Source organism: bacterium (assembly GCA_030704665.1).
Taxonomy (GTDB): Bacteria; Patescibacteriota; Microgenomatia; order Woykebacterales; family RBG-16-39-9b; genus JAUYID01.
On record JAUYID010000009.1, the window covers coordinates 884493 to 938369 of the forward strand.

Sequence of the window (53877 nt, forward strand, 5' to 3'; positions counted from 1 at the left end):
GCCGTAGCAGTCTTGGCTGGAACCGTCGCAAAATTAATATTGGCTCTCAATGTGTGCAAAGGAATGCTGCCAATTGCGATCTTTTCTCTGCGCGCAATTTCCGCTCCGCCCAGCCTGCCACTAACCAAAATCTTGACCCCTTTGGCTCCTGAACGCATAACTCTTTCAGCAGCGTTGGCGATGACTCTCTTCGGGTGCATTCTCTTTTCAATTTGATCAGCGATACTTCTACCCACCAGAAAAGCATCCAAATCTGGTCTTTTTATTTCCTCGACATTTAAGGTAACTTTTTGATCAATCAGAGCCTCGAGCTGCCTCTTTAGTTCTTCGACGCCCTGCCCGCTTCTTCCAATCACCATACCTGGTCGTGAAACAAAAACGGTAACGTCTAGTTTGTTCAAAGAGCGTTCGATTAAAACTCTACTAATCCCTGCTGGGCGCAGTTTTTTAGTAATCAACTCTCGGATTTTTAGATCATCCTGGAGCAGATTCTTGTAGCGGGTACCGGTTGTAATCCAACGAGAATTCCAGTCTTTATTGATCGGCAGTCTAAAAGCGGTTGGGTTTACTTTTTGTCCCATTTCAACAAATCTCCTTCTCAATTAGAAAATATTTACTCATATGTTACTTAGCCTCCAATGTCACACGAACGTGGCTAGTTCGTTTGATAATCTTGTGAGCCATTCCCCGGCTTCGGGGGCGAAATCGTTTCAATTTTGGCCCTTCCATAGTTTCAATAGTTTTGATAAACATTTTCTCCTCATCAAGTTTGTTGTTTTTGCTTGCGTTGCTGACAGCAGATTTAAGCACTTTCAGCAAGGGTGAAGCTGAACTCTTTTCGAGAAAACGAAGATAATTGATTGCTTCAAGTGCCTTTTTCCCTTTCAAGCTCTCTGCCACAAGACGAACTTTGCGGGGAGAAATTCTTAAATTGTTTGCTTCTGCTGTAACCAACATATTTTTTAACTGCTAGGTTGGTGAACTGGTCCTTTCAACCACTCGCCCATGAGATCGAAACGTTCTGGTTGGGGCGAACTCTCCAAGTTTGTGTCCCACCATCGGCTCGCTGATAAAAACGGAGATAAAGTTTTTGCCGTTGTGAATACTAAGAGTGAGCCCAACCATCTCGGGCGAAATACTGCTGGCACGTGCCCAAGTTTTTATTGGGCTTCTGTCGCCGGCCTCCTTGGCTTTCACAATTTTCTTTTGCAGTTTTTTGTCAATGTAAGGACCTTTGGATAAAGATCGACTCATTTTAGCGTTTCCTTCTTTCTACAATAAATTTATTTGACTGTTTATTCTTTTTTCTTGTTTTCTTACCTAGGGTTGGTTTGCCCCAAGGGGTTTTAGGGGAGCTCATACCAATTCCACTTCTACCTTCACCACCACCGTGCGGATGGTCCCTTGGTGACATAGCAACTCCTCGAACAGTCGGACGAATTCCTAAATGGCGCTTTCGTCCTGCTTTTCCAAAAGTCATGTTTTTCCAGTCAGCTCTACCTAAAACTCCAACCGTAGCCATACAGGTAAGAAGGATCTTGCGTACCTCTCCAGAAGGTAATTTCAGGTTGGCATAGGGGGCCTCTTTGGCCATTAAAACTGCGCTTGAGCCAGCGCTGCGAACAATTTGTGCTCCTCTTCCCGGAATCAATTCAATACCATGAACAACTGTTCCCAAAGGAACTGATTTCAAAGGCATACTGTTGCCAACTCGAACGTCCACCTTCTCTCCTGAAACAACTTTGTCACCAACTTCTAAACCCTCTGGAGCCAAAATATATCTTTTTTCCCCATCAACATAGTTTAACTGAGCAATCAAGCTGCTGCGGTTGGGATCATATTCCAGGGAAACAACTTTGGCAGGAATATTGAATTTATCCCTTTTAAAATCAACGACTCGAAGAAATCTTTTGTGTCTTCCCCCGATATGGCGTGTGGAGATGTGTCCCTTGTTGTCACGACCACCGGTCTTGCGCAGAATAGTGGTCAGAGACTTCAAAGGCTTCTTCTTTGTAGTTTCATCTTCAACTTTTGTCATAAAGCGTTGAGAAGAATTACCCCCAACGACTCTTTTTATAGCCATTTTAGCTTGCCTTTACCTCAAACGAATCTAATTTTTGACCTTTTTTCAAAATAACAACTGCTTTCTTGACCGGGCTTTGTACCGCTCGTTCCCGTCGACCCCAAACTCTCGAAGTTTTTCCTTTGGTTGTAATAGTACGAACGGTAACGACATCAACATCGAAGGCTTTTTTGAAGGCGTTTTTGATCTCCCCTTTACTGGCCGCAAGGCCCACTTCAAAAGTGTATTCCCCTAGTTGAGCCTGAGTCAGGCTTTTCTCTGAAATCACCGGCCTGATAATAACGTCATTAATTCCCATGGTTGTAAAACTTCTCCATCTCCAATAAGGCATTTTTTGTAAAGATTAGGTTTTTGTGATTCAAAACTTCGTAAGTGTTTAAATTTTTAAAGTCTACTAACTCAACTTCCGGTAAATTCTTGAAGGCTTTCTTCAAAGCTTTCGTTTCTTCGACTACAACAAAGACTTTCTCTTTTAAAGCTAGCTTCTTGATGACTTCGGCAGCCAATTTGGTCTTTTGTTCTTTCAATTCAAGCTTATTTAAAACAGTGACTTCCTTGGCAGCTGCTTTGGCTGACAAAGCGTTACGAAGCGCTGCTTGTTTCATTTTCTTTGGTAGGTCCAAACTAAAATCTCGCTTGTGCGGCCCGTGGGTGATACCACCTCCCCGCCAAAGCGGTGAACGAATTGAACCAGCTCGAGCTCGTCCAGTTCCTTTTTGACGCCAAGGCTTGGCCCCACCACCAGCAACCTCAGCTCTAGTTTTGGTTTCCGCTCCCAAACCCCTTTGGTTGGCGAGAAAAACACGCACGGCTTGACTGAGTAAGGCTTTGTTTAATTTCTCCCCGAAAATAGCCTTTGGTAACTCCATATCCTCAATCTTCTCACCCTTAATATCAAAAACGCTCACCAAAAGAGGATTGTGAGAAGGGGTTTTTTCTTTTTTTACTTCTTTCTTGATTGTTTTAGTTGGCATTGTTTTCCTCACTTACTGGACTTGTTTCAGTTGTTACTTCTGGTGTTTTTACTTCCTGTCCTGGAGAAACTTCTTCTTTGTTTTCCTCAGATTCCTTTTCCCCACCCAAGTTGGGCACGGCCGGAATTTCTGGTTCATGATAAGCTTTTGGCTTCTTGATGGATTTTTTGATAATTAGCTGACTTCCAACCGGGCCGGGAACGGAACCTTTCACCAAAAGTAGGTTGTTGTCTTTGTCTACCTCAAGTATTTGTAAACCTTGAACCGTCACCCTTTCATGACCCATGTGACCGGCCATCTTGGTTCCTTTGAAAACTCTACCTGGCGTCGTACCGGAACCAATAGAACCTGGTGCCCGATGACGATCTGACTGACCATGAGTCTTTGGCCCCCCGTGAAATCCGTGTCTTTTCACTCCACCAGCAAACCCTTTACCTTTTGAGGTTCCAGTCACGTCAACCAAAGAGCCTTTGCGAAAAACTTCTTCCAAATGGATCTCTTGGCCAAGGCTTAAATCCCCCTCAAAGGCCACTTCTGCTAGCCTTGAAAGATTCTTTTCTATCCCTGCTTTTTTAAAGTGCCCGGCCAGAGCCTTGGTAAGGTGTTTTTTTTCACCAGAACCAATTTGAGCTGCCTTATAACCATCTGTTTCTTTGCTTCGTAGACCGACTAAATAGTTTGGCTCAACTACTATTTTGGTCACCGGCACTGCCCGACCATGGCTATCAAAAGCCCGGTCCATCTTTGATTTTTTTCCTAGCAATGCTTTCAACATAATTCTTAACAATTTTTCCAAACGAAAAAGGCCTCATCGGCCCTTTTCACTTATACACCAACCAAGTTGTTACATCTTAATTTCGATGTCTACCCCGGCGGGTAGTTCTAGGTGCATGAGCGCGTCCAATGTTTTTGGCGTAGGCTCGATAATATCGATCAAGCGTTTGTGGGTCCGTATCTCGAATTGTTCTCGAGCATCCTTGTCCACGTGAGGAGAGGTAGTAACTATGAACCGCTCCCTGTCCGTTGGTAAGGGAACTGGGCCAGCTACTTTCGCTCCTGTGCGAATCGCTGTATCTAATATTTCTTCAGCTGAGTCATCAATGACCCGGCTATCATAAGACTTTAAACGTACTCGAATACGACCTTTTGGCATATAAGTCCTTGTGCTCTAAGCTTTTAAGACTTCTTAGGCAACAATCTTGGTAATAACACCCGCTCCAACAGTGTGTCCACCCTCACGGATAGCGAAGCGAAGTCCCTCTTCTAGAGCAACTGGGCCAATCAATTTAACCTTCATCACTGTGTTGTCACCTGGCATAACCATTTCCGTACCTTCTTTCAGAGTTGCTTCTCCAGTCACATCAGTAGTTCTGAGATAAAACTGAGGACGGTAGCCGGAAAAGAAAGGAGTGTGACGCCCACCTTCTTCTTTGGTCAAAACATAAACCTCAGCTTCAAATTCGGTGTGAGGTTTGATTGATCCTGGTGCGGCGACAACTTGTCCGCGCTCAACGTCGTCTTTTTCAATACCTCGAAGAAGTAGTCCAACGTTGTCTCCCGCTTGACCCTCGTCAAGTTGTTTACGGAACATTTCAACTCCGGTAACAACCGTAGTAGTAGTTTTCTCGCGAATTCCAACGATTTCGACTGTTTCGTTTACTTTTACCTTACCTCGCTCAGCTCGGCCAGTAACAACTGTTCCTCGACCTTTGATTGAGAAAACATCCTCAACTGGCATCAGAAAGGGTTTGTCGAGATCACGAGTCGGGGTTGGAATGTAGTCATCAACAGCCTTCATCAACTCTTCAATACTCTTGATACCCTCAGCATCACCCTCAAGAGCCTTCAAGGCTGATCCCCGAATAATTGGGATATCTTTTCCTGGGTATTCGTATTTGTTGAGTAATTCTCTAATTTCCTCTTCGACCAGATCAAGAAGGTCCTTGTCATCAACTGTGTCGCATTTGTTCATAAAGACGACAATTGCTGGTACTCCAACCTGACGAGCAAGGAGGATGTGCTCTCGGGTTTGGGGCATTGGACCATCCGCAGCCGAAACAACTAAAATCGCTCCATCCATTTGGGCGGCTCCTGTAATCATGTTCTTGATGTAGTCAGCGTGTCCTGGAGCATCGATGTGAGCATAGTGTCTCTTCTCAGTCTCGTATTCCACATGCGCAAGCGCAATGGTGATACCACGCTGTCTCTCTTCTGGAGCGTTGTCGATACTGTCAAAGGCGCGGAATTCCGCCATACCCTTTTCAGCTAATACTTTACTAATGGCTGCGGTAAGAGTTGTCTTACCGTGGTCAACGTGACCAATAGTTCCCACATTTACATGTGGTTTACTTCTGTCAAACTTTTTGGCTTCTGCCATTTTAATTCCTCCTTTAGGACCTTTTAAACTTAGTTTCTGTTCTTTCTAATCAATTTGCTCTTAGCTTCGTTTCAGGCTCGTTCGCACGTTTTACTATTTTAGCAGACTCAGTCAAATACGCTAGCCCCTTCTTTCTCTTCTGGTTGCTTTACCCGCTTTTAGCCTCAAACAACCCTATTTCGCACCCTTAGCTACAATAGTTGCCCCAATATTTACTGGTACTTCTTGGTAGTGGGACGGTTCCATATTGAAGTTGGCTCTTCCTTGGGTCATACTGCGCAAGGCCGTCGCATAACCAAACATTTCGGCCAGGGGTACAATCGCTTTGACTACCCGAGCGTTGCCTCTTTGTTCGCTACCTTCAATCTGGGCTCTTTTACTGGACAAATCACCAATGACATCGCCCATAAACTCTTCTGGGGTTGTGACTTCAATACGCATAATTGGCTCAAGGATAACAGGCTCTGCTTTGGCAGCCGCGTCTTTGACCGCCATCGAACCGGCAATTTTAAAGGCCGCCTCAGAGGAATCGACCTCGTGATAACTCCCATCGTAAACCGCAACTTTAAGATCAACTGTAGGGAAGCCGGCAACTACTCCATTTTCCAGAGCTTCCTTGATTCCTTTTTCAATCGCTGGAACATACTCTCTAGGAATTGAACCCCCAACTATTTCAGAAACAAATTCGTAACCTTCGCCCCGCCCTTTTGGTTCAACTCGAACTAAAGCGTGACCGTATTGACCACGGCCTCCAGTTTGCCGAATGTATTTTCCCTCACCCTGCGCATTCTTTCGAATCGTCTCTTTGTAAGCAACCTGGGGTTTTCCGACGTTGGCCTCAACATTAAATTCTCGTTTCATGCGATCAACGATAATTTCCAGATGCAACTCTCCCATTCCGGAAATGATCGCTTGTCCGGTGTCTTGATCAGTTTTCATGCGGAAAGTTGGATCTTCTTCGGCTAGTTTAGCTAGAGAAAGTCCCATTTTTTCTTGGTCAGCCTTGGTTTTGGGCTCAATTGCCAAAGAAATCACCGGCTCGGGAAATTTAATTGCTTCCAAAACAATTGGTTTCTCTTCAGCACAAAGAGTGTCCCCAGTGAAAGTATCTCTCAATCCCACTGCTGCCCCGATCTCACCAGCACCAATTTCGGTAATTTCTTCCCGTGTGTTGGCGTGCATCAGCAGTATACGTCCCACTCGTTCGCGGGTCGATTTTGTAGAGTTGTAGATGTAAGAACCAGCCGTCATTTTCCCTGAATAAACTCGAAAATAAGTCAGTCGCCCCACAAAAGGATCAGTCATGACTTTGAAAGCGAGAGCAGCAAAAGGCTCATCGGCACTGGTTTTCCTTTCCTCTTCACTACCGATTTTCGGATTTAGACCTTTAACTGCTTCTTTGTCCAATGGGGAAGGAAGGTAGTCAACTACTGCATCCAACAGGGGCTGAACTCCTTTATTTTTCAGTGCTGAACCAGCCATAACGGGAATAAGTTTGTACGCCAAAGTCGCACTACGAAGACCAGATTTTAATTCTTCTTCGGAAAGCTCTTTACCATCCAAATATTTTTCCAAAAGCTCGTCGCTCTGCTCGGCGATTGCTTCAACCAGTTTTGAGCGGAACTCTTCAACTTTGTCTTTCATTTCCGCTGGAACCTCACCTATTGTTGGTTCTTTAGCCATTTCTTCAGTGTAGGTGATTGCTTTGCGGGTGATGAGGTCGACCATACCTTTAAAACCCTGCTCTTCGCCAATTGGAAGCTGAATTGGATGGGCATTGGCTCCAAGGCGTTCTTTGATAGAAGCTAAACTCATGTAAAAATCTCCGCCGGTGGCGTCGAGTTTGTTGATGAAACAAATTCGGGGGACGTTGTATTTGTCAGCTTGGCGCCAAACTGTTTCGCTTTGAGGCTCAACTCCCATCTTGCCGTCGAAAACTACCACCCCACCGTCAAGAACCCGTAGGGAACGCTCTACTTCAGCGGTAAAGTCAACGTGCCCCGGGGTATCAATAATATTGATGCGGTGCTTGACACCAGCGTTGGGGCCTTCCTTCGTCTCCCAAAAAGCGGTGGTCGCAGCCGAAGTGATCGTAATTCCTCGCTCCCGCTCCTGAGCCATCCAGTCCATGACCGCGGCTCCCTCATGAACTTCCCCAATTTTGTAAGTTTTTCCAGTATAAAAGAGGATACGCTCAGTCACCGTGGTTTTCCCGGCATCAATGTGAGCGATAATCCCAATATTGCGAATTTTGTCTAAACCAACTTCTTTAGCCATAAAATTTCCAAACTAGGACCAAAAACAAAACAACAACGAAAATCAAAATTATTTTCCAAAACTCAGCGTGGATCGGCTTTCCACCTTTTCTCAACCAAGGAGAGACTGTATTAGCTCTTTCAACCTTTGCTTCGAGTTCATTTATCTCCGTATTCAAGTCTTCAACCGAACTAGTTTCTTTTTCCATCAAAAAACACCTCTTCGGTGCTCTTGGCAGTTAGTTTTTAACTGCCGTTTTACCAGCGAAAGTGGGCAAATGCTTTGTTTGCTTCTGCCATTCGATGGGTATCGTCACGCTTTTTGATCGCTGCTCCGGTGTTGTTGGCTGCATCGGTAAATTCAGCGGCTAGTTTCGCGGCCATACTTTTATATTCTGTGCTTGGGCGAGCCTTGGCAGCAGTAATGATCCAACGAATGGCGAGAGCTTCTTTACGGTCCCCACGCACTTCGTTTGGAACTTGATAGTTGGCTCCACCAATCCGGCGGGAGCGAACTTCCATCTTTGGGGAAACATTTTTTATCGCGGTTTCAAAAGTCTCGAGGGGGTTTTTGTCTTGTTTTTCGATTTCAGAAAGGGCACCGTAAACAACTTTCTCAGCCACAACTTTTTTTCCAGCTTCCATGAGACGGTTGACGAAACGGGTGAGAACTCGGCTACCATAAATTGGGTCGTTAGGAAGTTTTCTCTTTGGAACTCTTTTACCACGCATCTTTATTCACTCTTCCCTTTCTTCGCACCGTAAAGACTACGTCCTTGTTTGCGGCCCTCAACCCCACCAGTATCGTAATGCCCGCGGATGATATGGTACTTCACACCCGGTAGATCTTTAACACGACCACCGCGAACCAAAACAATTGAGTGTTCTTGCAAATTGTGACCGATTCCCGGAATGTAAGCGGTAATTTCTTTTCGGTTGGAAAGTCGCACACGAGCCACTTTACGCAGTGCTGAGTTTGGTTTTTTCGGAGTCATTGTTTTGACCACGACACAAACTCCCCGCTTCATTGGGTTAAAGGTGCTTACCGGCTTTCTAGTTCGAGCATTGAAGCTAGAACGCAGCGCCGATGCCTTTACTTTTTTGCTTACTTTGGCTCGTCCCTTGCGGACAAGTTGAGAAATTGTAGGCATAATTTGATCCTAGGCATTATACGTGCTCGGAAGCTAACTGTCAACAATTATTGATTATGGTTTAGAATAATTCTCTGTGGTAAAGTTTATAAACAGTTCTGCTTTGGAAAGGAAAGTCTTATGAAACCGCTTTTTATTTTGATCGGAGCAGTGGTAAGCGTTGGCGCAATCGTTTTAGCACTAACTTCAGAACCTGCAAAGGAGGCAAGTAAAATGGATGAAACTGTCAAGCGTACTTATGACAAATTCCCCGGAGTTCTTCCCGACGAGCAGCTAAAAAATCGTACTGTCACAATCAAAACAGCAAAAGGTGAGCTTGTGATAGAACTTTTTGGCACGGAGGCACCAAAAACCGTTAGCAATTTCATTTTTTTAGCTGAAAATAAATTTTACAATGGACTTACCTTTCACCGCCGCGAGGAAGACTTCGTCATTCAAGGTGGAGATCCCAATGGTGATGGAACTGGTGGGCCTGGCTACGATTTCGAAGATGAAGCAGTGACCCGAAACTATGACCGAGGGGTTGTAGCGATGGCCAATTCTGGTTCGGATACAAATGGGAGCCAATTTTTCATTATGCTCGCTGACAACCCAAATCTGCCAAGAAATTACACTATTTTTGGAAAAGTAACCTCTGGACTTGAGGTCGTAGACAAAATCCAAGTTGGAGACGTCATGACTGAGGTCTCGGTAAACTAATGGCTGCGGTGGTCTTAACCAAAGTCAAAATCTATTCAACCCTCTGGTCAAAAGTCAAAGGAGTGATCGGAGAATCTGAACCAAAGGGGTTTGGGGAGGGAGTTGCTTTACCAGGGGTCAATTCGATTCATACTTTCTTTGTCTCTTTTCCAATTGACCTTGTCTTTCTGGACAAAGGTAATCGAATAACTAGGTTGGTAGACGGTCTGAAACCATGGCGAGTCTCGCCTCTTGTTTTCCAAGCCAAAACAACCCTAGAATTAAAGACGGGCTCGATCAAACACCTGGGTTTAAAGCTAGGAGATCAAGTAAAGTATTAGGCTTCAGCGACTAGTTCTTTGCTGACTTTAGGCTCTTTTTTAGTTTCTTTTTCAGTAACCTCAGCTTCAGCAATATCTACTTCTTCAGCTGCCACAACCGGAGTTTCTTCAAGATTTTCTACTTTGGCAGTAAGTCGTGCACTTTCACCAGTAGGAATGAGACGACCAATGATAACGTTTTCTTTAAGTCCTCTCAGGTAATCAATTTTTCCGCTAGTCGCAGCGTCGGTCAGAACTGAAGTAGTCTCTTGGAAAGAAGCTGCGGATAAAACTGATTCGGTATAAAGAGCCGCTCTGGTAATTCCCAGGATAACAACAGCCGCGGTTGCTGGTTCTCCACCTTGGGCCAAAACCTTGGCGTTTTCTTCAGCAAAGCGGACTTTGTCCACCAACTCTCCGGGTAGAAGCGCAGTGTTTCCGGAAGTTTCAATTCGAACTTTTTCGCTCATTTTTCTGACAATTGTCTCAAAGTGTTTGTCGTTGATTGGAGCTCCCTGAGATTCGTAAACTTTCTGCAACTCTCCAATCACGTATTGCTGAACCGCACGAATCCCTTTTGTCTCAAGCAAGGTTTTCAGGTCTAAATGCCCGCTCGTGAGCGGGTCTCCAGCTTCAACTTGGTCATCATCTTTGACTCGAAGCTCACTTGTAACTGGGATGACGTATTCTTTTTCCACTTTTGAACCCTTGTCGCTAGCAGTGATTCGAACCTTTCTTCCCTCATCACTATCAACAACCGCTACTTTACCAGGGAGTTCGCTGATAACCGCTGGGGTCTTTGGTGTGCGAGCCTCAAAAATTTCATCGACACGTGGCAGACCCTGAGTGATATCCAAACCAATGATACCTCCCAAATGGAAAGTCCTCATCGTCAACTGAGTTCCAGGCTCTCCAATTGATTGGGCAGCAATGACCCCAACAGGAGTTCCCATACCTACTACTTTTTTGGTTGAAAGATCACGTCCGTAACAGGACTGGCAAACCCCGAACTTAGTTTCACAAGTGAGAACCGAACGCATCAAAGCTTCTTTTACCTCTGCTTTTTCCAAGTCAGCCAGGTCTTCCTCAGCCACGATGACACCAGCTTTTTTGGCCACTTTTCCATTTTTCCCTTTTATAGCTACTGCCGCGACCCTACCGACTAGTCTTTCCAAAAACTTCCCGGGCCGCTCCTCTTCCTGCCGGAAAAGAAGACCTTCTTTGGTTCCACAATCTTCTTCTCTGATCAATAGATCATGGGCCACATCAACCAAACGTCGGGTGAGATAACCTGCATCCGCGGTTTTGAGAGCTTTGTCCACTAGTCCTTTTCTGGCTCCTCGAGTTGAAGTGAAATATTCGTAAACATCGAGACCTTCCCGGTAGTTACTTTTTTGGGGTAATTCCACAATTCGGCCAAGAGGGTCTGCGATCAGTCCTCTCATTCCAGCTAGTTGTTTGATCTGGTCCCGACTACCGCGTGCCCCAGATTCTTGCATCATTTTCAACGGGTTGTTGGGGCTGAGATTTCTCCAGGTTAGTTCGTCAATTTCCGTGGTTAGTTCTGCCCAAAGTTCCTCTGAAAGTCGTACCTTTTCTGTTTCCGTGATCAAACCACGACGCAAGTTTTTTTCAATTTCTTCAACTTTTTTGTCTGTTTGAGCAATCAATTTTGCTTTGTTGGGAATAATCTCGCAATCAGTGATCGACATTGAAAGCCCTGATTCAGTTACATACAAAAAGCCAAGATCTTTCAAGTCGTCAATCATTTTTACCGTCCGGTCTTTGCCAAGTAAATTTTGGCTTTTACTAAACAGACCCTTCAAGATTGGTCCTTTCACCAAATCGTTGAAGTAGCGCAGCTCTTCAGGCAAGGCTAGATTAAAAAGTAATCTTCCCACTGTAGTTTTGAGCACCTCACCTTTGTAAAAAAGGTTTATCGGCTCTTGAACTGAGATTTTTCCAGATTGATAAGCAGTAATTGCATTTTCTTCTGAGTAAAGTCCCTTGGGTTCAGCCTCAAGCATTTTAGTTAAATAAAAACAGCCAAGAAAAACGTCTTGTTTTGGAGTCATGATTGGCTCACCGTCCGCAGGTCGAAGCAGGTTGTTGGTTGACATCATCAGGTTAATTGCCTCCTCCTGGGACGCCATTGACAAAGGAACATGAATCGCCATTTGGTCCCCATCAAAATCAGCTCCATAACCAGTAGTGACGGAAGGGTGAATACCAATGGCACTCCCTTCGGTCAGAATTGGAAAGAAAGCCTGCATACCCAGACGGTGTAGGGTTGGAGCCCGGTTCAGAAGAACAGGGTGGTTTTTGGTGATTGCCTCCAAAATATCCCAGACTTCAGTTCCTCGTCGTTCAAAAACATGTTTCGCACTTTTTACGTTGGGGGCATACCCCTGGAAAATAAGTTCTCGCAAAACAAAGGGCTTGAAAAGCTCCAAAGCCATTTCTTTTGGTAGTCGACATTCATTTAGTTTAATGTCTGGTGCGACAATAATTACACTTCGTCCAGAATAATCAACTCTTTTTCCGAGAAGGTTCTGGCGAAAACGTCCTTGTTTACCTTTAAGCATGTCGGAAAGCGAGCGCAGTTGTTGGACTCCGGCTCGAGTAGTAGTTGGTCTTTGACTTGCATCAATAAGCGCGTCAACAGCTTCTTGAAGCATTCTCTTTTCATTTCGCAAAATGATTTCTGGAGCTCCGAGATCCGTTAGTCTCTTTAGCCGGTTGTTGCGGTTGATGACGCGACGATATAGGTCATTTAAATCACTTGTCGCAAACCTTCCCCCTGAGAGCTGGACCATTGGTCGCAAATCAGGTGGAATGACCGGTAAAGATTCAAGAATCATCCAGTCCAATTTAATATCGGCGTTGCGAAAACCCTCGACAACACGTAGTCTTTTTGTCGCTTTCAACTGCTTTTGTCCAGTTGAGTTTTGGAATTCTTCCCTCAACCCTCGCGCAAGCTCATTCAAATCGAGAGTTTTCAGTATTTCCAGCAAGGCTTCTGCCCCCATTCCAACTTTCATAAAACCTTCGACCTTGTAGTCGGCAAGCCTCTGATACTCGTCTTCCGAAAGTAGGGACATTTTCTTGATTGTCTTGATACGGTCAGAAAGAGTTTTGCTAATCTCTTCAACACGAGCCATCTCTGCCGCTTCCTCTTCTTTGAGAGACGCTAGGCGTGCTTTTTCTTTCAGTTTCAGCTCATCAACGATCAACTCCCGTTGCTCTTTGTTTTTTACCCCAACTTTTTCAACCTCTTCTTTGACTTCCTTGTCAATTTCCTTGCTCCGTTCTTCAAATTCTTTCTTTACTTCTTCTTGGCGGTTTTTGACTTCTTCGCTGAGTGAAGAAAGAGCCTGCGCTCTTTTGTCCTCATCGGTATCTACCACTAGATATTCTGCAAAATAAACAACCGCATCCAGGCTACGGGGGGTAATGTCAAGTAGTTGGGAGAGTTTGCTTGGAGTTCCTTTGAAAAACCAAACGTGAGCTACTGGAGCAGCAAGCTTGATATGACCCATTCTTTCGCGACGTACTTTGGACTGGGTAACCTCAACTCCACACTTGTCACAAATAACTCCGCGGTAACGAATTCTTTTGTATTTTCCACAATAACATTCCCAATCTTTGGTTGGCCCAAAGATTTTCTCATCAAAAAGCCCATCCTTTTCTGGTTTAAAGGTTCGGTAGTTTATGGTTTCTGGTTTGGTAACTTCCCCGTGAGACCAAGACTTGATGTCTTCCGGACTTGCCAGAATTATTCTTAAAGCTGCGAAATCTTTGACTTCATTCATAGTTTTTTTCCGCTTTCAATTGAAATATCAACCGCAGTACAAATTTTTAAGTTTTTCAAAAACCAGCCGTTGATTGATAATTCGTTCATTCAACAACTTCCTCTTTCAGCTGTTTTTCAGTTGGTTCTTCAACTTCTTCTTTATTTGTTGCCTTGGCTTCTTCGTTTCCTTCCTCAATCTCAAGAGGAGAATTCTTACTTTCTATTTCCTCAACAGAAGCTTCTATTTCTTCCCCCGCTGCTACGGCAAGTTCTTGACCAGCTTCTTCAGCTTTGGCCTCTTCAACAAGTTCTTTGGTAGTTTCTGGCTTCTCCTCTTCGATTTGCGCTCCCAAAAGCTCGACTTTTAACCCGAGCCCGTTCAACTCTTTGACCAAAACTTTAAACGATTCCGGAACAGTTGATTCAGGAATATCAGTTCCCTTGACAATGGCTTCAAAAGCTTTGGCTCGACCAACTACATCATCAGATTTTATGGTCAGCATCTCCTGTAAGGTGTGAGAAGCACCATAAGCTTCTAGGGCCCAGACCTCCATTTCCCCTAGCCTCTGGCCTCCCATTTGAGCTTTTCCTCCCAACGGTTGTTGAGTGACCAAAGAGTACGGTCCAGTACTACGCGCATGAACTTTTTCATCAACCATGTGAACAAGTTTCATGATGTAACTGACACCAACCGTGATTGGGTTGGCAAAAACTTCCCCGGTTTTTCCGTTGTAGAGAGTCACTTTTCCACTGACCGGCAAACCAGCTTTTTTCAGTTCTTCTTCGATTTCTTCTTCTTTAGCACCACCGAAAGCGGGGATGGCGGCGTTGTAACCCTGTTTGGCAGCGGCCCAACCCAAGTGTGTTTCGAGTAGCTGGCCCAGATTCATACGAGAAATGATTGAGAGTGGTGAAAGAATAATATCAATCGGAGTTCCATCCTCAAGATGAGGCATATCTTCAATCGGAACTACTTTGGAAATTACTCCTTTGTTTCCGTGACGCCCCGCCAGCTTGTCTCCAACAGTAATTTTTCTTGTTTGGGCAACTTTTACTTTGATCAAGCGCTGGACCCCAGGTTCAATCTCATCGCCAGCCTCCTTGGAAAGAATTTGTACTCCAACCACAGTTCCACTTTCTCCGTGAGGCATACGCAAAGATGTATCCCGTACTTCACGTGCTTTTTCACCAAAAATAGCTCTGAGTAACCTTTCCTCAGCAGTAAGCTCGGTTTCTCCTTTAGGGGTAATTTTTCCCACCAAAATATCGTTTGGACCAACCTCAGCTCCGATGTAAACAATCCCTTGTTCGTCGAGATTGGCCAAAGCCTCTTCTCCAACGTTCGGAATATCTCGCGTGGTTTCTTCAGGACCTAGTTTAGTTTCAGTCACAGAAGCTTCAAACTCTTCAATGTGGATTGAAGTCAAAAGGTCTTCTTGCACCAGTCTTTCTGAAATAATAACCGCGTCTTCATAGCCGTAACCCTCCCAAGACATGTAGGCTATAAGTAAGTTTTGTCCCAAAGCGAGCTCTCCGTTTTCAGAAACTGGTCCATCAGCGACAATTTGGCCTTTTTTGACCTTTTCACCTATTTTGGCAATTGCCTTTTGAGTGTAAGCAGTATTTTGATTTGATTTAACAAACTTAGAAAGCTCAAGAGTGTATTCTTTTTTACCGGCTTCTTCGATTTTTATCATTTGACCGTCTACATAGCTGACTCGACCATCAACCGGACTCATGAGTACTCGTCCCATGTTTTCAGCTACAACGCTCTCCATGCCTGTCCCAACGATGGGCGCCCTTGGTTTGATCAGAGGAACAGCCTGAGCTTGCATATTCGCTCCCATCAAAGCTCGGTTCGCATCGTCGTGGGCTAAGAAAGGAATCAGTGAACTAGAAGCACCAACGATCTGCCAAGGGACAACATCGATAAAATCTACTTGAGAAGAAAGGGCGGTAGTAAAAGAAGCTTTATGTCGGACCGGGACACGACTGTCCAAAATGTAACCTTTCTTGTCGAGACTAATATTTGCATGGGTGATAAAATATTGCTCTTCATCATCGGCCATCATCCAAACAATTTCGTCAGTGACCCGAGCCTTACCGTCTTTTGTTTTCTCAACCTTTCGATAAGGGGTTTCCAAAAAGCCATATTCGTTGATTCTTCCCATCAAGGCCAGGTGAGTGATCAATCCAATGTTTGGCCCTTCCGGGGATTTGATTGGATCAATACGACCGTACTGGGAGTTGTTGATGTCATGAACTGAGAAACTAGCTCTTTCGCGAGTCAAACCACCTGGCCCCATCACAGAAAGACGGCGCAAATGTTCAAGCTCGGAAAGGGAATTAATCTGGTCCATAAACTGCGAGAGCTGTGAGCCAGCAAAGAATTCGTTCAACCGCGCTACCACAGGTCGAGCGTTGATCAGTGAGGTTGGAGTGACCATAGTCAGATCAGCTGAAATACTCATTCTTTCTTTGACCACCCGTTCCATCTGCAACAAACCAACTCGCAAAACGTTCTGGACTAGCTCACCAACCGTTCGAACACGTCGGTTTCCGAGATGATCAATATCATCGGCTTCTCCTTGACCGTTGTTGAGCTGAATCAAAAATCTAGTGGCCGCAATGATGTCATCTTGTGTCAAGATCCAGTGCTCAGAATCGTTGGTAACCTCAATTCCCAATCTCTTGTTGAGCTTGTAACGACCCACTTTCCCCAAACTGTAGCGCCGAGGATTGAAGAAAAGGTTTTCGAGTAGAACTTTGGCATTTTCCAAAATTGCAGGGTCTCCGGGGCGCATTTTGTGATAAATCTCAAGATAAGCTTCGTCAGGACCACTAGTCGAATCCTTGGCTAGAGTCGTATCAATGTAGTGGTGGTCTTCGTTCTTGTCTACTTCAGAGAAAAGTTCTCGTATTTTTTCATCTGACCCAAAGCCAATTGCTCGCAACAAGGTCGTTGCCGGAATGCGACGTTTTCGGTCGATTCTCACGGTCAGAAGGTCGTTTTTCGCGGTTTCAAACTCAAGCCAACTACCTCGGGTCGGCCGCAGCTCTGCTTTAAACAAGGCTCTTCCTGTCGCCGGCTCAATCTCAGCAGAATAGAAAATTCCCGGACTTCGAGTAAGTTGGGTAACCACCACTCTTTCGACACCGTTGATGATGAAGGTACCGGAAGTGGTCATGAGGGGAACATCACCCAAAAAGACCTCTTGCTCAAGAGTTTCTCCGGTTTCTTTGTTCAGCAAACGAGTTTTGACTCGGAGTGGAGCTGAGTAAGTAACACCTTTCTCAATTGCTTTGATAGGGTCGTATTTTGGTTCTCCGAGACTGTGCTCGAGAAAATAAAGAGAGAAGTTTTTCCCAGTAAAATCTTCAATTGGGCTGACTTCAGCAAGTAAATCGGCAATACCTTCTTTGATTAGCCAATCGTAGGATCTAATTTGTGGTTCTATTAAGTTGGGCAAAGGAAATTCATGACCTGCTGTCCCAAAGATTCGGCGAGAGCTCATTCAATAAGGCCTTTCAGCTTTCCAAGCTAGATAAATTTGATTAATAAAACAAAAAACACGACGGTACAACTCGTACTTTGTGTACGCCGAAGGAAATATTAACTTACGCCGAAATAATACCCAAAAGAATACTTCCTGTCAATACTAAAGTTTGACGGTTAGTCTATAGATATTTAGCCACATTTGCATTGTGTTCGTCAAGGGTCTTTGCAAAATGGACTTTGCCTTCTTTGTCGTGGAGATAATAATAATAATCCGTTTCTTGTGGTGAAATCACTGCTTTGATTGAACTTAGGCCGGGATTGCAAATAGGTGCTGGTGGTAAGCCTGCATTTTTGCGGGTGTTGTAGGAACTTACAATTGCCAAATCTTCCCTGTCCAGGTTTTTCTTCCACCAAGTTTGCTCTCCTTGTTGGTAACCCAGCGCATACTGAATCGTCGCGTCAACCTCAAGACGCATTCCGATTTTTAAACGTTTGAGCAAAATTCCTGCAATGATTGGCCTTTCCGCGCTTGACCTGGATTCTCTTTCCACCAAAGAAGCAAGAACAACGGTTTCTGCTAAACTCCTTGTCGATTGACCGATACTTGATTTTAACTCTGCTGTTCTTTTGTCAAAGTTTTTGCGCAAAATACTCGCAACTGTTTTACCATCCGCCTCAACAGGAATCAAATAAGTATCCGGAAACATGTAGCCTTCGCGACTAGCTTTGAGAAAATCTTCTTCTTTTACTGGAAACTCTTTGGACAACTTTTCAGCCATCTCTTCAACTCGTAGGCCTTCGCGCAGGGTGATCCATTTGTCCACTCGTCCAACAGCTAGTGCTTGCAGAACCTCCTCAGGTTTCAATCCAGTTTTAATCTTAAAACTTCCTGCCTGAACTGCTGGCTCTTTGTTGTTCAGACGCAAATAAATCCTGAAAGCCACTGAGTTGCGAATGATTCCCTCTTCTTCAAGTTTTTGAGCTACCTGCAGAAAGGAGTCTCCTTTGTTGATGATGATTACTTTTTCTTTTTCGGCAGTCGTCGGTTTTATGTTTGCTTGATACCACAAAACAGCCGAGCCAAAAATCAAACTCAACAAAACTAGGAAAACAATGACCAACAAGGAAAGGCTTGTCAAAAATTTTTGGAAAAGTTTTTTAGATTGCAACATTGTTTCTTTTTTCTTGATCCAAATACTCCTGTAATAGGTTAGCTGCAACAGCAGAATCTTCATTTTTCTTTTTTGAAGTCTGGCCCGCGATTTTTGTCGTCAAAGTTTCATCGACTTTGACAAGCTCGATTTTAACTATTTCCTCTAACTCATCAGCAAATTTTTCTGCTCCAATACTATCTGGATGAGGAATTCCAAAAACCACTGTCTTGACTTGGTGCTCGTCAATGAGTTGTAAGATCCTTTGTCTTGCTTGACCAGGATTTTTTATTCTCAAAACCGGCAAGGGGGTCGCCAGGTTTCCTTCACTGATAGCCAAACCAATTTTTGCTAAACCGTAATCAACGCCAAGAAAACTCATTCTTCTTTTTCTAAACTAACTTTAATTTTACTAGCCGAAAAAGGAAGAAATCCAACCCTTCCATAAAAATTGGGGGTAATTTTTATGGAATGATCCTTGAACCCTTCTAGAGAATCTAAATATTTGTTCGCCGCGGATAGTCTTTTTCTAGCTAAGTCTTTTTTGACTTTATTTAGATCTAAATTGGGAATCAAAGACGCCTTTATTTTTCCGTCAATTTGATAGCTATCCCCATCTTTCTTTGCTATCTTTGCCTCAACCTCTGAGTTTTCCTCATCAACTTTTAGATTTTCCGAAATATCCAACCCTTGACTCAAAATTGAGATTACGTCAGCTTCTTTGATAAAGATTGCGTTTGTAGCTACTTCCATGTTTAAAGAAACCTCAGCTGCCTCTTCGCCAATATTTTTATCGTAAGTTTCTTTGGAAACAGTTGTTTCGACGCTTCCGGAAACCAAAATCAAGTCTGGGTTTTTGGTCTTAATTTCATCTGTTGCCTTTTTGGTAAGTTTTTTTAGTAAACTGGCCCGTAGAGCTTTCCGATCAGCATCAGAAATAATCGCCAGAGTTTTAGTCGTCCCACCGCTGAAAGCAGTGTCATTTTTAGCATAAACTTCGCCTGGATCAGCACTTCCAACCTTAAAGTTAGTATCAGCAGCGTAGTTACCTTCTGCTCCAGTTTTGGCAGCGGTAACGTTAACACCTGTTTGCTTCGGGGGCGCCCCAAAGCCAGCTGAGCCTTCAGCTGTGACATCCTCTTCTGTAACAAAAGTTATGCTACCGGTTGTAGGTGTAATCGCTGTACCTTTGACAAAGAGGCGATCAGAAGTAGTACTATTGTAAATAGTAACCCTCCCCTTGGCAGCAGTACCAACTGTTTTTGTCCCAGTTGCTTTGGCACTCTCGGTGTCAGACTTAACCACCTCTTCCCCCGTCGCAGCAAGAGTTTCCGCCTCACCAGAACCGCCAACAACCGCGGTTATCTCAGCAGTTGCGTCTTTGGTTGAGGTTCTGTAGGTAAGAGTTACTTCTGCACTTGGCAGGGTCCAAAGGAAAATAAAGGCTGCGACTACAAGCGAAACAACCCCACCTCCAAGAAAGAGCCAGCGCTTCGAGATTCTGTTCAAGCTCGGAAATTTTGGCAACTTTCCTTTTGGTTTTTCCGACTCTGGAACTGCGTCAATTTGTGGAGCCAGCGCCGCCACTGGAGCTTCAATTGGAAATTGCCCTGCTAAGCTGGCAACGTCCTGCCCTTCAACAAAACCAAGGTCTTCTTCTTTTGGTGCTGGAGTAACTTCTGGTTTCAGAGTAGCCGGAGAAGGTGCATCACCGAAATTGACTGATTTGCCCGCCTCGGCTGCAAAGCGTTTGATGATTTCTTTGTTGATGGCGTTTTCCAAAACCATGGAGTTTTCAACTATCCGCAACTCAATTTTTTCCTCATCTGATTTTTGGATTTTTTCCAAGATTTGATTCAGTTTTGCGTTCGCGTCAAACTCTAGCTCCATTTAGTACTCCAAATATTCTCTGGCCAAAGAAAAGACCCCTGTGTCACTGGCCGGAATAGTCTCAATAATCTCCTTTTTAGTTATTTCTGGCTCTTGTTCATAAAAAAGTTTTTCTTTCCAGGGGAAATTCTGTAACTCGTTTTCAACTTGATCTAGATCTATTTCGTCTTCGTCAGGGTAGAGCCAGATACTGCTTGGTCTTTTTTCTTTGTCCAAAAGGGAAATGACCGCCTCTATCCCGATTGACAGATAGGCAAGTCCTGATGTACCAAGATCAAAAGGAAGAATTTCGAAAATATGACCTTCGGAAAGCAAAGCCGCCTCGGATTTCTCTTTGCCAACTCTGAGTACCAAGGCATCGTTGAGGTTCTGTTTGAGTAGTTCACGACTGACCGCAAAAGAGCTTGGCAAGATTTTACTGACTTTCAAATCAAGCTCGTCAATCATTTGATCGAAAAGGGCTAGCTCCTCTGGTGCTTTGAGAGCAACAAAGCAGGCAAAATCAGCTTTTTGCCCTTTTAAGCCGATTGGATTAGTCAGAGTTGCATTGTCAATTTTGGCTGAAGCAACAGTTGAGAAGAAAACTTTAAGCGGTTCGGCTTCTATAGAAGCGGCGACCTTTTCCAAAACCGTTTCTACTTCACTTTCATCAATTGCCTCTTGTGGGTTTGGCCGAGTCACTCGAGCAATGGTGGTAGTCGTCCGCAGTATTCCGTCGGTGACTCCAATGATGGCTTTTTTGGGAATATCGCCAGCAATAGCGGCCAAAGCATCAATAGCTTCAAGAACAGACTCGAAAATATTTTCGTAAGCAGAAAAGTTTTTTCTTCCCACTGAAACTAAGTGTGGTTTGGAATCTACAAGGTTAAAACTGGCAGCAGTGACCCGACCTAAACCAATTTCGAGAACTAGAAATTGATTGCCTTTGGTTTTTCTGGAAGGAAATAGTTTTTTGAACAGCTTCATGACAGTGACTGTATTTTAACAGATTTTGTCGTCAAGAGAGAACCGCACGAATTCTTCTTTGCCCAGCACCTAGAGCTTCCTCTTTAACTATCTTAAATTCTCCAACCTGAGAGGTGTGCTCAACATGTGGTCCACCACAGTATTCGGTTGAGTAACCGCCAATTTCGTAGATTGAAACCTTATCACCATATTTATCTTTAAACAAGCCAATTGCGCCTTTTTTGTCTGCTTCATAGGGTGTTATGAGCTCTTTTTTCACTTGCAAATCATCTTTAATTTTTGAATTAACAATTTCCTCTACCTTTCGAATTTGCTCGTCGGTAAGTTTTTCGCCGTGGGAGAAATCAAAACGTATTCTTTCCGGTGTAATGTTGCTTCCTGTCTGATGAACCTGTTCCCCAAGAACATCGCGGAGAGCTTGGTGAAGTAAATGGGTCGCGGTGTGACCACGCACCGTCAGATCAGAATGATCAGCTAGGCCACCTTTGAATTCTCCGGCTGAGACTCCACGCGAGACTTCTTGGTGTTTTTTAAACTCATCTTCAAAACCTTCAATATCAACAAAAAGTTTAGCGGCTTGAGCAAGCTCAACAATCATTTCAATTGGAAAACCGAAACTTTGATAGAGATCAAAACTTTCTTTTGCTTCGATTGTTGCGTTTTGGATTTCCTCCTTGGTCAAACCAAACTCTTTTTCAGTCTTGCCAGTGTTACCAGCATAAAAGTCTCGGAACAACTCTCGACGGTGTGGTAGCTTCATCACTTGACTGTATTTAGTCTCTGTAACTGGAACTTTCTTCTCGAAAAGTTTTTTTGAATTGGCTAGGCCCTCTTCAATTGCTCGGTTAAACCTTTCGACCTCACTTTGAATCTCCTTGTGAATAACTTCTTGTTTTTCTTTTAGCTCTGGGTAGGCACTTTCATAAACCACTACCAGGTCTTTGACTAGGTCAGTGACAAGACTCTTCTTCCCTTTGATGAAATCAAGATGCCGAACTGCTCGCCTGAGCAGCTTGCGGAGAACATAACCTCGCTCAGTATTGGTTGGGACAATTCCCTCGGCGAGCAGGAAAAGACTCGCTCGAAGATGGTCGGCAATTATTCGAGCTGAGCTTTCTTCGTATTGTTTCGAATTTGCTTTAATCAGCTCGATACTTTTTTCAAATAAATCTGTTTCGTAACCACTTTTCTTCCCATTCAAAACCGCCAAGGCTCTTTCCAGACCCATGCCAGTATCAACACTTTGCATCGGCAATTTTTCTAGCGTCCCATCCTCCCAGCGATTGTATTCCATGAACACATCATTCCAAATTTCTACCCAACGACTATCAGCGTCAACCGAACCCTCCGGACCGGAATCACCGGTCCAATAAAACATTTCCGTGTCTGGTCCACACGGACCAAACGGTTCTTTGAATTCACCACTATCTTGTTCCCTTTTAGCAGTTGGCCACCAATTGTGTTCTTTGCCAAGATAAAAAATCCTTTTTTCGGGAATTCCCAGCTCTTGCCAAACTTGAGCTGACTCCTCGTCCCTCGGTGCGTCTTTGTCCCCAGCAAAAACCGAAACGGCTAGTTTTTCGATTGGGATGCTTAGTTCTTTCGTAAGGAATTCAAAGGAAAACTCAATCGCCTCCTTTTTCCAATAGGAACCTTTGGTTCCTGCGCTTCCTTTGGAATCTAAGTCCCCGATTGACCAATTACCAAGCATTTCAAAAAAAGTATGGTGGACTAGGTCTCCGACTTCTTCAATGTCATCGGTGCGTAAACATTTTTGACAATCGGCCAATCTTCTGGATGGTGGTTCTTTTTTCCCGCTCAAGTAAGGAATGAGAGGCTGCATTCCCGCAGAAGTAAAAAGAACTTTTTCTTTGCCTTCAAGTTGTTGGCTCTCATCTGGAACAAGGGGATAAGAGGGAATGATCTTGTGCCCCTGCTTTTCAAAAAATTTTAAGTATTTTTCACGTAGCTGCGCGGCTGTCATTTGGTGAATTATATGAAACCAAGGTAGTCTTTGCAATCAAGTGGGCCAAACTAACTTTCTTTTTGCAGTTTTGAAGTCTTGTAAATCTCGGGTTTTAGGCCGCGAAGACGTACAATTTTTACTTCTCCTAGCCGATGCCTTCTTAAATCTCTTTTTAACTCCGCTACTGTCGGTTTCTGATCATAGCCCAAAGCTAAAATATCTATTTTGTGGCTTCTCAAAGTACGGTAAAAGTTGTGGGTTTTAGAGCCGAGGATGACCTGGTCTGCTAGTTTAAACCTTCTAATTTTTTGCGCCCGGCTTTTTTCTGAGTTCAATGGAAGTTTATTTTTGACCCGCTGAACGTGAAAGTCCCGAGCAACCACCACCAACAAGGAGTCACCCAGTTTCTTGGCTTGCTTGAGAAAACTTGCGTGTCCTGGATGGAAAACATCAAAAGTTCCAAAGATAACTACTTTTTTCATTTTTATTTTGTCTTGGGAATTTTACTCTTCTTTGAAGTTCGAATCTAGTTTTTCTTTTGTCTGGTCCAAAATTTTGTTTCCTTCTTTTTCCAGTTTCTTTTTAAACTCCTTGCCTTGCGGGGTGGAAAAAAACCAAGATAAACCAACTCCAAGAAGTACGCCAAATAAAAGGCCTTTGAAAATTCCGTCGGAGCGCTCTTCAGAATCTTTACTCATCTTTTTTTCCTTTTGAATCCTTGCTAAAACTTTTTTTGAAGGCTAGTGCAAGACTGAGAAAATCTTTGGCAAGACTGACATACTCCGAGGCAGAAAAGGTTGGTCGAAAGATTTTGTTTTCCAAAAAACTCACCATTGCTTCGGCTCGGGAGAGAACATTGCGAATTTTTCTGACTCCTTGGTGAATTTCGTAGAGAATAAAAATAATGAGGACGCCAATGCCAATGAGAACCAGCCCAACCGAAATGTAGACGATTTGTAAAAAAGAGGCAGTATCCATGATTTTTTAGCTAGGTTTTGACAATATCACAGTTTATTTTTCGGAGCAAGAGCTAGGGGAAGCTTTTTTCGATCGTTTCCCCTTCTTTACCCAAAATTGACTCTTTCCCCTCAAAGGTAGTTGTAGTTGAGCCGGCGTTGTGACTGATTAAGCGTATTCTTCTTTCGGCCTGAAAGACTCTTTCCGCCCCAGAGGCCAAAACCCCTTCAAAGGAAATTTTGCCGTCAACCTCAGCACTGATACTGACTGCGTTTGGTCCAATTTTTATTTTCAGCTCAACTTTTGTTTTTGGGGGCGGTTCATTTTCAGTTTTTGGACTAACTACTAGCGTTCGCTTTTCAGTAGAAATTTTTCCAAAACGATTGGCGGCAGTGACAGTGATCGTGTTGACCCCTTCCGGGAGACTAACCGCAACTGAAAAACTTCCACCTGGATCAAGCTGCACTTCCTGACCGTTAATTTTCAAAATCGCGTCAGGCCAGGTGCGACCAACTACATTGGCTTGATCTCCTTGGATTTTCGTATTGTCCTTTGGTTCTACGACCTCTAGAAAAGGTGTGCCAGTGAAGCTTCGATACTGAACAAAGAGATAACCGAGGACGAGACTCATCACGACAAGGGCGACAAAACCAGTCACCCAACGAGGAGTCAGACGGAAGCTGGAGGGGTTTTTCAGGATCGTTCGGCGAGGTAGGACAACTTTCTTCTCGTCAAACTCACGGCGGTAGAAAGCGAGGACATCCTCAGCCGAGATCCCAAGAAATTTTCCATAATTTTTAAGTAAACCTCTGACGAAAATCGGCGAGGGAAGGGCTTGCCAAACCCCCTCCTCAAGAAGAAGTAGAGTTTTTTTGCGAATCTTGGTGGCTTGTTCGACGTCTTCAAGGCTCAAGCCCTTGTTTTTTCTGGCTTCCGAAAGGATTTGTCCTACCCGTTTCACGATTTTACTTTCCCAAAAGTAAGAGCAGTATCGCGCGCATAATAAATTTTTAGTTTTTCAAAAACAAGCCTTAGCGCGATATAAACTTTTTTTAATATATTAGCTTAGTTGCTTCTACGCTTCTTGTCCTTCCCCCCCTCCAAGGACCCGGGCAGGATCTTTGACGAGCACATCTCGAGCTTTTGATCCGTCTTGACTGCCAACCACTCCAGCAGCTTCCAGTTCGTCCAAAATCCGAGCTGCCCGAGCGTAACCAACCGAGAGTTTTCTTTGCAAAAGCGAAGCACTAGCACGATCAAATTGGCAAACTATCCGAACCGCTTCTTCAAAAAGTTCGTCTTGGGAGCCTCCCCCGTTTCCAACTCTTCCAGCTCTAGCATTGACGGGCATAGTGGTTACTTCTTCAGTATACTGCGGTTCAACTCCAGATTTTTTCAAAAACTCGATCAGCTTGTTGGTTTCCGGTTCGGAAACAAAAACTCCTTGGATACGTTGCGGTTTTGAAGCGTCTGGGGGAACATAAAGCATGTCTCCTCGGCCGAGAAGTTTATCGGCCCCAACTTGGTCAATGATGACACGAGAATCGACCTGAGAAGCAACGTTGAAAGCAATACGCGCTGGGATATTAGCCTTGATCAGACCGGTAATAACATCAACACTAGGTCGCTGGGTGGCCAAAATCATATGAATCCCTGTCGCTCGACTCATTTGGGCTAAACGAGTAATCGCGTCTTCGACTTCGACCGGAGCAAAGAGCATCAAGTCAGCGAGCTCATCGATAATAATGATGATGTAAGGCAGGGCCTGAAAACCACTCATCTCGTTGAAAGAATCGATGTTGCGTGCTCCGACTTCAGCAAATTTTTTGTACCTTTTTTCCATTTCCGTGACCGCCCATTTTAGTGCAGAAATGACTTTTTCTGCTTCGGTGATAACCGGGGTAAGAAGGTGGGGAATTCCGTTCCAGCCCGAAAGCTCAACTATCTTCGGGTCCACTAGAATTAATTTAACCTCGGATGGCGTTGCCCGAAAAAGTAAGGTGGCAATAAAAGCATTTATGGCGACACTTTTTCCTGATCCGGTCGAGCCGGCGATAAGAACGTGCGGCATTCTTGCTAAGTCTGTCACCAAGGGACTGCCAGAAACATCGAGCCCCAAAGCAAGACTAATCTTTGATTTTGCCTTCTGCATTGAACCAGAAACCAAAACTGATTTGAGAGGAACTGTTTCCGGAGTGATGTTGGGAACTTCAATACCTACCAAGGATTTTCCCGGAATCGGGGCTTCAATTCGCACTGTTCCGGTCGGGGCGGCTAGTCCAAGAGCAATGTCGTTGGCTAGTGAAGTAATTTTAGTCAGTTTGGTTCCCAGCGCAATTTCGAGTGCGTACTGAGTCACCGCCGGTCCCATGTTGACTTCAACTACGCGTGCCTGAATACCAAAACTTTCGAGCGTTTTCTCAATGACAGCGGCACTGTTTTTTATATCCCCACGAACTGCTTTCGAACCAATCGTTTCTGAAAGCATGTCGAGCGGGGGGTATTCCCAAACTTGGTTCTCCGCTGGCAGATTGCTCACCATCGCTGTAGTCAAAGCAGTTGGATCGACTGGATCTTTTTCTTTACTTTCGTCCATACCCTTGGTCTTAAAGGGCAACCTTTCGTCTTTTGGCTCTTTGTTTCTTAACTCCGCAATTTTACTGTAAGCATTTTTACTACCAGCAAAGCCAAGCCCAAAAGCTTGCCCCAAAAGTTCAAAAGTCCTCTCCAGCGAGGTATTAAAGATAACGACAAAGGAAGCAATACTCAGAACGAGAAAAGTAAACCCAGCTCCGAGACTAGATAAAAAAGTAGCGGTGAAGTTAAAGAGATAGCGACCAACTATTCCAGCCGCTGAAGGAAAAAACCAAGCCGTAAGCGCGTCTAAGCAAATAATAAAACCGGCCAGTCCTGCGGCAGTGTTGGCTGAAACGAAACTCCAGCGAGCCTTGAGAGCAAGTAGTGCAGCTTCCGCCATGGCAAAGGGAACCAAAAAGGTCAGCCAACCAAAATAATCAAACAGTTTTAATTTAACTATCTCGGCTAGCCCGGGACCACCAAAAAATGCTAGTAAACTTAGAATTGAAGCCAGTAGCAAAAAGAGTCCAGCCACTGTCTGGGCGGTTTTTTTCTTTATCTTTAATTTAAATGGAGAACGAGAGCCGTAGCGGCGTGAACGATAAGCCATTTAGAGTAATTCTCGCATATCACCTGCTCGAATTCAATCTAGGCAAGCAGGAGTTTTAATGTAGCAAAAAATACTAAGAAAGTCAACTACTATGGGGTAAATTACTGTTGTTCGTTAAAGACTCTTTTGGCTTCTTCGCGCAGAGTTCCTTTTCTCAAAATAAAACCCTCAGGCACCAGTTCTTCAATTCCCATATGCCAATGGGAGGAATCACTGAAGCTATCGAAAGAGTCCTGCCGACTCATAGCAATAACTACCTCGTTAATTCGTGACCAGAGAAGGGCGCCAACGCACATCATGCACGGCTCACAACTGGCGTAAAGAATGCAGCCGTTTAGTCTGCGGGATTTCAACGTTTTGGAGGCTTTGCTGATTGCCAAAGTTTCGGCGTGCTGAGTCGGATCTTCCTTTTCATGAGTAGTGGTATGGGCTTTGGCAAGAATTTTGCCGTCTTTGACGATAACCGCGCCAAATCTTTTTGGTCCTTTAGTCTTCTTTGACTCCTCGATAGCCAAAGTCATAAACTTTTCGTCTTGATTATTTTTGTTTAACAATTTTAGAAACTAATTTTGCTGATAAAAGTATGGGTAACAGAAAGAAAATTAGACTTAAAATTTCTATCAAGACCCCTATCCTACTAGTTGGCCCAGTACCAATACAATTGACACCGTCAAGCTCACAAACAAATTTTAGAAGAAACAAACCTAGTAAAACCTCGAAGAGGATCGTGGAGGCTACAACAATACTAGCAATTAAGTACTTCTTCACAGTTAAACATTAACAATAACAGGTAGCACCATCGGGCGGCGCTTGGTTTTTTGATAGAGGAAGCGCTCAAGATCATTCGTCACTTTTTCTCGGACCGCAAGCCAGTTTTTCACTTTTTTCTGATCTTTATTTCCGTTCAGGGATTTTTTAACCACTTCGGTGGCTTCTTTGATCAAGCTTTCTGACTCTTTCATGTAAACAAAGCCACGGCTGACAAGGTCTGGCTCACCAATAAGTTCATTGTGAGCTTTTTTCATGGTAATGATGACGACGACAATACCTTCTTCAGCCAGAACTTTTCTATCCCGTAAAACGATTTGGCCGACATCGCCCACACCAATCCCGTCAACAAAGATCGCTTCCGTGTTGATATCCCCGGCGGTGTGGACTCCGGCGTGATCAAATTCGATGACTTCCCCCTCATCAAGAAGAAAAATGTTCTGATGGGGAACTCCGGCCTCTTCCGCTAGAATCGCGTACTGACGCATTTGTCTTTGCATCGCTGAGATGGGAACGACAAATTTTGGTTTGGTCAGGGAGAGCATCAGGAGTAGTTCTGCCTGCGCACCGTGACCGGAAACGTGAAAGTCTGAGGTAATGTCTGAATATTTAACATCTGCCCCCAACCGGGACAAATTGTCAATCATGTCATAGACTGCATCTTGGTTGCCCGGAATCGGGTCAGCTGAGAAAATGACTTCATCACCGTCTTTAATAGAGATATAAGAGTGGTCCCCATTGGCAATACGGTTCAGAGCTGAACCAGGCTGTCCTTGAGAACCGGCAACTACAATTGTCAGTTGTTTGTCCGGGATTCGATCCATGTCCTCCTGTTTAACAAAAATTTCCTTGGGAATTGAAAGGTAACCTAGCTCAAGGGCGGTCTGAACATTTTGATCCATTGACCGACCAACGATAACTACTTTGCGACCAAATTTTACTGAAGCGTTGATAGCTTGCTGTAGTCTAGAGATGTTGGAAGCAAAGGTTGTAATAAAAACCCGACCGTGGGCTTTGCTCATCGCCTCTTCAAAGCGGTCTTGGATTGCCAATTCAGAAAGCGTGTTACCTGGTTTTTCACTGCGCAAACAATCACTCATCAAGGCAAGGACTCCACTCGCACCTTTTTCACTCAAAAAGTCAGCATCAGTAGTTTTGCCATCAACCGGAGTCCAGTCGAATTTATAGTCTCCGGTGTGAATCGTCGTTCCAACTGGGGTAGTAAGAGCATAGCCAACCGAATCCGGAATTGAGTGGCTGACTCGAAAAGCTTCAATTTTGAAAGCTCCGAGCTGAAAGCTTTGCCGGGGCTCAATACGGTTCAGCTTGGTAAAGTTGAGTTTGTTCTGCTCTTTAAGCTTGGCCTCGATCATCCCAATCGTAAGCTTAGTTCCAAAAATTGGGGTTGAAAGCTGGTCAATCAAATAAGGCAAAGCTCCGATATGATCTTCGTGTCCATGGGTAATGAGAATACCGCGAATTTTCTTTAAACGATCTTTCAGATACGTAATATCTGGAATAACCATATCAACTCCGTACATTAGCTCAGAGGGAAAACCCATACCGCAGTCAACAATAACAATATCGTCGTTGTACTCGTACACATACATGTTTTTGGTGACCTGTCCGTTTCCTCCCAAAGGAATGAAACGCAACTTTCCAGGTTGAAAGGAATGAACTTTATCTACTTTCTCTTTTTGCTGAGGTTGATGTTGATTACCTCGGTTTTGGTGTTTTGGATAAAACTTTTTGTTTTTTGGATTTTTGCTCATAATTTTTTAGAAAAGTCCCATTTGAGGGTCTGACTCATCCGTTTCCGGTTTATTTAATTCTAACCCATGATCAGGGTCTTTGAGAACTTCGGAGTTGTCATGAAAATCTTTTTTAAAAGCTTCCATCAAGCCAGTTGAGCGTAAAGCCGCTGCCGGGTGGTACATAGGCAAAACCACTTGGTTACCAGCCCGAACTACTTGACCATGGACAAAACTAATCTTTGCGCTGGGCAAATAGCGGGCCAAAGAATACCTTCCCAAAGTAACAATGAGCTTTGGCCGTATTATCTCTACTTGCTGGTCTAGCCAGAGCCGGCAAGCTGAAATTTCCGCCGGTAGGGGGTCTCTGTTTTCCGGCGGCCGGTGTTTAACGACGTTGCCAATGAAAACTTCCTCCCGTTTCATCCCGATTTCTCCCAAAACTTGGTTTAACAATATTCCTGCTCGTCCAACAAAAGGGCGGCCCTGCTGGTCTTCGTAAAAACCCGGCCCCTCACCAATGAAAACAACCTTCGCCTCTGGATTGCCTTCCCCGGGAACCGCATGGGTCGTGCCTTTCCAAAGTTCACAACGCTGACAAACTTCAATCTTTTTTGCAATATCAGCTAAGAGAGCTGTTTTGTCCATCTCTTCGGGCTTAATACCAATCAGAAAGTGGCTAGAACTTCTTTGCTAAGTTTAGACGACCTTGACTATCGATTTCCGTCACTCGGACTTTCATCGAATCTCCCACCTTGACCTCTTTGTGAATGTCTTCAACTCGGTAAGGAGCTATCTTGGAGATATGTACCAGACCTTCCTTGCCGGGCATGATCTCAACAAAAGCCCCAAACTCCATCACTTTTTTGACCATTCCGTCGTATTCTTCGCCTGGCTTTGGCTCATGAGTCAGACCTTCAATCCAGGTCTTCGCCTTCTCAGCGGCGGCGGGGTCAGAACCGGAAATCATCACTGTTCCGTCATCCTCAATGTCAATAGCAACCCCAGTTTCGTCAATGATCTTGTTGATTGTTTTTCCACCACTACCAATGACCTCACCGATTTTCTTGGGTGGAATGTGCATGACGGTCACTCGTGGAGCGTATTTTGACAGATCGGAGCGAGTTTCGGGAATTGTGGAGAGCATCTTACTGAGAATAAAGGCGCGTCCTTCTTTGGCAGCAGCAAAGGTTTCTTCAACCATTTTTTGGCTCAAACCATCGATCTTGACGTCGAGTTGAATCGCGGTAATTCCCTTCTCACTACCAGCGATTTTGAAATCCATATCTCCGTAAAAATCCTCAAGGGCTTGGATATCAGTCAAGACTTTGTACTTTTCTCCCTCGGTAACCAATCCCATAGCTACTCCCGAAACGGGAGCGGAAATTGGTACTCCGGCATCCATCAGGGCTAGAGTTGATCCACAAGTCGCTCCCATTGAAGTTGATCCAGAAGAAGACATCACTTCGGAGACCAGCCGTATTGTATAGGGAAACTTATCTTCTGCCGGAATTACTGGCTTGAGAGCCTTCTCTGCCAAAGCTCCGTGACCAATTTCACGCCGACCTGGGGAGCCAACCCGACGTACCTCTCCGGTTGAGAAAGGAGGAAAAGTGTAGTGGTGCATAAAACGTTTTGTATCTTCACCCTCCATACCATCAATTATTTGTTCTAGAGATGTAGACGCCAGTGTTGCCACGGTAAGAACTTGAGTGTCTCCACGGGTAAAGAGCCCTGATCCATGAGTTCGAGGCAGAAGACTTACCTCAGTAGTGATTTTGCGAACTTCAGTCAATTCTCTACCATCCGGTCTTTTTTGATCTTTGATGATTGCTTCTCGAACCATTTTTTTGACGGTCTCTTCAAAAATTTCGCTTATTTCGTCTTTGGAGATTCTTTCCTCAAACTCTGCAAACAGCTCTTCTTTAAATTCTAGAGCCGATTCTTCTCTAGCAGCTCTTTCTGGGTTGAATAGCTTCTCTTTGAACCCCGATTTAATTTTTTCTACAATTTCTTTTTTGATTGTTTCGTCAATTTTCTTTGGCTCGTATTCTTTCTTGATTTGCCCCATCTCGGAAGTAAACTCTTCGATAAATTTCAGCACTGGAGCAGCGTTTTTACGGGCAAACTCAATGGCTTTGATCATAACGTCTTCAGGAACCTCTCTGGCTCCCGCCTCAATCATGACGACTTTATCTTTGTTGAAAGAGACCGTCAGCTCGAGCTCAGAAGTTTCCAAATCGGTTTTGGTTGGGTTGAGGATAAATTCCCCGTCTTTGTAACCAACTTTGGCGGCCGAAACCGGTCCGGCCCAGGGCACGTGCGAGCTATGCAAAGCTGCTGAAGCGGCGATCAAGGCGACAATATCAGGATCGTTTTCTTGGTCGTAAGAAAGAATCGTCAAGATGACTTGAACTTCGTCAAAATAGTCCTTGGGGAAAAGCGGTCGAATCGAGCGGTCCACGAGACGTCCGTTGAGAATTGCGTCTTCCGTAGGTCTACCTTCCCGTTTAACAAAACGAGAACCAGAAATTCGCCCGGCAGCATAGAGCCTTTCTTCATAATCAACTGACAGTGGAAAATAACCCAAATCCTCCTTTGGAGTAGAGGCAACTACTGTTGCCAGTAGAACAGTGTCTCCATAGCGAGCGATAATGGCCCGATCGGCTTGATTGGCGATTTTGCCGGTATCAAACGACAAAGTCCGTCCACCCCAAGAAATTTCTTTCTTGATTTCTTTTTTTACTTTATTCATTTACTTTTAAGCTGGAAAAGAGTGAGGAACCAACGTGACCAAAAATTCTTTCTTTTTAAGAAACCTTGGTTACATCGGTTCAATCACTTCTTTCCAAAACCTCCTTTTTTAATTTTTAAATTTTAATCTACTTACTTAAACCCAGTTTTGAAACAATCGACTTGTAGCGATCTGGGTCTTTTCTGGTCAAATAAACCAAGATTCGACGTCGTTTATTGACCATTTGCAGCAAACCACGTCGAGAGTGAACATCTTGTTTGTGCTCTTTCAAATGTTCAGTCAAGCGTTTGATTCTTTCAGAAAGCAAAGCAATTTGGACCTCTGGTGAACCAGTGTCCCCTTGATGCTGGGCAAAATCCTGCAAAATCTTTTGTTTTTCGTCTTTCTCTAATGCCATTTTTACCTCAATTTAACTGACTTTGCTTCAATTATAACAGATTCGAGGCTAAGCTCGCAACCGCAGAAGACTCTTAGCTAGTTTTTGAACTCCTCATCACCTCTGGCGAAAACCAATCAACTCCTTTTTCTGCTTCAGTGAGACCAGTGCTAACTGTTCCAGGAAAGTTTTTAATTTTGGTACAGTAAGCTGCGTGCTCAAAAGTAAGTGGGTTTTTCACCTCTTCAAAGTTTTTGGTTGCGCTGCGCATTCCAAACAAAAGTAGCTCCGCCACCTTTGAGTTAGCCGCAATATGAGTCTGCTCGAAAACAGTACTGACCAAGCCGCTGATTGAGTCCTCTTGTCCATCAACTACATTTACCTTCCCGTAACTAGCGTTACTGGCCTGATTGTCAATATTGATGGTCGGAATGGATTGGAAAATATTGCGGTCAATTTTTTCAGCTGACAGCTCGCTTGGATTGGAAATCCCAAGAGAAATAATTAGATCATAATCTACTCCCCGATGAGAGTACTCAACTGCAGTTGGGTCAAGTTTCTTCCCAGAAGGGGTGATGATCAAATTAAACTTTTCTCCTTCAACACTGTAACTAACTTTTTCAATCATGTTTTGCGACCAGTTAAATGAAACGACCAGATTGATCGGATCCAGATGGCTTTTTATCGTCGCAACCTTTTCCAAATTCTTGGCTGCATCCGGAAGGGTACCAAAACAAACAACCTCAACATTTTTTCCAATTTGCCCCCCAATCTCAGCCCAAGACAAGGCAGCGGCAACACTATCGGTACTAGGTTGATCCGAAAGTATGACTAAAGCTTTTTGAGCATTTCTCAAAAGATCCAGTATTTGTGTTCCTGCAATATTGATCTTCATAGATTTGTAATTGTAACCTAAGCAGGGAAATAGGTAAACCTATAGGTCAACGAACAGCTTCAATTATATCACCGACTGCAAAATCAGCTTTTCCTTCCAGAGTCATGCCAAATTCATCACCAACAGAGGCTGAATTGATGTCTTCTTGCAAATGTTTCATCGTTTTGATTTTCGCAGTACCGAGATTTCTTTCCCCGCGCGTAATATTTACTTTGTCTCCTTTACTCAGCTGGCCTTCGCTAACCTTACAACCAGCAACTCGGGCCGCATCGGCTTTGAAAATAGCGACAACCTCAGCTTTACCGACTACCTCTTCTTTTTTGACGTTGAGCAAAGCATCAACCCCTTCTTTGAGTTCGTCAAGCAATTCGTAAATAAGATTGTAGCTTCGGATCAGGACCTTGTCTTCCGCAGCTAAACTCGCGACCGTTTTTGAAACCGGAGCGTTAAAAGCAATGATGATCGACTTGGTTGAGGCAGCAAGCAAAATATCTGACTCAGTCACTTCCCCGGTTTCTTTGTGGACCACATTTACTTTACCTTCAGAAACCTCAATACTTTCAATTGCAGCGTTGATCGCTTCCAACGACCCGGCTGTGTCAGCTTTGAGAAGGAGGCGAACTTCTTTTACTTTTGGAACAAAGATATCGTCTCTTTCTTGTTGTTTCTTTTCTTCACCCACTTTGCCTTTTCCCAGGGTAAAAACTTCCCCAACCGCCGGGACGGCAGTCAAACCCAAAATGCCTACCGGCATTGAGCCCACGGCTTGGCTAACTCGTTCTCCGTTAGAAGTAATCAAAGCCTTGATACGTCCACTGGCACTATTACTGACAACCTGGTCCCCGACTTTTAGTGATCCTTTTTTTACCAAAATTGTTGCTACCGCTCCGCGATATTTATCCAAGCTGGAGTCGATGACGACACCCTCAAAATTTGCTTGGGAAGTATCTTTCAACTCTGCTAAATCGCTCACCAAAAGAATCATTTCAAGAAGTTCTTTGACCCCCTCGCCGCTTTTGGCAGAGATCGGCACGGCTACCACGTCTCCACCATAACCTTCAACCAAGACGCCTTCGGCTGCTAAGCCTTTTTTCACTCGTTCTACATTGGCTCCGGGAGCGTCCATTTTGTTGATGGCCACTACCATGGGAACGTTGGCAGCTTTGATATGACTGATTGATTCTTTGGTTTGCGGCATGACCCCATCGTCAGCAGCAACAACAAGAACTACAAGGTCGGTAACGGCAGCTCCTCGGGAACGCATGGCGGAAAAAGCCGCGTGTCCCGGAGTATCAATGAAAGTGATTATTCTGCCGTTTACTTCTGCTTGATAAGCGCCGATGTGCTGAGTGATGCCTCCATGCTCTGAAGAAGCAACACGGGCTTTGCGAATGTAGTCTAGTAACGTAGTTTTACCGTGGTCAACGTGCCCCATGACAGCGACCACTGGGGGACGGGTTTGAATTTTAGCATTTGTTTTTGCTTTTGCCATAAAAATTTCTCAAAAAGAAAGTTTCTCATTTCGAACTTTTCTTGGTTGTTTTCTTTCTAGTCTTTTTGGCAGGTTTTGCCTTCGTCTCTTTCTTCCCTTTCTTTGCTTTGGTTGTTTTCTTTTTCGTTTCCTTTTTCTCAGGTTTTTTCTCTTCTTCATCTTCGAAGCTGGTAAGCCCAGCTCCCTTGATATCAATTCTCCAGCCAGTGAGTTTGGCCGCCAGACGGACGTTTTGGCCATCTTTTCCAATCGCGAGAGAAAGCTGGTCTTCAGGAACCTCCACGTGAGCCGTTTTTTCCTCAGTAGCAACACTAACTTTGTCGACCGTTGCTGGAGAAAGCGCGGCGGCGACAAATTTTGCTGGGTCATCGCTATAGGCAATTACGTCTATTTTTTCATTTCCCAACTCAGCAATGACTGCTTGCACCCGAACACCTTTTTGTCCGACACAGCTACCAACCGGGTCAACGCCGGCTTGACGAGAAGAAACTGCGACCTTGCTGCGGGCACCGGCCTCACGGGAGATGGCTTTGATTTCTACAATATTCGAACCGATTTCCGGAACTTCAAGTTTAAAAAGGCCCTCAACTAATCCTTTGCTCGAGCGCGAGACGATGATATCCTGACCTCGTGAAGATTCCTTGATTCCAACGATATAGAATTTTAATCTTTGGTTGAGGCGGTACTCCTCTCCGGGAATTTTTTCGACTCCGGGCATGATAGCTTCGGTTTTCCCCAAATCTACCACCACATTTGGCCCTTCCAACCTTTGGATCATGCCGTTGGTGATAGTACCAACTCTTTTTTCATATTCGGAGAAAATTGCTCCCTTTTCCGCTTCTCGTATTCGTTGCAGAAGAACTTGTTTGGCTGTTTGTGCAGCAATTCGACCAAAGCCTTCCGGAGTGACATCCTTACCGTCTTTATAGACTTTGGCTTCTCCACTCGTCGGGTCAATATCAGCATCAAGCTCCTCAACTTCCCCACCATAATCTTTTCGGTAGGCAGCTTTGATTGCTTCCTTGATGATAGAAACAACCTCAGCCGGATCTATCCCGCGCTCAGCGGCGGCTTGGTTGAGAGCAGCTGCAAATTCTGTTCGTAGAGCCATGTTTTTTCCTTTTTGTAACTACACCTTATAACTGAGCGAAGACTGCTTTTTTTTGATCTCTGATCAAAAAAAGTGGGTTTTTAATTCCCACTAATCTAGTCTCTTACATTGAATTGTCGAAGTTTAATATACCACTCCGGATTTTTTAGGTCAAGATAGGCAGCGTTTTAAGGGGAGACTTTAGTTACTTTATCAAAAGTTGCGGTCGAGAGCTTAGTTGCATCGTGAGCAGTCACCGCCAAGGTATCATAAACAGTGTTGTTCATGGGGAAACTCACACTTCCAACCTGGGTCCAACTAACTCCGTTACTTGATTTGTAGGCTGTGTAGGTATTTACAGTTCTCTTCAGTCTCAACCAACAGTTGGGGAAAGAGCAACTAGTGTTGGGGTTGACGTAAACCGCAGAAGCGTTGGTTGAGTTGCGGTATTGGAAGGCAATCCCGTGACCTGGGGTGACCGCGACAAAGACGTTCTTTGCCCCCTGAGCTGTACTTTCTCGCATCATTACTCCTGCTTTGGCCCATTCATTCGTGTTCGTTTGAGAAGTAACACGAGCAGTAAAGACCTGGTCGCGGGATCTGCCTGAATAAAGAGCTCGGAAGGAATCGGCTGTATTCCAAATATCATTACCCGAACCTTTCAGGGTATAAATCCCACCGGAAAGAGTTGAAGATCCAGCCAAACCACCACCAATATCGGTTTGAATCCAGCCTGAAATTGCTCCTTTACAGTACTTTGCCTTGACAAACCAATCTGAGACAATATCTTGATCCTTAGAGTCCAAACTCCCATCTGTATTTAGATCAAAACGCTTTGAGTATTTGGAGTCTCCCGCCTTTGACGGCACCCGAAACGCCAACATTAATAGATCACCGGAACTTAAAATATTGTCGTTGTTGAAGTCAGGTGGCCAAGCATCAATTCCACAGCTTCTATCCGGAAAGGTTCCAATCTGCAATTCGACACTATCATTAAAAGAGTCTCCATCGCTATCAATTACTGGCGGTAACGTAACTGTGAAAGAAACTGTAGTTGAAACTTTCGAATTTGGGGTTGGGCTAGCTGAATCAAAGGCTTTAGCATAGGCTGCGTGGGAACCAGTAGTTGTGACCCAAGTGTAACTGTAGGGAGAACTTGTATCCGTGTTTCTCAACACTCCGTCTCCGTAGAACTCAACCTTGGAAATTGCACCTCCCGTATCACTAGCCGTTGCAGCTAGAGAAACGCTTGTGCTAGAAAGGGTTGAGCCGTTGGTTGGGGAAGTCAAACTCACACTCGGTGGTGTCGTATCAGTCGTAGTCGTACTAATAGTAAATGAGTTTGTGGCCGAAGTTCCTTTGTTGTTGGCTGCATCAAAAGCCGTTGCGTAAGCGGTGTGGCCTCCATTAGTTCCAGTCCAGTTGTAAGAATATGGAGAGGAAGCATCTTCCCCAACTTTTGCCCCATCAACAAAGAACTCAACTTTTGTAACTCCGACAGCATCGGTAGCTGTAGCTGCTAAAGGTATCGTGGTAGAAGTGAAGCTCTGGCTGTTTGTAGGTGAGGTCAAAGTAACTGTTGGTGCCTGAGTGTCACTTATACTGGTAGTAAACCCTGGTGGGGGGTTGTTTTTCAGAGTCGTCGCGCTACAGTTACTACCGGCCATAGGAGTCCAGGTGGAACTGTTAATTAGTTTGTAGCGTGATACAAATTGTCTCCCTTGAATACCACCACCAGGAGTAACATTATCGGCCCCTATATTAAACATGATTGGAGTTGAACCAACTGATTTAGCTTCGTAGTAGACTACCATACAGCGAGTCCCGCCTATAGTATTCTGATGATATGTTCCCCAGTGAATTGCCCGCTTTCCCGTCGGCATAGCCCAGTCAGGATTGGCAGCAGTGCCGCTATTTGAGCAAGATCCCATATTACTGTAGGTATCTAGGTCCGTTGTAGCACACCACTCGCCAATCTGACCGCCATACTGCACCCAGCTCGAACCGTTCCAACCATGCATACGGAAATTCTGGAGCTGCAAGCGGATACCAGATGCACTAACCCCACAAGAAGCCCATTGAGCCGTACCCCAACCAGTTAGTTTATCGGTTGCGGGAGCTTCATCGCTAGACGGCAAACCGTCACCACGGTGAGGCCAGTCCCAACCTTCAAAACCACTACAAAAAGTTCCTTGGGTTGTTCCCTCCATATCAGCAATCAAATCTTCGACAGTGTAAATTGTGGCAGCGCTAACTGATTGTCTTGCCTTCTCTTCACTTTGCAGGGAAAGTATGACTGTCAACGGTATGGCGAGCAGGATAAACGCAATCGCAAAAATTGAGAGGATATGAGTTGGGTTATTCTTGTCAAAACGAAGTTTCATGGGCAATTACTGTTATTCTATTATTCTAAGATCGACTGGCCCGGCCTGTCAAGTGATGGTTGACTTTCCGCATGCCGAAAATTACAATCCGTGCTGTAAAGGCCAACGTCGCTTAACGCTAGGGTAAAGCATTCATTTCCACTCTTCTTTAGGGCAGAATGTGGTGGATCTGAAATGGAGGTTCGAATCCTCTCGTTGGCCAAGTCACACTCGAGAACCGGCTCATTCCGTGGCGGGAAGTCAGTGAACGAGAGTGGCGTACATGGAGACGGCTATACCCCCATACCAAAGCTAGTCGTCGGAAGGTAAAGGAGAGAGGACAACACCAAACTCTGCCTTTCAAGGGAGCAGCGAGCCGTAAAGCCACCCAAGGCCTCAAAGCGGTTAGTTGCTCCTTCTCCATTTTTATTTCCAAAAACTAACAATCAAGCTGCCTTGACAAATTGTTTTTCCAGGCATAAAATCTGCGGGTTGTGAGTCGGGGCGCTAGCTCAACTGGGAGAGCACTGTCATGGCATGACAGAGGTTAGGGGTTCAGTCCCATGAAGTTTTAACGAAGAGGGATTGGATGCAAAGCATCTGCGCTCCCTTGTGTCCCACCAACCGCGGAGGTAGCTCAGTGGTAGAGCACTAGACTCAGGATCTAGCTGTCACACGTTCGAACCGTGTCCTCCGCTCCAAAGAGAGATTCTCCGTCAATTGACGGATAAAAATAGGGGGCGTAACTCAAGTAGAGGCCCGCCTCTTAAGCGGTGTATGTGGGTTCAAGTCCCGTCGCCCCCACCAAATGCCGGTGTAGCTCAGATGGTAGAGCACCGCCCCACTTTCCTCGGCTTTCCCTGAGTGGAGAGAGGCGGAGGTCAGAGGTTCAAGTCCTCTCACTGGTACCAGAGAGATTCCTCCGCAACAAACGGAGTCAAAGGGTCGGCGTAGCTCAGATGGAAGAGCAAGTGACCGTGGATCACTATGTCGCAGGTTCAAGTCCTGCCGCCGGCTCCAAACAAAAGCAACCGAGAGCGGCCCATTCTCGTCGGCAGTGAGTTTTTTCTGACCTCACTGCTTGCAGGCTTGTCGAAACACAAATCGATGAGCCTGTTTTCGTTTTAAAAACGGCTCGAGGACGGCTTTTTGAAAAAAGAAACCGTCCTCGTTGACTCAACCTTTTGCTTTCCTATCTCGCAGCTTCTTCCTTGACACCGACACCAATGGCACTGAAGCGCATGTGCAGTTCCGTGTTGAAGGCCACTTCGTTGGGATATCCAGGCGGGGTTTGAAACTCCCCTATTTCGTTGACCGCGGTTAAGACCAGATCCAACACCGAGGAAAGGGCGAGGGCACTTTTCAGTGTTTCCCGCGCCTTGTCATCGATGATGATCAACTCCTGCCCGTCAAGAGTTCCCAAGATCTGAGCCAGGCGACTGTTCAGACTGTGACTCTCGGTCCTTATCTGAAGCAGAAGCGCCGAGATAAACTCGCGTGTGATCGCTGCCATCAGACCAAACCTCCCTGATTCTTCGCTATCCGATTGAAGGCTATTATACAACCAGCAGTGAAATTTTAGAGATCAGTCAGGGCTTCTTTTTGTTTTGAGGAAAGGTTTTTTGGAGTGACAACAGTGACACGCACGAACTGATCGCCGCGAGAGTTGTCGTGTTTGATACCTTTGTCTTTAATGCGAAAATCAGTACCGGTCTGGGTGCCCTCCGGAATTCGAAGTTTAATCATGCCATCCAGGGTTGGGACCTCAAGCGTGTCTCCAAGCGCAGCCTGTCTGAAGCTGATATTCCTATCTATATGGACATCATAGCCTCGACGCTTGAATTCCCGGTGCGGAGCCACATGAATGGTGATGTAAAGATCTCCGTAGCCGGAACCCCTTTCTCCGGCTTCGCCGAGACCTTGAAAGCGCACGGTATCACCGTCGCTGACCCCAGCTGGAATAGTAATCGTTGTTTCTTTGGTAGCCTGAACTCGTCCAGCCCCTTTGCATTTTTTGCATTTCCTCTCAATGATCTGACCTTCGCCATGACACTCCGAGCAAGTTTGCTGGACGACGAAAGAGCCAAGGATGGTTTGTGTTTGCCTGGCTACTTGTCCTTTTCCTTGGCAAGTCGGACAAGTCTTTGTTCTCGAGCCTTTTTCCGCGCCTGAGCCACCACAAAGATCGCAGGCTTCGTGTCTAGGAATAGAAATCTTTTTTTCCTCACCGAAGGCAGCTTGTTCGAAAGGAATAGTCAGTTCATAGTGTAAATCCTCACCGCGAGCCGGACCGCGAGAACGCCGCCTTCCGAAGGGAGAAGATGTTCCAAAAAATTCTTCAAAAATTTCAAAAGGATCGCGAAAGCCTTCGGCGCCAAAATCAACGTTAATTCCTGGTCCATAGCCGTAGGAATAACCACGCGCACCGCCGGGTGCACCCCCGGAAGAAAAGGCGGCGTGGCCGTACTGATCATAGGCAGCTTTTTTCTGCGGGTCAGAAAGGACTTGATAGGCTTCATTAATTTCCTTAAAACGTTCCTCGGCACCGGCAGTTTTGTCTACATCAGGATGATGCTTCCGTGCCTTCGTACGGTAGGATTTTTTTATGTCCGCATCAGACGCTCCCTTGGCAACGCCCAACACTTCGTAATAGTCTCTTTTTGTAGACATGATAAGTTGAGGCTAATTTTAGCAGATTGCAGCCCAATTTGCTAGCAACCAAGCTCTTTTGGTGTTTTCTTATAGGTTGTTCTTCTCTCTTGTGGTACAATCTCCCCGCAAACGCGAGACTACACCACAGGAGGAGAGCCCTTGGCAACTGTTTTTGAACGAGTCCGCAAGATCACCGTCGACCAACTCGGTGTGGAGGACGACCAAGTCACCCCTTCCGCTTCCTTCGTCGACGACCTGAACGCTGACTCACTCGATCTGGTCGAACTGATCATGTCGCTGGAAGAAGAGTTCAGCAAAGACGGGAGGGTACTTGAGGTCTCGGACGACGATGCTGAGAGGATCGCCACTGTCCAAGACGCCGTCGACTACCTCAAGGATATCGGCATCGAGGACGAATAAATCTACCCACTGCCCAACACCCACCCAACACCCGAGGGGTACTGGCTCACCTTTACCCCTCAAGCTTTTCCAAAACCTTCTTTAAAATTTTCTTATGTCCTTTGGCGTTGGGGTGAAGGCCATCAGCAAGATCATCTTTTTCTAAAACCCCAAAAAATTCTACGAAAGGTAAGTTGCTTTCTTCAGCAATTCGCTTAACTACCTCATCATATTTTTTGATTTCTTGGTTTTTGTAATACTCATCGACCTCTTCATCAACGTTAGTTAAGCCAACAATAATAATGTTTTTGGTAAAGCTCTGGACTTTTTCAAGCAATTCTTTGTATTGCTCCTGAAAGTCTGGTATTCGGGTTCCCTGTGGATTTTCAGAGTGGGGGCTATCGTTAATACCAATTGCAAGGATAACTTTTTCCGGTCTTCGTGCTTTGGCTTCGACCTCCACTCGAGAGAGAAGATGGGAAACAAAGTCTCCTGAAACACCACAATTGTAAATATAAACGTCAGGATTTTTGTTGTAGAGATGGGTTTTTAATCGTTCTACCCAACCCCCAGCTTCGGTATCAAAGGCTCCCCAAGTAATACTATCCCCGAAGACAACAACATTCATAAGAAATTATTTCTTCTCTTCGTCAACCACTTCACCTTCAACTGTTCCTGAACCCTCATCTTTTTTCCCTTCGGCTGGTGCTTCGCCTTCGGTTGGATTCTCTGTTTGTCCTTCGGCTGGTGCAGCGGCTTGTTCTTGGCTGTACATAGCTTGGCCGATTTTCAATAAGGATTGATTGAGTTCGTCAGTAAGTTTGGTAAGTTCTTCCACTGTTGCGCTGGCCTGTTTTTCTTTGACTTCTTTGAGCTTGTTTTCAACCTCTTCTTTAACATCAGCCGGAACTTTGTCGCCACCATCTTGGAGCGCTTTTTCGGCAGTGTAGACCAGAGTATCGGCGCGGTTGCGGGCTTCAATTTCTTCTTTTTTCTTGGCATCCTCAGCGGCATGCTCTTCGGCTTCTTTGGCCATGCGCTCGGACTCTTCTTTTGATAGTCCGGTCGAGCCGGTAATGGTGATCTTTTGCTCTTTGTTTGTAGCTTTGTCTTTGGCCGAAACATTGAGAATACCGTTCGCATCAATATCGAACATCACTTCAATTTGGGGCACTCCCCGAGGGGCGGGTGGAATCCCATCCAGCATGAAGCGACCGAGAGATTTGTTGTCGGTAGCCATGGGGCGCTCGCCTTGCAGAACGTGAACTTCAACTGTAGTTTGGTTGTCTCCGGCAGTGGAGAAAACTTCGGTTTTCGAAGTTGGAATAGTCGTGTTGCGGGTGATCAGAGGGGTCATGACTCCACCCAGAGTTTCTACTCCTAAAGAAAGGGGAGTGACATCGAGCAAAACTACATCTTTAACCTCACCTGTTAGTACCGCTCCTTGGACCGCCGCTCCAATAGCGACGACTTCGTCAGGGTTGATCCCTTTGTGCGGTTCTTTGCCAAAGAATTTCTTGACTGCTTCGCCAACAGCTGGCATACGGGTCATTCCCCCGACAAGAACCACTTCATCAACTTTGGCCACTTCAATGCCGGCGTCTTTGAGAGCAGTTTGGGTGGCAGCAAAAGTTTTTTCAATCAGCTCGTTAACCAGACTTTCAAGTTTGGCTCGGGAAATCTTCACGACCAAGTGCTTTGGTCCGGAGGCATCCGCAGTCAAGAAGGGGATATTAACTTCGGTCTCAGCAGTCGAGGACAGTTCAATTTTGGCTTTTTCAGCTCCGTCGCGCAGACGCTGCATTGCTTGTTTATCAACTGCTAAATCAACGCTGTTTTCTTTTTTGAATTCTTCAACGAGAAAATCAATGATTTTTTGATCAAAATCATCTCCACCCAAGTGAGTGTCTCCGGCAGTGGATTTGACTTCAAAGACCCCTTCACCCAGCTCAAGAATCGAGATATCAAAGGTTCCGCCGCCGAGATCGTAAACGGCAATGGTGTGACCGTGAGATTTTTCTAGTCCGTAAGCCAGAGCAGCCGCAGTCGGTTCGTTGATAATGCGTTTCACGTCCAGGCCGGCGATTTCTCCAGCTTGTTTGGTGGCTTGGCGCTGGGCGTCATCAAAATAGGCTGGAACGGTGATTACTGCTTCAGTTACTTTTTCACCAAGATAGCTCTCGGCGTCAGCTTTAATTTTTTGCAAAATTTGCGCGGAAATTTCCTGAGGGGTGAAAGTTTTGCCTTCGACTTCGACGACGGCCATGTCGTTTTGTCCTGACTTAACGCTGTAGGGAAGCCATTTGCTATCCTCTTGAACGCTCTTGTCAGAGAACTTGTGACCCATCAAGCGCTTGACCGAGAAAATGGTTGTCTTAGGGTTGACCACGGCTTGACGCTTGGCCACTCGTCCAACGACACGTTTTATCGGGTCAACCACTGAAGGAGTTGTGTTTTCACCTTCAGAACTGGGAATGACTTTCGGCTGCCCACCTTCCATGACGGCAGCAGCAGAATTAGTTGTTCCCAAATCAATACCAACTATTTTGCTCATTTTAATTGCCTCCTTTAGTCTGCATCAAAAACGTAGTTCTTCACTACGATCAATAAAATACTAAACAAAAACCACCAAAAAACCAGATCAAAAACAAAAGACCAAATACTGAAGTTTAAAGTCTGGACTCCGTCCCTCACTACATCATTAGCAAATCCAAATGGAAAACCATGGCGTGTCCCTGCTTCGTTAACATAAAAGAAACTGAGACTACTAGTCAGGACACTAGCAAGCAGCGGCCAAACCAGGGCGAGAATTCTAACCATTTTGTCCTTCCTGTGCAGTTTCTGTAGTTTTGTTTTCAGCCTTTTTGCTGACTCGGACTCGAGCCGGACGAATCAGTTTGCCATTGAGTTCATAACCCTTTTCGACTACTTCAAGAATTTTTCCGTCTTCCTCGCCGGCAACGCTCTCGACTGCTTCAGCTTTGGCTGGGTCAAACTCTTCTCCCAGCTCAACTTCTTTGACTGCCTCGGAAGCAAAAATAGTGCGTAGCTTTTGAATGACCAGTTCCAAACCTTCGCTTTGAATCACTTTTTGGGCTGCCTCCAGACTATCAAGAACTTCCAAAAATTTGGCAATCAAAACTACATTGGCAAATTTGACGACTAGCTGTTTTTCTTCTTCACTACGTCGGGCAAGATTGGCATAATCAGCAAGAGCCCGCTGCAATTGCTTCTTGAGTTCTTCAGTTTCACTGCTTTTTTCTTTTGCCATTTTTGAGTTTTACGAAAAAATATAGATCGCTTCGCGCTCTGCACCCTTCGGTCTTAGATCGCTTCGCGCTCTGCGCCGCTAGCGTCTTCGACCGTAATAATAATTTTTAGATTTCTAAGAAACAACCCTCTGGTCGATATAAAAAAATTACCAGGTAGCTGAAAGTTCTGTCAAAAGGTCCCCAAAGTAGCGCACTGTCGGGATGACTCGATCAAAGTGCATTCTGACTGGACCGATGATACCTATATTACCCGCGTTCTTTTTCCCCGCCCCGTATTGGGCAAAAACTAGTCCACAATAATCAAGATATTCCCGGCCGATGTCATCTCCTAGCAAGATGTGGACTGGATCGTCCCCGACCGCCCGATCAAAAATTTCCCCGAGAGAGTCGGCTCGGTCAAGTATGGACAGCACCGTTCTGGTCAAATCGATATCATAAAATTCCGGCATATCAAGAATGTTGGCTGCTCCAGCGTAGTAAATGTCACCTTCTTCAGTGGTCGCAACGGCGAGAGCCCCGGTTTTCGCAGCTAGTTCCGAGGCGGCTCTTTTCAGCAAGCGATGAAACTGATAGCGGGACTCCCAAAGAGCTTCTTTGATCTCAACTTCATCTTTTACCGCCAGTCCGGCTTCTTTCATCAGCTCATTGATATAAAAACGCATCCCCAGGGGAGTTGGCGCGCGTCCGGCACTGGTGTGCGGTTGGTTGAGATAACCCATCTCCGTCAGAGCCGCCATTTCATTGCGGATTGTCGCCGGCGAAACACCCAGGTTGGATTTGCTGACAATTGATTCTGAACCGACTGGTTCAGCCGTCTCGATGTAATCTTCGATAATAGAGCGCAAAATTTCCTTCTGCCGTGCTTTGATTTCCGCCATTAAATTTGTCTCTTTCTGGGTAGGGAAAGTGAACGAAAATTTGGTTAGCAAGACTCTAGCACGAGTGCTAAGAAGTGTCAAGATTTAACCTCTGATAACTATAGACCCAGCTAAGTATCTTTAACTATTTATAGGTAGTTTTGTGGGGATCGAGAACAAGCGGGTAAACATCAAGCACAACCTCTTCGTAGGGATGGGCTTTCTTGACTTCACTGATGATTTTTTCGAGATCTTTGCGGTAACAAACTGTTTCGATTCTTTCCTCGGCTACTTCTTCCAGTTTTCCTACTTTTCCAATCGTAGGATGGGCTGTTTCGAGGGGCAAAAATCTGCCGATCCCTTTGACCGAAAAGGTACAGTAGTCATAGTCCCCAATCTTCCCAGCACCGTTTTTCCCTAAAACTTCGCGGATTGTATCAGCATGAGTTTCAGGAACAAAAACTACCAGTTTTACGGTTTCTTCATTCATGACGAAGGGATTATATGTATTTTCCCAACAAAAAACTAGCCTTCCTCTGTCATCCTCGAGAAATCGAGGATCTAGATTCTCAGTCAAGCTGAGAATGACGATTAATAAGCTAGTTTCTTGTCCGAAACAAACCTTTTCCAAAAGGCTTGCTTGGGGAGGTGCACGTCACGATTGTGGCGTGGGAGTAAAACTCCATCCCCTTCACTTTCCTTGATTCCTCCGATCATCCTTTTTGGGTAAACAACGGCTCCGGAACACTCATCAAGCGCCCGTATTCATCGAACCTCCACTGATACCCGCACACAGTGCATCCGTATTTCCCTTCGTTAACGGGTTGGGTCAGCGCTTTCCCGGTCAGAGTGGAGCATTTGATACACATATGCCAGTTGCGCTCGTGGATAGGACCGTTCAGGTTTCGAATCTCGAGAACCTTGAGTGGAGCAAAGGCAGTCCAGAACTCGCTCGAGCCGGGCATTCTTATTGCCACCCAACCTCCTGGGATGAAGGAAGCTTCTCCCTCCCTAACGACCAGGACGCGTAGGTTGCGTCCGTTTCGTTCCTCGTTACATACCTCGATGTTGAGGTCCTGGACTCGAATCCAGTTGCGGATTCGCGTTCCTGGCTCGAGAAGAAGCTTCACTCCTTCTTTTGATCCCATTACTGTCCTCCTTCTAGCCTTTAGCCGTTACTTCGATCACATGTGCATCGCCAGCTCTTGCCGTTGTCTTGACCCTTGCTCGAGAAGGATTTGGTCGATGTGGCGCTTCCCTCCTCGAACTATCTCCTCCCGCGCCGCTCGCGCATAGCCCTCGATGGTTTCTGACGCTACCGGAGGAAAGCCAAGCGCATTAGCAACCTCCGTAACCTCACGCAGGAAGTCTTCGACCTTGTAGCTACCCGGAATCCCCTTCGTCACTTTGTTGCCGATTTCGGTCTCTGCAAGAGCATCGACCAAACGGTCGTAGTCCTCTCGGGTAAACATCGCTCACCTCACAGTTCCTTGAACCGCATTTGTGGGTTTGGTTCGGCTACCTTCTTCGGGTTTTCCTCCACCGGAGGATTTACCAATTCCCAAACGGTATCTCCTCCTTGATAGTCACTTACCTGTGCGACATAGTCAGACAGAACCTGCGAGTTGTTCAAGGATTGGGAGACTCCATTGACAGTCAGTCCTGCCTTGACGGCGATCTGACGCGTCGTTGCTCTGCTTCCGCAGTTCTTGAGTGCGAGCAGAATCTCCCGATGCCTTGGAGTCAACTTTGACATCGTTGTCTCCTTTCTGGGTTTGTTGAACAGAAAGATAGACCTTTTATTTTTAGAAGTCAACTTCGGGGGAATTATTTAAACCGTGTCTTCATCGACATTGTCGGCAGTACCGTCGGCATCAGAGTCGGTGCGGAGAGGGTTGGTACCAAAAACATCAGTTTCTTCTCGGTCGGTAAGACGATCACCGTCTGAATCAACTGCATTTGGATCAGTTCTAGTTCTTAGGACTTCGTTGCTATCACTGATGCCGTCACTGTCCGAATCCGGACTATCCGGATCAGTGCCGATTCTTTCTTCGTAATCATTGCGTAGACCGTCTCGGTCAGCATCCCCGCTTGGATCGCCCCGCGGGTCAAGATCGTTTAACATATCTTAATTTTACACCGCAGTTTTTTAGTTGGTAAAGATTCTTTTGCGGAACTCTTCAACGATGAGAATTGGGCTGCTAGCTAGGGCAGCAAGGAGCCACTCTTTAAGCCCCAATGGCTGGGTATGGAGAAGAGAGTTTCCCAAGCTGGTTTGCAAAGCAAAAAGTTGCAAACTGAAAACGATGGCAAAAGAGGCAAGCAGAAAGTAATTGTTGGTCAAGGGAATTTGAAAAATTGACTTTTCCGAGGAGCGAACATTGAGGACGTTAAACCATTGAATTATGCACATGACGAGCAAAATAAAGCTACGGGCGTAGGTGAGTGAGTGCTCCTGCACCAAGTAGTAGAAAATCGGCAGGGCCGAAACCATCATGGTAGCTCCCATGATGACTATTCGGGTTATCATTTCCTGATCAACCAAACTCTTGGCAGAAAGTTTCTTTCCCAAACTCCCAGCTTCAGGTGGGTCTTGGGCCAAAGAAACATCAAGAAAGCCGTCAGTAACAAAATTGAGCCAAATGATTTGAGCAGCTAAAAGTGGTAGTGGCAAACCAAGAATGATTGCTCCCGCAATGACCAGCACTTCCCCGAAGCTGGTCGAAAAAAGGTAAAGGATGACCTTTTTCAAAGTTAGATAAATCGCCCGCCCCTCAGAAATCGCCCCTACAATAGTTGAAAAATTATTATCGACCAGGACAATATCAGACGCATCCTTGGCCACTTGAGTTCCCGAGCCCAAGCCAATACCTAGACTTGCCGCCTGCAAAGCCGGGGCGTCATTGACACCATCACCCGTCATTGCCACGAGGTGTTTTTTGGCTTTGAAAGCTTCAACTATTTTGAGCTTATGTTCTGGAGTGATACGCGCAAAGACACTCACGTGCTCAATTTTCTCTTTTAACTCCTCTCCGGAAAGCTTTTCAACCTCCTCTCCCGAGAGGATACTATCTCCTTCTGAAAAAATTCCTACTTTGGCGGCAATTGCCTGTGCAGTTGCCGGGAAGTCTCCAGTCATCATGACAATACGAAAGCCGACTTTTTTTGCTTCCGCGACTGCCGATTCTACCTGAACTCGAATTTCCTCTTCCATCACTACCAGGGCGTAAGCAAAAAGTTTGCCTTCTTTAAACAAGACCAAAGCAACTACTCTTTTGCCTTCCTGGGCAATTTTTTTATTTTCCGAAACCAAAACGTTCAGATTCAGGTCTCGCGCTAGAAAATCAGCTGCTCCAATGTAAATTTGCCACTCTTCTTTTCCCGCGGAAAAAGCTGCTTCGATGTATCTCTTCTTGGAATTGAAAGGTTTGGTAAAAACAGTTTCGTAGCTAGTCAAAAGCTTTTCTTTGTCCAGACCAAATTTGCGGCAGAGGACAGCGATAGCCGCCTCAGTTGGGTCCCCAATTGGAGTCCAGAGATCTTTCTCGGCAACCACATCGGCTCGCAGAGAAAGGTAAGTAATTTCAAGAAGTTGACGCAGCTTTTCATTCTCCTCTCCATCAACCTTTCCCTTGGGATCGTAGCCTTCTCCCCCAATGCCTAATTTTGTATCGTCAAAATAGACTTCGCGAATGATCATCTTTCCGGTTGTAATCGTGCCAGTTTTGTCGACCAATAAAATGTCCGCCCCACCCATTGCTTCTACTGCAGCCATTTGTCGCACGATAGCTTTCGCTTTGGCCATGCGCCAAACACCTTTAGCTAGGACAATCGTGACAACCACCGGTAAACCTTCTGGAATGATCGAAACTGAGAGCCCGACCACCACGCTAAAAATTTCAATCAAACCGATGCCTCGAAAAAGGCCAACAAAAAAGACAAAGGCCGCTACTACCACAACAGTGAGGCTAATCAGCTTCGAAAGTTCTTTGACTTTTCCTTCCAACGGCAGAGCCACTCTGGAAGTTGCGAGGAGTTCTTTGGAAATTTTGCCTAGCTCTGAGCCAAACCCGGTGGCGACCACCACCACTTCGCCATAACCTGAGGAAACATTGGTTCCGGCAAAAACCATATTTTTCTGATCGCCAATGACAAGGTTGGTTTTCGCAATCTCGGCGTTAGTTTTTTCAATCGGGAAAGCTTCCCCGGTCAGAATTGCTTCGTTGGTGGTCAGGACTTCGCTTTTGACGACACGGCTGTCTGCCTCAACGACATCACCTTCGTGAAGAATGACGATATCCCCTACAACCAGCTCTTCGGACGAACAGAGTAATTCTTTACCGTCACGACGAACTAAGGCTTTGTGCTTAGTTAGAGTTTTAAGTTTCTCCAAGGAATTTCTCGCTCGACCTTCTTGAAAAGTCCCGATGACACCGTTGATAAAAACTATTCCCATTATCAAAACCGCGTCACTCTTTTGCCCAACAAAAAGCATCGCGGCGGCAGCAAAGATAAGAATGTAAATCAAAGGGCTTTTGAACTGGTTGATGTAGATGGAAAGTAGACTCTGACTAGCAGAAGTTGCAAGCTTGTTTGGTCCATGACTAGCTAGTCTTTCTCTTGCCTCCTCTGAGCTTAAACCTTCCTCCGGATCAACCCCTAACTCAGAGAGGAGATCTGGAACTTTCTTTTGGTAGGGCAGCTTTGCATTCATAACTTAAATTTTCAACACTGATAAAAAGGCTTCTTGGGGTATTTCAACCCGCCCGAACTGTTTCATTCTCTTTTTACCCTTTTTTTGCTTGTCGAGCAATTTATTTTTGCGGGTAACGTCTCCGCCATAAAGTTTGCTGGTGACATCTTTACGGAAAGCCGGGACGTCGGCACGGGCGAGGATTTTCCCCCCAACCACAGCTTGGATCGAAACTTCAAAATTCTGGCGGGGAATTGTTTCTTTGAGTTTCTCAACCAATTTCTTCCCTACCTCGTCAGCTTTCTTCTTGATGACAATTTGTGAGAGCGCGTCAACTGGCTCTTTGGCGACCAGAATTTCCATTTTGACAGCCTCTACTTCTTCCCAGGAAGCAAGATCATAATCAAAACTCGCATATCCTGAAGAAACTGATTTAAGGCGGTCATAAAAATCACTCACCACTTCAGCTAGTGGTAAAGAAAACTCAATCACAACTTGAGAAGAAATATAGCGGACATCAGTCACTTTGGCGCGGCGGGTGTTTAACAGCTCTAAGATAGTTCCGAGATACTCACTCTTAGTAACAATACTAGCTTTAATCATCGGTTCGAGGATTTGTCGGGTTTCTTGGGGCGAGGGAAATTTGGTGGGGTTGGAAATTTCTACTTCTTTACCGCTGGTTAGGACCACTCTATATTTAACAGTGGGAGAACTCGCCACCAAATCCAGGTCGTACTCGCGCTCGAGTCTTTCTTGGACTACTTCGAAATGAAGTAGACCCAAAAAACCGCAACGAAAACCAAAACCCAGAGCAGTTGAACTATCAGCTTCAAAACTCAAAGAAGCGTCGTTGAGTTTGAGCCTTTCGAGAGCTTCTTTGAGAGAAGGAAACTTGCTGTTGTCACTTGGATAAAAACCGGCAAAAACCATTGGCTTTATTTCCCGGTAACCCTCCAGGGGTTCTTTGGCTGGGTTTTCTAAAGAAGTAATCGTATCCCCAACTCTGACTTCATTGACGTCTTTTAACCCTGAGGCGATATAGCCGATATTGCCTTCCGTCAATACCTCTTGGGTAGCTAACTCAGGTGAAAAGATTCCAACTTCAACTAGGTCTGAGCTTGCCCCACTTCCCAAGAGCTTAATTTTTTCTCCTTTTTGGAATTGTCCAGCAAAAACTCTAACCAAGGCGATCACTCCTTTGAAAGAGTCAAACTGGGAATCGAAGATCAAGGCTTGATCTCCACCTACCGCCTGGCGGGGCGGGGGAACCTGATTTATTACCGCTTTGAGAACTGCCTCAACGTTTTCTCCGCTTTTGGCAGAAATTTTTATGATTGTGTCTGAAGAAAAACTAAAAGTAGCCGCTAGTGTGGCGGCCACTTTCTCCGGTTCGGCGGCAGGCAAATCAATTTTGTTGATAACCGGAATTATTTTTAAACCTTGCTTTTGCGCCAAATAAAAATTGCTCAAAGTTTGGGCTTGGATCCCTTGCGTCGCGTCAACCAATAATATTGCCCCTTCAACTGCTGCTAAAGACCGCGAAACCTCATAAGTAAAGTCCACGTGCCCAGGAGTGTCGATCAAGTTAATCGTGTAACCTTGATACTGCATCTGAACTGGAGCCAGCTTAATCGTGATTCCTCTTTCGCGCTCGATATCCATTTGATCGAGAAGTTGACCACGCATTTTCTCCGGTTTGACAGTTTCGGTGATTTCAATCAAACGATCGGCAAGAGTGGATTTGCCGTGATCGATATGGGCAAGAATGACGAAGTTGCGTATCTTTTCCATTTGTACCTACTGCTTTTTCACCCGTTCTAAATTTTCAATGTTTTCTTCAAAAATTAGCTCTTTCCCAAACGCCTTCAGATCCGGTAACAACCGAACAAAGCCGCGCAGTTCTTCGGAGCGAAACCACCAAGTCAGAGCGAGGTAGACCGCCACACCAAAGCTAGCGACTACCCCGGTCAGAAAAAGCAAGTTTAGGACTCGGCGAGTGTCAATGATGTAATCAATCAAGAATTTGTTTTCGAATTTTAAGTGCAGGGGGAGATAGAGAAATAGTCCCATGGCGAAGGAAGCGACCAAAATTTTGGTCACCGGAAGAAGTAATTGCTTTCTGACAAAACCTCCGACCCGGCGATTCAAAATAAATAAGAGGGTAAGAAAGCTGAAAATTCCAGAAAAAGAGCTAGCCAGAGCCAAATATGCCACTGGGGTGGTGGCTCCTTGAGCCAGAAAAACAACAAAAAAGATACTGAGCAGGGTATGTAGGGCTAAAGCAACCAGCGCAACCCGCAGCGGAGTGACTGTGTCATGCATCGCGTAGAAAGCCCGCGCCACTAGCAAAAAACAGCTCTCGGCAAAAATTCCGATCGCGAAGAAAGACATGGTATTGGCAGTAGCAACAGTAGATGGCCAATCAAAAACTCCTGAGCCCAAAACCAAACGAGTGATCGGGATACGCAGAACCGCCAAAATAACACCAAAGGGGACAGTCAAGTAAAGAATGTTGTTGAGGCTGGAAACGAAAGTTGCCTTGAACTCTTCCCCTTTATCAACTGCCCATTCTCTAGCTAGTGTTGGCAAAGCAGCGGTCGCGATACTTACCCCGAACAAACCAATCGGTAAATTTTGTAAATCGCCCGCATATTTCAAAATAGAGACCGAGCCAACACTCAAAAGGGAAGCAAGAAAGATACTCACCATCCACTCCAACTGACCAACCCCGACCGCAATTGCCCGCGGCAAGGAAAGCTTGAGAACTTGGGTTACTCCTGGATGGGAAAGGTTTAGGTTGAAACGGTATTTAAAACCAAAAGAGCCAATGATAAAAAGCTGAACTAAGATGTGTAGGAGGGAGCCGATCAATACTCCAACCCCCACCCCATAGATTCCGTAGAATCGACTCAAGACGACAATTCCAAAAATTACTCCCAAATTGTAGATCACTGGAGCAATCGCCGGAGCAACAAAACGGTGATAACTCTGCAAAACCGAGGTCAGAAAAATTCCGATAATGAGAAAGAGCTCGGACAGAACAATTAACCGGGTCAAATTTGCGGCCAAAGGAACGGCTGCCTCTTCCAGCCCAGGAGCGATGATCGCGTTGATCTGGGTTGGAAAAAGAAAGATTATTAAGCCAAGTACGGCGTAGACAATCAAAGAGGCGTTTAGAACTGAAGAGGCAAGATCCCAGGCTTCATCATTTTTTTCCTTAGTCAGGTAAGTAGTGAAAATTGGAATAAATGAAACCGAAAGAGCCCC

51 protein-coding genes, 6 tRNA genes and 1 pseudogene (1 of these 58 cut by a window edge) are annotated in these 53877 nt (G+C 45.2%); 9 read left to right on the forward strand and 49 right to left on the reverse strand.

Annotation, left to right across the window (positions count from 1 at the left end):
* The 13 genes and pseudogenes from rpsC to rpsL form a co-directional block, all read right to left on the reverse strand.
* Positions 1-581, reverse strand: the 5' portion of a protein-coding gene (gene rpsC, locus Q8P13_05220) for a 30S ribosomal protein S3 (protein MDP2671827.1). It extends 58 nt beyond the left edge of the window; 581 of the gene's 639 nt are visible here — the first part of the coding sequence; its start codon is at positions 579-581; the stop codon falls past the left edge of the window.
* A 43-nt stretch (positions 582-624) separates the two neighbouring features.
* On the reverse strand, positions 625-957 hold the full coding sequence (gene rplV / locus Q8P13_05225; GenBank protein MDP2671828.1) for a 50S ribosomal protein L22: 333 nt from the start codon (positions 955-957) through the stop codon (positions 625-627).
* A 12-nt stretch (positions 958-969) separates the two neighbouring features.
* Positions 970-1254, reverse strand: a complete 285-nt coding sequence (gene rpsS / locus Q8P13_05230; GenBank protein ID MDP2671829.1) for a 30S ribosomal protein S19 — start codon at positions 1252-1254, stop codon at positions 970-972.
* A 1-nt stretch (position 1255) separates the two neighbouring features.
* Positions 1256-2083, reverse strand: coding sequence for a 50S ribosomal protein L2 (rplB, locus tag Q8P13_05235; protein ID MDP2671830.1), 828 nt, complete (start codon positions 2081-2083; stop codon positions 1256-1258).
* Position 2084: 1 nt separating this feature from the next.
* A complete protein-coding gene (locus Q8P13_05240; GenBank protein MDP2671831.1) occupies positions 2085-2381 on the reverse strand; it encodes a 50S ribosomal protein L23 in 297 nt (98 codons plus the stop codon).
* A complete protein-coding gene (rplD, locus tag Q8P13_05245) occupies positions 2371-3057 on the reverse strand; it encodes a 50S ribosomal protein L4 (GenBank protein ID MDP2671832.1) in 687 nt (228 codons plus the stop codon). Before rplD ends, Q8P13_05240 begins: the two co-directional genes overlap by 11 nt.
* Before the next feature lie 154 nt (positions 3058-3211).
* Positions 3212-3832 (reverse strand): annotated as a pseudogene (gene rplC, locus Q8P13_05250) (50S ribosomal protein L3).
* Positions 3833-3901: 69 nt separating this feature from the next.
* Positions 3902-4210, reverse strand: coding sequence for a 30S ribosomal protein S10 (gene rpsJ / locus Q8P13_05255; GenBank protein MDP2671833.1), 309 nt, complete (start codon positions 4208-4210; stop codon positions 3902-3904).
* Between the two features lie 33 nt (positions 4211-4243).
* Complete coding sequence (gene tuf, locus Q8P13_05260) at positions 4244-5434, reverse strand: elongation factor Tu (protein ID MDP2671834.1); 1191 nt, start codon at positions 5432-5434, stop codon at positions 4244-4246.
* A 174-nt stretch (positions 5435-5608) separates the two neighbouring features.
* A complete protein-coding gene (gene fusA, locus Q8P13_05265) occupies positions 5609-7711 on the reverse strand; it encodes an elongation factor G (protein ID MDP2671835.1) in 2103 nt (700 codons plus the stop codon).
* Positions 7704-7898, reverse strand: a complete 195-nt coding sequence (locus Q8P13_05270; GenBank protein ID MDP2671836.1) for a hypothetical protein — start codon at positions 7896-7898, stop codon at positions 7704-7706. The genes fusA and Q8P13_05270 overlap by 8 nt, the downstream gene beginning before the upstream one ends.
* A gap of 49 nt (positions 7899-7947) precedes the next feature.
* Positions 7948-8421 carry a 30S ribosomal protein S7 gene (gene rpsG, locus Q8P13_05275; GenBank protein MDP2671837.1) on the reverse strand — a complete coding sequence of 158 codons (474 nt, stop codon included), beginning with the start codon at positions 8419-8421 and terminating at the stop codon, positions 7948-7950.
* 2 nt (positions 8422-8423) lie between these two features.
* A complete protein-coding gene (gene rpsL, locus Q8P13_05280; GenBank protein ID MDP2671838.1) occupies positions 8424-8840 on the reverse strand; it encodes a 30S ribosomal protein S12 in 417 nt (138 codons plus the stop codon).
* 120 nt (positions 8841-8960) lie between these two features.
* Between rpsL and Q8P13_05285 the strand changes: the two genes are divergently transcribed.
* Both Q8P13_05285 and Q8P13_05290 read left to right on the forward strand, forming a co-directional pair.
* Positions 8961-9539: a peptidylprolyl isomerase gene (locus tag Q8P13_05285; protein ID MDP2671839.1), complete on the forward strand. Its 579-nt coding sequence runs from the start codon at positions 8961-8963 to the stop codon at positions 9537-9539.
* Positions 9539-9859: a DUF192 domain-containing protein gene (locus Q8P13_05290; protein ID MDP2671840.1), complete on the forward strand. Its 321-nt coding sequence runs from the start codon at positions 9539-9541 to the stop codon at positions 9857-9859. The genes Q8P13_05285 and Q8P13_05290 overlap by 1 nt, the downstream gene beginning before the upstream one ends.
* Here Q8P13_05290 and rpoC read toward each other — a convergent pair.
* From rpoC to Q8P13_05395, 21 genes are all read right to left on the reverse strand, one after another.
* Entirely contained in the window at positions 9856-13650 is a 3795-nt protein-coding gene (rpoC, locus tag Q8P13_05295) for a DNA-directed RNA polymerase subunit beta' (GenBank protein MDP2671841.1), read from the reverse strand. The genes Q8P13_05290 and rpoC overlap by 4 nt on opposite strands.
* 85 nt (positions 13651-13735) lie before the next feature.
* A complete protein-coding gene (gene rpoB, locus Q8P13_05300) occupies positions 13736-17146 on the reverse strand; it encodes a DNA-directed RNA polymerase subunit beta (protein ID MDP2671842.1) in 3411 nt (1136 codons plus the stop codon).
* 163 nt (positions 17147-17309) lie between these two features.
* Positions 17310-18302, reverse strand: a complete 993-nt coding sequence (mltG, locus tag Q8P13_05305; protein ID MDP2671843.1) for an endolytic transglycosylase MltG — start codon at positions 18300-18302, stop codon at positions 17310-17312.
* Positions 18289-18663, reverse strand: a complete 375-nt coding sequence (locus Q8P13_05310) for a RuvX/YqgF family protein (protein ID MDP2671844.1) — start codon at positions 18661-18663, stop codon at positions 18289-18291. The genes mltG and Q8P13_05310 overlap by 14 nt, the downstream gene beginning before the upstream one ends.
* Entirely contained in the window at positions 18660-20171 is a 1512-nt protein-coding gene (locus Q8P13_05315; protein ID MDP2671845.1) for a hypothetical protein, read from the reverse strand. Before Q8P13_05315 ends, Q8P13_05310 begins: the two co-directional genes overlap by 4 nt.
* Positions 20172-21137: a hypothetical protein gene (locus tag Q8P13_05320; GenBank protein MDP2671846.1), complete on the reverse strand. Its 966-nt coding sequence runs from the start codon at positions 21135-21137 to the stop codon at positions 20172-20174.
* A gap of 31 nt (positions 21138-21168) precedes the next feature.
* Positions 21169-23121 carry an alanine--tRNA ligase-related protein gene (locus Q8P13_05325; GenBank protein MDP2671847.1) on the reverse strand — a complete coding sequence of 651 codons (1953 nt, stop codon included), beginning with the start codon at positions 23119-23121 and terminating at the stop codon, positions 21169-21171.
* Between the two features lie 50 nt (positions 23122-23171).
* Positions 23172-23585, reverse strand: coding sequence for an adenylyltransferase/cytidyltransferase family protein (locus Q8P13_05330; GenBank protein MDP2671848.1), 414 nt, complete (start codon positions 23583-23585; stop codon positions 23172-23174).
* Between the two features lie 21 nt (positions 23586-23606).
* The gene (locus Q8P13_05335) at positions 23607-23801 is read right to left on the reverse strand and encodes a hypothetical protein (GenBank protein MDP2671849.1); all 195 of its coding nucleotides are present in this window, start codon (positions 23799-23801) and stop codon (positions 23607-23609) included.
* The gene (locus Q8P13_05340) at positions 23794-24081 is read right to left on the reverse strand and encodes a hypothetical protein (protein ID MDP2671850.1); all 288 of its coding nucleotides are present in this window, start codon (positions 24079-24081) and stop codon (positions 23794-23796) included. Before Q8P13_05340 ends, Q8P13_05335 begins: the two co-directional genes overlap by 8 nt.
* A 52-nt stretch (positions 24082-24133) precedes the next feature.
* Positions 24134-25021, reverse strand: coding sequence for a helix-turn-helix domain-containing protein (locus Q8P13_05345; GenBank protein ID MDP2671851.1), 888 nt, complete (start codon positions 25019-25021; stop codon positions 24134-24136).
* A 114-nt stretch (positions 25022-25135) separates the two neighbouring features.
* Complete coding sequence (locus Q8P13_05350) at positions 25136-27247, reverse strand: DNA translocase FtsK (GenBank protein ID MDP2671852.1); 2112 nt, start codon at positions 27245-27247, stop codon at positions 25136-25138.
* Between the two features lie 101 nt (positions 27248-27348).
* Positions 27349-27801: a nucleoside deaminase gene (locus Q8P13_05355; GenBank protein MDP2671853.1), complete on the reverse strand. Its 453-nt coding sequence runs from the start codon at positions 27799-27801 to the stop codon at positions 27349-27351.
* A 216-nt stretch (positions 27802-28017) separates the two neighbouring features.
* The gene (locus tag Q8P13_05360; protein MDP2671854.1) at positions 28018-29787 is read right to left on the reverse strand and encodes a ribonuclease J; all 1770 of its coding nucleotides are present in this window, start codon (positions 29785-29787) and stop codon (positions 28018-28020) included.
* A gap of 6 nt (positions 29788-29793) precedes the next feature.
* Positions 29794-30414, reverse strand: coding sequence for a uracil-DNA glycosylase (locus Q8P13_05365; GenBank protein MDP2671855.1), 621 nt, complete (start codon positions 30412-30414; stop codon positions 29794-29796).
* 31 nt (positions 30415-30445) lie between these two features.
* A complete protein-coding gene (locus Q8P13_05370; GenBank protein ID MDP2671856.1) occupies positions 30446-32521 on the reverse strand; it encodes a polyribonucleotide nucleotidyltransferase in 2076 nt (691 codons plus the stop codon).
* 127 nt (positions 32522-32648) lie between these two features.
* Complete coding sequence (gene rpsO, locus Q8P13_05375; protein MDP2671857.1) at positions 32649-32918, reverse strand: 30S ribosomal protein S15; 270 nt, start codon at positions 32916-32918, stop codon at positions 32649-32651.
* Positions 32919-32991: 73 nt separating this feature from the next.
* Positions 32992-33792, reverse strand: coding sequence for a hypothetical protein (locus Q8P13_05380; protein ID MDP2671858.1), 801 nt, complete (start codon positions 33790-33792; stop codon positions 32992-32994).
* A 46-nt stretch (positions 33793-33838) separates the two neighbouring features.
* A complete protein-coding gene (gene infB / locus Q8P13_05385; protein ID MDP2671859.1) occupies positions 33839-35284 on the reverse strand; it encodes a translation initiation factor IF-2 in 1446 nt (481 codons plus the stop codon).
* 25 nt (positions 35285-35309) lie between these two features.
* Positions 35310-36395: a transcription termination factor NusA gene (gene nusA, locus Q8P13_05390; protein MDP2671860.1), complete on the reverse strand. Its 1086-nt coding sequence runs from the start codon at positions 36393-36395 to the stop codon at positions 35310-35312.
* A 167-nt stretch (positions 36396-36562) separates the two neighbouring features.
* Positions 36563-38758, reverse strand: a complete 2196-nt coding sequence (locus tag Q8P13_05395) for an Ig-like domain-containing protein (protein ID MDP2671861.1) — start codon at positions 38756-38758, stop codon at positions 36563-36565.
* Between the two features lie 101 nt (positions 38759-38859).
* On the opposite strand from Q8P13_05395, the gene Q8P13_05400 reads away from it, so the two are divergent.
* The 6 genes from Q8P13_05400 to Q8P13_05425 all read left to right on the forward strand — a co-directional run bounded on the left by Q8P13_05400 (position 38860) and on the right by Q8P13_05425 (position 39757).
* Positions 38860-38959: transfer RNA gene (locus tag Q8P13_05400), tRNA-OTHER, on the forward strand.
* A gap of 279 nt (positions 38960-39238) precedes the next feature.
* Positions 39239-39360: transfer RNA gene (locus tag Q8P13_05405), tRNA-Ala, on the forward strand.
* Positions 39361-39363: 3 nt separating this feature from the next.
* Positions 39364-39438 (forward strand) — tRNA-Leu (locus Q8P13_05410).
* Between the two features lie 35 nt (positions 39439-39473).
* Positions 39474-39544, forward strand: a tRNA-Lys gene (locus Q8P13_05415).
* Between the two features lie 3 nt (positions 39545-39547).
* Positions 39548-39648: transfer RNA gene (locus tag Q8P13_05420), tRNA-OTHER, on the forward strand.
* A gap of 33 nt (positions 39649-39681) precedes the next feature.
* Positions 39682-39757 (forward strand) — tRNA-His (locus tag Q8P13_05425).
* 172 nt (positions 39758-39929) lie between these two features.
* Here the strand turns inward: Q8P13_05425 and Q8P13_05430 are convergent.
* The gene (locus tag Q8P13_05430; GenBank protein ID MDP2671862.1) at positions 39930-40250 is read right to left on the reverse strand and encodes a hypothetical protein; all 321 of its coding nucleotides are present in this window, start codon (positions 40248-40250) and stop codon (positions 39930-39932) included.
* A 65-nt stretch (positions 40251-40315) separates the two neighbouring features.
* Entirely contained in the window at positions 40316-41407 is a 1092-nt protein-coding gene (gene dnaJ / locus Q8P13_05435) for a molecular chaperone DnaJ (protein ID MDP2671863.1), read from the reverse strand.
* A gap of 141 nt (positions 41408-41548) precedes the next feature.
* Here dnaJ and Q8P13_05440 point away from each other — a divergent pair, with 141 nt between their 5' ends.
* The gene (locus Q8P13_05440) at positions 41549-41809 is read left to right on the forward strand and encodes an acyl carrier protein (protein ID MDP2671864.1); all 261 of its coding nucleotides are present in this window, start codon (positions 41549-41551) and stop codon (positions 41807-41809) included.
* A 52-nt stretch (positions 41810-41861) separates the two neighbouring features.
* Here Q8P13_05440 and Q8P13_05445 read toward each other — a convergent pair whose 3' ends face one another.
* The 13 genes from Q8P13_05445 to murJ all read right to left on the reverse strand — a co-directional run.
* Entirely contained in the window at positions 41862-42416 is a 555-nt protein-coding gene (locus Q8P13_05445) for a GDSL-type esterase/lipase family protein (protein ID MDP2671865.1), read from the reverse strand.
* A 6-nt stretch (positions 42417-42422) separates the two neighbouring features.
* A complete protein-coding gene (gene dnaK / locus Q8P13_05450) occupies positions 42423-44342 on the reverse strand; it encodes a molecular chaperone DnaK (GenBank protein MDP2671866.1) in 1920 nt (639 codons plus the stop codon).
* 14 nt (positions 44343-44356) lie between these two features.
* Positions 44357-44608 carry a hypothetical protein gene (locus tag Q8P13_05455; protein ID MDP2671867.1) on the reverse strand — a complete coding sequence of 84 codons (252 nt, stop codon included), beginning with the start codon at positions 44606-44608 and terminating at the stop codon, positions 44357-44359.
* The gene (locus tag Q8P13_05460) at positions 44601-45059 is read right to left on the reverse strand and encodes a nucleotide exchange factor GrpE (GenBank protein MDP2671868.1); all 459 of its coding nucleotides are present in this window, start codon (positions 45057-45059) and stop codon (positions 44601-44603) included. The genes Q8P13_05455 and Q8P13_05460 overlap by 8 nt, the downstream gene beginning before the upstream one ends.
* A 147-nt stretch (positions 45060-45206) precedes the next feature.
* Positions 45207-45938, reverse strand: coding sequence for a hypothetical protein (locus tag Q8P13_05465; protein ID MDP2671869.1), 732 nt, complete (start codon positions 45936-45938; stop codon positions 45207-45209).
* 124 nt (positions 45939-46062) lie between these two features.
* Positions 46063-46407, reverse strand: coding sequence for a hypothetical protein (locus tag Q8P13_05470; protein ID MDP2671870.1), 345 nt, complete (start codon positions 46405-46407; stop codon positions 46063-46065).
* A gap of 223 nt (positions 46408-46630) precedes the next feature.
* Positions 46631-47065 (reverse strand): hypothetical protein, encoded by a 435-nt coding sequence (locus Q8P13_05475; GenBank protein ID MDP2671871.1) that lies wholly within the window; start codon positions 47063-47065, stop codon positions 46631-46633.
* A 36-nt stretch (positions 47066-47101) separates the two neighbouring features.
* Positions 47102-47389: a hypothetical protein gene (locus Q8P13_05480; protein MDP2671872.1), complete on the reverse strand. Its 288-nt coding sequence runs from the start codon at positions 47387-47389 to the stop codon at positions 47102-47104.
* 8 nt (positions 47390-47397) lie between these two features.
* Positions 47398-47673 carry a hypothetical protein gene (locus tag Q8P13_05485; GenBank protein MDP2671873.1) on the reverse strand — a complete coding sequence of 92 codons (276 nt, stop codon included), beginning with the start codon at positions 47671-47673 and terminating at the stop codon, positions 47398-47400.
* 75 nt (positions 47674-47748) lie between these two features.
* Complete coding sequence (locus Q8P13_05490; GenBank protein ID MDP2671874.1) at positions 47749-48042, reverse strand: hypothetical protein; 294 nt, start codon at positions 48040-48042, stop codon at positions 47749-47751.
* A gap of 24 nt (positions 48043-48066) precedes the next feature.
* Positions 48067-50631 (reverse strand): cation-transporting P-type ATPase, encoded by a 2565-nt coding sequence (locus Q8P13_05495; protein MDP2671875.1) that lies wholly within the window; start codon positions 50629-50631, stop codon positions 48067-48069.
* A 3-nt stretch (positions 50632-50634) separates the two neighbouring features.
* The gene (gene lepA, locus Q8P13_05500) at positions 50635-52401 is read right to left on the reverse strand and encodes a translation elongation factor 4 (protein MDP2671876.1); all 1767 of its coding nucleotides are present in this window, start codon (positions 52399-52401) and stop codon (positions 50635-50637) included.
* A gap of 6 nt (positions 52402-52407) precedes the next feature.
* The coding region (gene murJ / locus Q8P13_05505; GenBank protein MDP2671877.1) for a murein biosynthesis integral membrane protein MurJ at positions 52408-53877 on the reverse strand (1470 nt) is incomplete at its 5' end.

Bases quoted from the DNA above. Each gene is read 5' to 3' on its own strand.
- Q8P13_05380 (MDP2671858.1), bottom strand. From the start codon at position 33,792: ATGAAGATCAATATTGCAGGAACACAAATACTGGATCTTTTGAGAAAT.
- rplD (MDP2671832.1), bottom strand. From the start codon at position 3,057: ATGCCAACTAAAACAATCAAGAAAGAAGTAAAAAAAGAAAAAACCCCT.
- rpsJ (MDP2671833.1), bottom strand. From the start codon at position 4,210: ATGCCAAAAGGTCGTATTCGAGTACGTTTAAAGTCTTATGATAGCCGG.
- Q8P13_05360 (MDP2671854.1), bottom strand. From the start codon at position 29,787: ATGAGCAAAAATCCAAAAAACAAAAAGTTTTATCCAAAACACCAAAAC.
- Q8P13_05325 (MDP2671847.1), bottom strand. From the start codon at position 23,121: ATGACAGCCGCGCAGCTACGTGAAAAATACTTAAAATTTTTTGAAAAG.
- Q8P13_05465 (MDP2671869.1), bottom strand. From the start codon at position 45,938: ATGGCGGAAATCAAAGCACGGCAGAAGGAAATTTTGCGCTCTATTATC.
- rpsG (MDP2671837.1), bottom strand. From the start codon at position 8,421: ATGCGTGGTAAAAGAGTTCCAAAGAGAAAACTTCCTAACGACCCAATT.
- dnaJ (MDP2671863.1), bottom strand. From the start codon at position 41,407: ATGTCTACAAAAAGAGACTATTACGAAGTGTTGGGCGTTGCCAAGGGA.
- fusA (MDP2671835.1), bottom strand. From the start codon at position 7,711: ATGGCTAAAGAAGTTGGTTTAGACAAAATTCGCAATATTGGGATTATC.
- Q8P13_05330 (MDP2671848.1), bottom strand. From the start codon at position 23,585: ATGAAAAAAGTAGTTATCTTTGGAACTTTTGATGTTTTCCATCCAGGA.
- Q8P13_05285 (MDP2671839.1), top strand. From the start codon at position 8,961: ATGAAACCGCTTTTTATTTTGATCGGAGCAGTGGTAAGCGTTGGCGCA.
- Q8P13_05430 (MDP2671862.1), bottom strand. From the start codon at position 40,250: ATGGCAGCGATCACACGCGAGTTTATCTCGGCGCTTCTGCTTCAGATA.
- mltG (MDP2671843.1), bottom strand. From the start codon at position 18,302: ATGTTGCAATCTAAAAAACTTTTCCAAAAATTTTTGACAAGCCTTTCC.
- Q8P13_05315 (MDP2671845.1), bottom strand. From the start codon at position 20,171: ATGGAGCTAGAGTTTGACGCGAACGCAAAACTGAATCAAATCTTGGAA.
- Q8P13_05495 (MDP2671875.1), bottom strand. From the start codon at position 50,631: ATGAATGCAAAGCTGCCCTACCAAAAGAAAGTTCCAGATCTCCTCTCT.
- Q8P13_05475 (MDP2671871.1), bottom strand. From the start codon at position 47,065: ATGGGATCAAAAGAAGGAGTGAAGCTTCTTCTCGAGCCAGGAACGCGA.
- Q8P13_05395 (MDP2671861.1), bottom strand. From the start codon at position 38,758: ATGAAACTTCGTTTTGACAAGAATAACCCAACTCATATCCTCTCAATT.
- Q8P13_05340 (MDP2671850.1), bottom strand. From the start codon at position 24,081: ATGGATACTGCCTCTTTTTTACAAATCGTCTACATTTCGGTTGGGCTG.
- Q8P13_05270 (MDP2671836.1), bottom strand. From the start codon at position 7,898: ATGGAAAAAGAAACTAGTTCGGTTGAAGACTTGAATACGGAGATAAAT.
- tuf (MDP2671834.1), bottom strand. From the start codon at position 5,434: ATGGCAGAAGCCAAAAAGTTTGACAGAAGTAAACCACATGTAAATGTG.
- rpsO (MDP2671857.1), bottom strand. From the start codon at position 32,918: ATGGCATTAGAGAAAGACGAAAAACAAAAGATTTTGCAGGATTTTGCC.
- Q8P13_05335 (MDP2671849.1), bottom strand. From the start codon at position 23,801: ATGAGTAAAGATTCTGAAGAGCGCTCCGACGGAATTTTCAAAGGCCTT.
- Q8P13_05490 (MDP2671874.1), bottom strand. From the start codon at position 48,042: ATGTTAAACGATCTTGACCCGCGGGGCGATCCAAGCGGGGATGCTGAC.
- Q8P13_05485 (MDP2671873.1), bottom strand. From the start codon at position 47,673: ATGTCAAAGTTGACTCCAAGGCATCGGGAGATTCTGCTCGCACTCAAG.
- Q8P13_05240 (MDP2671831.1), bottom strand. From the start codon at position 2,381: ATGGGAATTAATGACGTTATTATCAGGCCGGTGATTTCAGAGAAAAGC.
- nusA (MDP2671860.1), bottom strand. From the start codon at position 36,395: ATGGCTCTACGAACAGAATTTGCAGCTGCTCTCAACCAAGCCGCCGCT.
- Q8P13_05350 (MDP2671852.1), bottom strand. From the start codon at position 27,247: ATGGCTTATCGTTCACGCCGCTACGGCTCTCGTTCTCCATTTAAATTA.
- Q8P13_05365 (MDP2671855.1), bottom strand. From the start codon at position 30,414: ATGGACAAAACAGCTCTCTTAGCTGATATTGCAAAAAAGATTGAAGTT.
- Q8P13_05470 (MDP2671870.1), bottom strand. From the start codon at position 46,407: ATGAATGAAGAAACCGTAAAACTGGTAGTTTTTGTTCCTGAAACTCAT.
- rpoC (MDP2671841.1), bottom strand. From the start codon at position 13,650: ATGAATGAAGTCAAAGATTTCGCAGCTTTAAGAATAATTCTGGCAAGT.
- rpoB (MDP2671842.1), bottom strand. From the start codon at position 17,146: ATGAGCTCTCGCCGAATCTTTGGGACAGCAGGTCATGAATTTCCTTTG.
- Q8P13_05455 (MDP2671867.1), bottom strand. From the start codon at position 44,608: ATGGTTAGAATTCTCGCCCTGGTTTGGCCGCTGCTTGCTAGTGTCCTG.
- lepA (MDP2671876.1), bottom strand. From the start codon at position 52,401: ATGGAAAAGATACGCAACTTCGTCATTCTTGCCCATATCGATCACGGC.
- Q8P13_05370 (MDP2671856.1), bottom strand. From the start codon at position 32,521: ATGAATAAAGTAAAAAAAGAAATCAAGAAAGAAATTTCTTGGGGTGGA.
- infB (MDP2671859.1), bottom strand. From the start codon at position 35,284: ATGGCAAAAGCAAAAACAAATGCTAAAATTCAAACCCGTCCCCCAGTG.
- Q8P13_05480 (MDP2671872.1), bottom strand. From the start codon at position 47,389: ATGTTTACCCGAGAGGACTACGACCGTTTGGTCGATGCTCTTGCAGAG.
- Q8P13_05290 (MDP2671840.1), top strand. From the start codon at position 9,539: ATGGCTGCGGTGGTCTTAACCAAAGTCAAAATCTATTCAACCCTCTGG.
- Q8P13_05320 (MDP2671846.1), bottom strand. From the start codon at position 21,137: ATGAAGCTGTTCAAAAAACTATTTCCTTCCAGAAAAACCAAAGGCAAT.
- rplB (MDP2671830.1), bottom strand. From the start codon at position 2,083: ATGGCTATAAAAAGAGTCGTTGGGGGTAATTCTTCTCAACGCTTTATG.
- Q8P13_05460 (MDP2671868.1), bottom strand. From the start codon at position 45,059: ATGGCAAAAGAAAAAAGCAGTGAAACTGAAGAACTCAAGAAGCAATTG.
- Q8P13_05445 (MDP2671865.1), bottom strand. From the start codon at position 42,416: ATGAATGTTGTTGTCTTCGGGGATAGTATTACTTGGGGAGCCTTTGAT.
- rpsS (MDP2671829.1), bottom strand. From the start codon at position 1,254: ATGAGTCGATCTTTATCCAAAGGTCCTTACATTGACAAAAAACTGCAA.
- rplV (MDP2671828.1), bottom strand. From the start codon at position 957: ATGTTGGTTACAGCAGAAGCAAACAATTTAAGAATTTCTCCCCGCAAA.
- dnaK (MDP2671866.1), bottom strand. From the start codon at position 44,342: ATGAGCAAAATAGTTGGTATTGATTTGGGAACAACTAATTCTGCTGCT.
- Q8P13_05310 (MDP2671844.1), bottom strand. From the start codon at position 18,663: ATGAGTTTTCTTGGCGTTGATTACGGTTTAGCAAAAATTGGTTTGGCT.
- rpsL (MDP2671838.1), bottom strand. From the start codon at position 8,840: ATGCCTACAATTTCTCAACTTGTCCGCAAGGGACGAGCCAAAGTAAGC.